A 56577-nucleotide genomic window follows, 5' to 3' on the forward strand; every position below is an offset into this window, starting at 1 on the left:
CATCCTGGGTCAGCCAACCATCAGAGGCCTCAGGCTGGTTCAGCTTGAACTCTTCCCTTAGCAGATAGCGCAGCCCATCGAGCAGCTTGCGCTGAAGCGCCTGTTTGGGCGCAGCCGCGGCACGGGCTGGGTCACCGCCAAGCTCCTGGGCGACGGAGGCCTGGTCGGCCTGGATGACCAGTTCGCCGAGGGTGCCGGCGTGCTCGTACTGTCCGGCGAGGACATAGATCAGTGCGGCCCAAAGCTCCGGATAGCCGCTGAGCCAGTCGAAGATGGCTGGATCAAGAATGCGTGTGTACAGCAACCCAGTCGCGGCGTTGTGGAGCCGGTATTCCCGTTCCTTGCGATAGCGGAACCGGTACGGTTTCTGAAGCGGCCCATGCCACGGGTGCCACACCGTTCCATCTGCGTGCTCGACCTCAAAGTCGACGGCCATCTTGCCGAGGTCGTGTAGCAGCGCTGCATAGGCAACACTGGCGGTCCAGGCCTCAGCTTGGGCCGCTTGTGCTTCGGGCGGCGCGCCTGCGGGCAACAGGTGCGATTGCCGCAGCTTGAGGGCGTAGGCCACGATTTCCAGACCGTGGTCCAGCATGCCGCCCGGGTAGGCATGGTGATGGCTTTCTGATGCGGGGAACTGCTGGACCAGTTCGGCGTAGCGTTCGAGGGGCGCACGATACAACGATGCAAACTGGCTGCGCGATACCGATGTCCGTTGCCAGATGTGTTCCAGCAATTTCTGCCGGCGCGGTTTGGCCAGCAGCGAGTCCGCTGACTCGGGCTGCGTCAGCCCTTTCGAGGGCTGGTCCGGTGCTGGTGCCGGCGAGTGAGTCGGAAAGGATACGATCGTTTTGCGCTGGAACAGCGAGAACATGGCGACTCCGGAAGGTTGTTGCGGCAATGGCCTTTTTGCCTTTTCGGGTAGGGCCTTTGCCCTTGACCCCATTCCCTTGCTCTTTCCAACCCTTGGGGCCATTACCCTTTGGGCGTCATCTTTTCGTATAGAACGATCAGATGGCGCCAGCCGCAATCAATGCGGCCGAGAATGGCACCTGCATCATCGCGTGCTTCAGTTGGAATAGCGGAATGTGGCCGGTGCCGACTCGTCGAACGCTTGGATGGGGAAGCCGCGATGATTCCCAGTGGAAATGATCGGTCTGCGCCACGCTGGCAGAGAGATCGACTGTCGTCTACCGGCCACCGTTCCGACGCGCAGCATCACATCGAGTGATATTCCATCGGGTGGTATCAAAACGACGGCTTCGAGATCTAAGAGGATGCCGTGAGTAGGCTCCGCTTCCGGCTCTGGTGCGGTCAAGGCAGCAATGGGGCCGTGCATTGCGGTGGATTCCTGTTGCCGTGAGTGAGCCGTGCGTCGATAGGGCGTTCGTGACGATTGAAGCCGATGTCTGATTTGTAGTGTGGGAAGGTCGTTGTTCCGTGGGGCGCTTCGACGTAGACATGGTGGGCCTGCTCAACATGGTCGACCCTACGTGCACTGAGTCTAGGCAGCGCACGCCTCAGTTATGCTGCCCAGCGAACGCCGGCAGCCCCGAAACGCAGGCGCCACCAGGCCATCTCCGAGAGCCGACCCTGCGTCACCAGAGAAAAAACAGGTTCGGCCCAAACATGCGGGTAGTTGTCGCGACTGTTTTTACGGTTTTGTGGAGGCTCCAACCACGCATATCCGCTCATGCTGAGAGAGTATCCGTTTCTATGCTGAAACCAATTTCGGTCTATCCAGCTACCGTCGCGACCGTAGGCGCTCAAGGCGGCGTCGAGCGCGTCAGTACCTGCGGGGCGTCGCCGTAATTCTTGCGACGCGTCGACGATGAACGACGCAGGTTCAATCCTTGCGCCTGGCTGAATGATGTCGACCACGGAGTCGAATACGCTGCCACCAGCGAAGCGTGTGATGCGTTTCAACTCTTCGCCAATTGCATCGCTGGGGCCCCCGCGAACGAGCAACAAGAAATGCCCGTTCGCCTGAATCTCATCGCGCTGGTAGCCGTACTTCGGCACTACGGTGCCGTACGCCTGTCCTGCCCGAATACGGCCTTGTAATGCAACGGGCACGACTGTTGCCCCACGCGTCACCGTATGTCGCGCGCCCGCTACCCATCGCGAATCATTGAGGCCAATGGCGAACTCCAGCGCTGAGCCAACGCGCCGCTCGATCGAATGTACGAGTCCGCCGATGGCTGTAATCGCAGGCAACCCGACACTAAGCATTCCGCCCGCCACGTTCATCCGTTCCACTCGTCCACGCAGTACGACTGCGGGAGCGTTACCCTGCAACTCGGAATGCATCAGGATTTTTGAGACTCCTCGCCGAATCAGCCGTACGGCCCCGTCCTGTACCAACAACGTCTCACCGTGATTTGCTACCGCTGCCGGGATCGACTGGATCATCCACCGGTGGCTCGGCAGCTTTCGTTCGGGTAGACGAGCGAAAACCTCGTGCGCAAGACCGGCGCTGGCTACCGGCGAGACGGAGACATAACCGTCCGTTGCCCAATCCTGCTGCGGCACGAGAATCTGCTTGAGCCCGGGATCGATGATAGGAGGCAACTGAGGGGTAGAAAAGTCACTCGATGCAGCGATTTCGCGAAACATCCGCATATCCGCCGCGTTGGTGGGGCACGCCCACATCTCACGACGAAGCGTCGTGGTCGCAGACGAGACAACGTCAGAATCCGCTTGCGACACTCTGGCCCGAATCCCCGGTTGTTTCACGCGAGGATTGAACATTTTAGGGATGTGCGTCCCGATCATTCGCTGTAACCCTTGACCCACCCCTCGGAGAGCATCAGGCCTGCGAGCCGGCACAGCTCGTCATCGGCTTCCGCGAGTCCCAGGTAAATCGCGCCGACGGTTGCGTCATCACTGCTAGCCTGATACATGACCGTCATCGTGTAGTTCTCATTGAACGCGACGCGGACAGTGAACTCGCCGTCTTCGTACTTTGCATCAAGCGAGAGCGCGTGTTCGTTTTCGACGCCGTCTTCGCGCAGACGACGAATCTCGGCTTTGAAAGCGTGGGCCAACCGAGCGGCTTGCGTGCTGCTAGCGTTGGCGATCTGTCCCGCGACGAAGTCAGCAATGGCTGACTTGAGCTCGTCTCCGTGTGACATTGCTCGTGTCCTCATTTGTACCGCTGATTCGACTATCGAATCAGTCAGTGCGGCATTCATCTACCGCCTTGCTAACTCTACATAGATTCGCATTCCGAACCAATGGTCAAGTACGCCGCTACGTGCAGTGAGATTCCTAACAGTGCATTGACTGGCGGGGGACTTCGTGTGCGTGGCTATCCGCAGGGGCCCACTTCCTGCCCGATCGGCACCGCGCAATACGGAATGGCCCAGACAAAATCGGTCTGCATCGCGACAGGGAGATCGCGTAGCCAGAACCAGCTCGGGGTCGGTGCCCCGTTGGGACTGCATGGTGCGCCTGTGGGGCAAGAGGCGACCGGCGCGGGATCGAGTGAGCCGTCCTCCGAGGTTTTCAATCCGTCCTTGCCGAAGGCCGCACGCGCGTGGCACGTCATGCACGATGCCGTATTGACCATGCCTTTCTCGGGGATCGTGTTGCCGAGCAGGATGGGCCGGCCCGTGCTGTCCGTGAAGTCCATCTGCGAACCCTTCAGGCAATAGTGCTGCCAGGCTTCATCGAGGCCTGCTTTCGCGAAGATCGTGCGCAGGGCTGGTGATTTGCGACAGGCCGGATACCGCTCACCCAATGCGGAGAAGGGGGCTACCTGCGGCAGGGTCGCGCCGAAGCTGTCGTGGCAGCCGATGTAATCGCAGCGGCCCGCGTTGTCCTCATGTTCGAACGTGGCCCAGGTCCAGTTCGGAATCAGCTTGGTGGTGATGTGCATCGAGGCCAACGCATAGCGCTTGCCATCCGAACCGACGCTGATGTGATAACGGCTCGCGTCCACACCGGGGCTGTCGGCGGGAATCCAGTCCCCCTTCACTTCGATCGAGTCCAGGGGGAACACGATCGGCTTGCCAGCAGCGAAGGCCGCAGCGAGACCTTCCTGGGTATAGAGCTGGTGGTCGACGATGTAATCGAAGGTGGCACGGTTGCGCCGCACTTCTTCGAGGTTCTGGGCCGAGACCTGCGGCTGGGCGCCTGGCGCCGCCTCCAGCCGCCGAGCCTGATCGGCTTGCAGTACGGCGGCATGTAAATGCAGGGCAGCGGTGTCGCCGGGCCATTGGGGATGGCGGTTGAAGGTGTCGTGATCGGACGCCCAGCTCTCGAAGCGGCTTCGGTGACCGCCGTGGTCGCCCGCGGGCGTCGTGACGTAGGTGAACAACAGCCAGGATGTCTCATCGGGCGCGTTCAGCGCAGACGCGTGGTTGGCCTGGAGCAGGTCATCCAGCGGGTTGCCTGGGCGACTGCGGTCGGCGTTGTCCTGTTGCGCGACCGCTGCGCCGGCGAGCAGAAACAACGCGAGCATCAGGGTTCTGACGCGGTTGTGCTGGGTCATGGCGTTACATCCAGGGGGAGGGTGGCGGGACCGTTGAGTACCTCACCGGTGTCGAGATCGAATCGGGAGAAGTGCAACGGGCAGGTGATGACGCAGCGACCGTGAGGCGTGCAGGTCACGGTGCCGTATTTCATGGGTGCCCCGCGATGTGGGCACGTGGCGGCGACCTCAAAGCGCGCGCCGTGGGCTTCAATGCTGACCCGATCGGTCATGGGGTGCAGCTCCGGGCCAAGCTCACCGCCGCCTCGAAGGCACGGCTGGCCGTGGCGTGCGCCAGGCGCACACCAGTCCAGGCTTTTTGATAATCGAACGGAATGACTCGCGCGGTTTCCGAGATGGCCAGCAGTGCGCTGCGCGCATGGAACACATCGATATGGACATGTTCGCTGTAATAGGGGTGGGCGTGGATGCCGAGACGCTCACACGCCGCGACGTAGGGTGCGAAGAGTGTCGGCACGACACCCTCGAACCATGCCAGCGCGCCGAGGAAATAATCGACCTGGTGCGCGCGCTTGGTCATCCAGTGAAAGATATTGACGAACTCAAACACCGGGTCGAGGGCTGAGGCCACGAACGGTTCAAGTTCGATCGGCGAGCCCAGTTCCCTGAGCAGATTGCAGTAGAGCTGGGTGTGCATCATCTCGACGTTGCCGCAGCCGAATTCATCGATCAGGATGCGTTGCACGGCCGCCTGGGCGCGAAGCGGCAATCGCGGCAGGATCGCCAGAAACGCCTGGGCTTCGGTCAAGCCGTCGACCGCGAACTGCTCAACGATGACCCTGAACTGGGTGCGGCTGGCTTCCCGTGCCAGAAATTGTTCGCTGGGTGAGGGCGTGGCGGCGTCGCTTTCGATCAGCGTGTTCAGGGTCGCCCGGAAATCCTTGAAGGACCGCACTGGCGGCGCGGGAGGCAGCGCGGTGATCAGTTGGCCCACCCATTGCGCCTCGTAGGCGGCAAATGCGACGAGGCGCGTGGGGTCGAACACGGCGCCATGGTGTTCGAACAGCATGCGCTGCGACGTGACGCCTTCCCTGGCGATCATCGGGGCCACGTTCACGCGACACCCGGGGACGCGAAGGCCGTTTCCGTCGTCAGCGCCGTGGACAGCAGGCCGCGCTGGTGCAGTTCCCGTTTGATCGCGGCATACCAGTCATCGTCGAACAACTGGTAGTCCTCGCACCACCGGTCGATGTCGCGCTGGAGTGGTTCGCTGGGCGTCGATCGCATGCGTGCACACGCGGCGATCTCCAGGTTGGCGAGCGCCACGGCGTGACCGTCGGCGCCGGGTGCCTGCCACAACAGATCTTCCCAGCCCTGCAGCACGCCGCAGGGCAGCGCACACTGATTCAGCGCAAGCACGATTTCTGGCCGACGACTGGATTCCTTGATGCCGAGCACACGCGGTAGCTGGCACAGACGACACAGCGCCTGTACCACCAACTCAATGTCGCCTTCGCTACCGTGGTGATACAGGAACAACGGCAAGGGTGACGCGACGCTGAGACGCTGGAAGCGGGCGATGACCGCTTCGGTATCCGCTCCCCCGAGAGGTGGCACCACCACCGTGAGGCCAGCGGCCCCAGCATCCGCCGCGAAGCGGCTGCGTGCCAGGAGTTCGTCATCGGACTCAACGATGGCGCCCGGGCAGACCGGAAGGCCGCCCGCATGCCGTACGGTGTAGTGGACCATGGTATTCCACTGTGAACGGCAAAGCCGGCCGCCCTCGCCGGAACTCAGGGCGGGCAGCAGGGCGGTCGCGTGGTTCCGAACGGAGTCAATCAGCCGCGCGACACTCCTTTCGCAGACGCGGAAGTCCGTTGCCAGCGGTGTCACCAGCGGCACGACAATACCTTCGATACGGTGGATCATGCGCTTAGCGCCGTGAGCGGGACACGCAACGCCAGGGAGGCCTGGTAGAGCGTCTCCAGGGATGGCGGGAACGACAGCTCGTCACCCGACGGCGGCGCGGATACTGCCAGGTTCCGGCGAGCGAGCAGGTGTGGGCAGAGGGTGTACAGCCGGCCGCCGGCGGAACTGACCTTGCTGCAAAGCAGACGCTGGCTCGCGTTCAGGCCCGCGAAGTCCTCGCTTTGCGCGGCCCGTTGCAGCTCGGTATCCGAATAAGGCCGGCGATGGATCACGACGATGCTGTGCAATACGTCCATGAACGGGTAGTACCGATCCTGCTGCTGGCGCGCATAGCGCCAGATCACGTCGTCGCAGGCGCCCACCTGGTCGAGGCTGGTGGACAGCTCGCCGTCCATGCGCGAGGCGAAGAAGTTCTTGCAGGCGATACGGACCGTCTCCTGGTCGCTGTTCATCCCCAGGAACAGGGTGGCGTCGAAGAACTCGACCTCGGGCGGCTTAGCGGAGCGCATCGAGGGCCTCTTTCAACGCGTCGACCGAGGCACGGAAGCTGGATGGTTCACGCGCCAGTGCCAGGCGGATGAAGCGCTCACCCACGCGTTTGCGACTCCAGAAGAAGTACGTGCCGGGTAGCACGTAGACATTCCGTGCATAGCCGGACTCGCAGAGGCGCGTGGCGGTGATCTCCGGATCGGTGATCTCCAGCCAGGCCACGCTGACTTGCACTTCCGGCTCGATGATGCGCAGTAGCGTTCCGATCAACGCCTGCCTGACGTACGCGCGGTTTTCATCGAGCACCGTCTTGACGGAAGCGAGACCATCGGCGAGGGAGTCGTCCAGATACGCACTGAGCATGTTGAGGATGAAGGGCGACACGTTCAGCAGGATGCTCGTCTGGATGTTGTACAGCGCGGCATGCAGATCCTCGCTGCAGGTCAGCATGGCGCATTTGGCATCCTGTACCGGCCAGGTCTTGCCGGTGTCCTCGATGACCAGATAGCTGACGCCGGAGCGCTCCAGCAGGGCGTAGACATCGCACCGGCCGTGCTGCGTATCCATCAGGGCGAACGAGGCGAAACACAGGTCGACCATCAGGATCTTGTGATGGTCCTTGCAGAATCGCACCAGTTCTTCGAACGCCTTGCCCCCTCGGGTGAGGAGGCTCGCACCGGTCGGATTGTTGGGATCGACGAGCGCGATCACGTCGCCGGTGACGGTGTTTTCGAGGCGCGCGTACAGGCCTGGCCCGGAGGTGAGCAGTTCTTCCTTGAGCGGTAGCAGCGGCACGTGCATGTTCGCGAGGATGTCGTGCAGATTGTCGAAGCACGGGTCGATCAGACTGACCGTCATGCGGCGACGCATGACGAAGGTCGCGACCGCCATCATCGCGATCGATGCGGCGTAGAAGAGCATCGTGCGGTTCAGCATCATCGCCGTGTCCTGGCGATGCAGGGTGAAAAACTTGCGGAGGAAGCGTTGCTCCAGCGCGTGCTGCGTGGTTTGCTCCGACTCGTACCATAGCTGAGGCAGGCGGGCCACGATGTCGCGCTGGGTCATCGACTGGCGTTGATGCGTGTGCGCGTCAGCGAGGTTGTATTCGGTGCGCAGCGCGAGGATTTCGTGCTGGGTGATATCGGCCAGTCCGTCCAGCCCGGGCTCCAGTTCGGCGGGACAGACACGGGCGTCGAAGGCATCCTGATTTTTCTCGGCAAGCATGTTGTTCATCATCGTGTCCATTGAGTGGCTACATCTCGGTTGTGGACGTACCAAAGGCATTCCGTCGGGTTTGCTCCGGTGCGCCACAGCCTCCTTGGTTGCCCGCCGTTCGTGACGGGATCACACATCCCGGCGCCGAAGCGTCGGGCCGTCACGCCGGCATCCGTTCGATGCCTTGCGACGAATGCACGTTGGCTTTCCAGTGGTAGCGGCAGGCAAAGGGCGAATCGGTGCCGTTCTGGGCTCGACGCGAAAGTGTGACGTCGATGACGTCGCCGCGGTGTACGGTGAGCGGCTGCTGTAGCGGCAGGTAAGCGTGCTTCCAGCTGTCCGAATAGCGGCCGATCCCGTGATCGTCGCCTTCGATGTTCAGCAAGATGCCGTTGCGGAGATCGGCGACGAAAAAGCCCTTGAATCCGGTCAGGGTGCCCGAGGCGTTCGCGGGGAAGCGCAGGGCGACGGTGTAGTCGGTGGCGTACCCGTCCTCTTCGAAGTCGAATCGACGCGCTGGCTGGGGTAGGCTCAAATAGGTCGAACGTGGAAGGATGGCGTCATAGTAGGTGTCGAACGGCGAGCGCAGCCCGAGAGCGTCAAGTAACTGGCGGATGTCCTGGGTCTGGCTGACCGAACGACAGACCCCTTCGCTGATCTGGCGGTGGAGGTTGGGCGAACAGACCGGCACGAGGTAGGTGGCAAGTTGCTGCGGCAACATGCGGCCTTTGGGTGCCAGCATGCGCTGTCGTGCGTCGGCAAGAATGCGTCCGCAGTCTTCGTTATCCCCGAGGTTCCCGATGATCTCCGAGACGATCACGTCCGCCCGTTCGGGCAATTCGACGGCGTAAGACAGTGCGTTGAGACCGATGAAGCGTTCGCCGTAGCCCAGGTGCGTCAATGTATTGTTTGCCCGATCGAGCATGTTCGCGTTGCACTCGATGCCGTACACGCGATGGGCGCCCGCTTCGCACGCCCAACGCGCCAGGATGCCGGTGCCGGTGCCGAGATCGACGACGATGTCCCGGGGCTTGATCGCCCGCTTGATCGCTGCTTCGTAGGCCTCCATGCGCAACTGGTCACCGAGCATCAGCGCATGGAAGGCGTCGTCCCAGGCAAGGATGTCGAGGGAGCACGGAAACCATAGCTCTTCGCGTTGATAGGTCTGCATGTGAGATCTCGTCGGAGAGGCGGTGCTGCGCGGGGTAAAGCGAGACGGCCTGGATGCCGCGGGGGCATGGTGTGGCGGGAACGTGCGCGGAACGGAGAGAAGAGCGGCCTGTCGCTCTCACAGGCCGGGGCTAGCAAGGCGGTTATGGGTGGGAAGCGGTCGGGCGTGCGGAGCGGCGCGCGAGGATCAGCCGCGACAGCTCGGAGCCGCGCGCCACCAGGAATTTCTCGAGCGCCGCGGGATAGTCGGTACTGACGGCGGCGATGACCGATGGCCGGTTCGCGAGTGCGTGGCGCCATGCCTGGATCTTGGGGCGCTGCGCGAAGATGCCGAAATCGGCGATCGTGTCGAACACATCGAAGTAACGAAACACCGGGCCGAACACGGCATCGACCATGCAAAAATGCGAGCCGGCGAAATAGGGCCCGTCACCCAACGCATCGTCGAGCTGGGTGAATTTGACGCGCAGCTCATGTTGCTTGCGCTCCAGGGCATCGGCATCCGGCGCTGCGTAGAAGGCTCCGATCGCATTGAGGATCGCGCTGCCGAATTCCATCCAGGACCGATGCTGCGCGCGATGTAACGGATCTTGCGGGTGCAGCGGGCGAGGCAGGGTTTCCTCAAGATATTCGCAGATGACGGCCGACTCGAAGATGGGCGCCTGATTGACCAGCAACACGGGCGTCTTGCCGAGTGGCGATATCGCCAGAAACCATGCCGGTTTGCGCGCGAGGTCCACATCGCGGCGTTCGTACGGCACCTCTTTCTCCGCGAGCACGATCGCTGCGCGTTGCACATACGGGCAGAGCACGTGACTGGCCAGCACTAGCATGGGAGGACTCCTTTCCAATAGCGATGAGCGCGATATCAGGTCGCCGCGTGCATCAAGCGGCTGCTTTGATCAGACCTTCTGCCGTCATCGTCTCGTGCACGCTCGGTCGTGCCGCAACACGGTCCAAATAGGCACTGAGGTGTGGGTAGGGCTTCAGATCGATGCCCAGGAAGTTTGCCCAGTTGACGATGGTGAAGCCGTACGCGTCGGCTATCGAGAAGCGCTTGCCAGCCAGGTATTCCCGTCCGGCGAGATGCTGGTCGAGTTCATGGAAACGCAGAGCCAGCTTCTTCTTGCAGGCAGCCACCGTGCTCTCGGCCGTGTCGCTGGACCACAGCCAGCTGAAGGTCTTGTGCAACTCGCTGCTGATGAAAGCAAGCCACTGAACGGCGTCTTGGCGCGCGGCGTTGCCGACGGGCGGAATCAGGCCATGCGAGGCATCACTTTCCGCGATACGGAGCAGCAGGGCGACGACTTCCGTGTGTCGCGCGCTGTCATCGGTTTCCAGTAAGGGCACATAGCCTCGCGGCGAAACCTGGTAATAGTCTCCGCCATCCTCGGTCGTGTGTGTCGCCAGGTCGACCTTGATGCCTTCAAACGGCGCGCCCACTTCACGCAAGGCAATATGGACGGCCATGGAGCAGGTGCCGGGGCTAAAGTACAGTTTCATGCGAATGTCTCCGTGAGGAACGACCGACTTGCGGGTTCCTGGGGTTGTCGTGACACGTCGATTCCGTCAACGCATCGGCGATGACAGGGAGGCCAGCGTCGGCCGGCTTACACGTCGTTGCTTAAGCGGATTCGCCCACACGTCGGCGGCGCGATGCATGATTGATCGCATCGAGTGTGAAGCGTGAGGTCGTCCTGAGCGCACAAGCGCCGTCACCGATCAGCCACAGCACGACCAGGGCGATGGCCAGGAAGATCGGATATTCCCAGCCGCCGCCGGTACTGGTGAACACCCAGCCGTTGTGGATGTGGACGGAGGCGGCCGACAGCATGACCGGGACCATGAGCAGGGCTATCTGTCGCGCGTACAAGCCCAGGACAATGGCGACGCCGCCGAGAATTTCCACGGTAAATACTGGATACGCGAGGTATCCGGGGAAACCCACCGATTCAAAATATTGGGCGGTGCCTGGCAAAGTGAAGACCAGCAGCTTCAATAGGGCATGGGATATCCACATCACTCCCAGGGTCACCCGCAGCAATGCTGTACCCCATCGTTGGCTCGACGTATCCATTTGGTTTTCCATTAAAGTAGCGCTGTGAGCACGTTACCGCGTGCACGTCGCGAGTAAATGGACAGGGATGCAAGCCATGCTTGTGAAAACGCACTATCAGGTGAGTTCGAGCGATCTAGAGGTCGTCTTGGCGGTGGTCCGATCGGGCACCCAGGCAGAAGCGGGGCAACGGCTGGGCATCGACGGGTCGACCGTGTTCAGAGCCATCCGAAAACTGGAAAAGAGCTTGGGACAGCCTTTGTTTGAGCGGTCACGCGGAGGTTCGCGGCCAACAGCGCTCGCGCTGGAGCTGGCGCAACGCGCCGAACGCATCGAACTTGAACTGGAAGATGCGCGCGCCGTCGTGCATCAACGGCGGGATGGCCAGCTCACCGGTGTCGTCAAATTAACGACGACCGATACGCTGCTGCACGGACTGATCCTGCCGGTGTTCAAGCCATTGTCGGACGCTCATCCTCGCTTGCAGATCCAACTCGACGCCAGCAACGAAACGGCCAGCCTGATCAAACGTGACAGCGACATTGCCGTGCGCGCCACGCGTGAACCGCCAGACAACCTCGTCGGCAAGCACATCGGACCGATCAAGGTCGCGTTGTTTGGTCCACGGGGCGACGGCATGGCGAAGCACGGGATGTCCCATCTGGAGCGCTATGCATGGATCGCGCCGGATGAGGCGCTGCCGAAACATCCGTCGGTGGCGTGGCGGAAGCGCCATTATCCGTCGATCGTTCCACGTTACATGGTGAACAGCATTCTGTCGGTCGCTGAAGGGATTGCGCGTGGCCTTGGCGTGGGGCTGCTTCCGTTGTTTTTGACATGCGACCGTAGCGATCTGGTTCAACTAAGCGACCCCATCCAGGAGTGCGAGACACAGCTATGGCTGCTCAGGCATCCGGAGTCGGGGCATATTGCGCGGATCGCCACGGTGTATTCATACCTTGCCGAACATCTAACACTGAGCTAGATGGCGCGAGGTTCGTAGGGATAACGATCGCGCACGGGATAGCCCCGTGCGCGATCGTCTGGAGCTGCCTGTCAGGCTTTAGATGATTTTGAAACCTCCACAATGTCGCAGGAACATTTCGAACTTACCGAGAAACTCGGTGGAGAAGTGATAGTACGTGCTGAAGTGCGGTGTCCGCCCCTCCCCATCGCAACCGTTGCAATGCAAAGGCCCCGGGCCCACATGCGGTGGCTCGGCACGGTTGCCGGTGCCACCGCATATCGTGCAAGGGACGAGAGGTAAGGCCGCCAATGCTGCCTCGTGAGCCCGTTCGTACTGCGCAGTCTCACCTGAGGCAAGCGCACGCGCCAGCCGTTCGGCCAGCGCGCTTGCGCCGCGTGCATCAAGGCCCCAGCCATCGTTGGAATGGCCGAGATTGTTGCGAGGGATGATGTCTGGCGCGATCTTTTCGCAATAGCGCCAAAGAGGGTGCCAGCACCAGACGTTGCTTCGGAAATACCGGCCAACCTTGCTGGTCGGCGCCTTACCGAATACATCCATACCCATGTTTAATGCTCCTGAAACGGTGGAGCACCTGACCGGGATGAATGTTCATCGGCACGGAGAACCAGATGCTCCGTGTCGAGAAAACAGGGCATCCGGGGCCGGTAGGGCATCGAATGCCCCACCAGTGGGAGAACAATGTTCCGGAGGCGCATCAACCTCGATGTGCCGCAGCCGCACCCCATGGGTGCCGGATAGGCCGCTGGTATCGCTTAACGTCGCGACAGACGGGTCCGCGACTGGCGAACCAACAGGACTGCGAAGATCACGTGGACCTTGATGGCGGACTTATGGCTTTGGCGTCGTGCGACGGAGGACCTATTGCGACAAGCCTGGCGCTATTAGATGCGCTGCGGCGGAACCTGGCCACTATCAAAGCGGTGCGACGTAGAACCGGAAAGCGGCGATGCATGAGACGCCTGAGAAGTCTGAACTGCGGAAGAGGCCGCGCGTGCTATCCCAGCGCGCCCCTCGTCCGCGGCGAACGTCGTTCGGTGCTTGCGGGGAGACCTATCACTTTCGAAGGGCTTAGGAGACAGGTCACCATTCAGACGCAGGCGCCACATCCAGTGATATTCCATCCGGTGGTATCACGGCGACAGGCTCGACGCGCACCGGCACGTTCTGACGCGGGCACGGCAGCGGCAGCGCCGTGCGTCCGGCAAATGGCCATGTGCGCCCATTTGAGGACATGGATCACACTTTGAAGCGTGCAACGGGCGGTGTCGTTGGATGGACTATGACATCGCTCAGCCTCATCACATCGAACTTCGCGCTTGCTCCGCCAGGCCATGAAGCGGCTTCACTGCAGCGCTCGGCAATCTGCATGCGCGAAAACAGGGTGTGGGAGCGGCAGCAGTCAGCGTGCTAGGCTCAAAGTGCTGGGGGTGACCCCTGATCGGACGCGATCTCGCCCGCAGCGACTTGCATGTACAGATCACATGGAGCCCTGATCGTGAAATACGCCCTTCTGACAGCGCTGCTATCCCTAACGCTGGCCTCCCTGTCCAGTTATGCCGCATCGACCGCGCCCAGCGTGGCCGTCGTATCCGAGCCATGTGGTGCCAGTGAGATGGCACTTCAGTGTCGATCGCTTGGCAAAGGCAAAGCGGACTGCTTGCACCCGGTCTTGACTATCAAAACAGACGGCGCCCAGGCGCAAAAGCTTGGCAACCCCAGCGGCATCGAAGAGCAATCCCCGATAGGCTTGGCGTGCGTGACGTCCGAGGCCGACCACAACCAATATTTCTATGTGCTGTTTGGCTCACTCCCCAGCGGATGCGATGTCTGCGAATGGCATCATCTGTACGACACGCGCGGCAAGCTTCTGACGACGAGCAACCCGGCAACGATCGATATTCCCGACGCACCGCCCACGCAGTCCATTGCACCAAACAATCGATCGTTCGATGACCTGAGCAAGAAACTCAATTTAGGCCATTACCAGGCTAACAGCATTGTGTGCGTCGGCCCCCATATCGACGGAAAAGGAAATCCACTCTGCACCGCCGAGGTGAGCCATGGCCGATAATGACGAAATCTATACCGACCTCATTCAAAAGAAGGGGCTGGCGTATTTAGACAGTCAAATCAAAGACCCAGATAAGACGCACTACCGCGACCCTATAGATAATTCGCCGGGCAGGCTCGCAGGCAATTCGCATATATGGGGCGATGCGAGCCCCGAGGTTCAATCGCGCGCCATTGACGCCATCATTCAAGCCTCGCAAAAAGCCGGCCTTAATCAGCACGAGACAGCCTACGTGCTTGCCATGGGGCGCGCCGAATCCGGCTTTAATCCCGATGCTGCAGCAGGAACCACGACAGCCTATGGACTCGGGCAATTTGTGGACGGAACCGCCAAGGGGTATGCCATCACCGATGCCAACCGCGGCGATCTGACAAAGCAGGCCGAGGCCCTCGTCGCCACCTACAAAGACGATGCCGCCCTGGCTAAATCCCGCGGAAAAGGCGAGGAATATATTTATAAATACCACCACGACGGACCATCTGCGGAATTTGGCGGTCTTGAATTGTCCCAAAAGCACATCATGCCTTACGTCCCAGCTTACGAAAAATTTGTGCAGGACTATGAGAAAAAGAACCCCGTCCTGCCCGCTGACCCCGATTTCGACAAGCGCAACCACGCAGACGTATCGACGCCGGCGCATCACGGCCATGCCCATGCGAGCGGATTACTGCAACGGGGTGATAAGGGCGACGCCGTAGGCGAAGTGCAAACGGAACTTCGCGACCTGGGCTACAAAGACCATAAGGGCGATCTCATCACACCGGACAAGTCTTACGGCAATGACACCAAAGCCGCCGTGGCTGCTTTTCAGAAAGATCACGGCCTAGACATCGATGGCGTCGCCGGACCCACCACGCAAAAGGCGTTGAAGGATCAAGTGGAGGCGAAGTCGAATGCTCAAAGCGCCTTTACAGATACCGCCAAAGCATACCTGCTATCGGATGCGGCTCATCCTGGGAATGGCCTATACATGCAGGCGTACGGCAAGCTTGCCGACCTGGACACCCAAATCGGCCGCACCTCAGACCAGCGAACTGCCAATCTTGCTGGGGCCGCCACCGTTGCCGCGCTGGGGGCGGGAATCGGTCAAATCGATTACCTCTTGCCAGATATGAAAGATGGCTCAACGATGTTTGTGGCGCAGAATACATCGCCGCTAAAGACGGTCGCTGAAGTGCCCACCATGCAGGGCATGAATACGCCGCTCGAGCAGAGCAGCGCGCAATTCCAGCAGGTCACGCAGCAGCAGGCACAGGTACAACTTCAAACGCAGCAGCAGACGCAGGTGCAAGGGCAGGACATGACCCAGCAGCAGGCGCAACCGGCGATGCAAATCCAGATGAAGCTTCCCGGGCAATAGCTGGAAGGCGTGCCAGCACCGCAACGGATGGACACCGTGTGAGAAAAGCCTGAGCCACGATTCACCTTGAAATTGTGGTGACTTGTTCGGTCCCATGGATTGGCGTCCCGAATCCAAGGGCGCGCAAGCGCCCGGCCATCTGCGGGTGCTTTCTTCATGCCTGCGGAATGGCTGGGTGGTCCGTTTATGGCGTGCGGCCGTAGCCCGCTAATGGGCTGCGAGACGTGTTTCCAGCGTCTCCACCTGGGCGGCGAAATCCTTGGGGCGGCGTTGGCGAAACGTTTCGAGGTTGCTCAACTTCCATCGCAGTGCGGGAAGTTCCGCCGCGTGGGGGCATGGCAGCAGGGACCAGTCGGGTTCGGCGCGGGCGAGCCCGAGCAGGAATTGGCGATGGCGCGCGCTGAGCAGGGCCGGGAGTTCATGTCGCATGCGTGTCCGTGCATCAAGCAGCGTCGGCAGCGTGCACGGTGTTCGGGTCATGCCGATGAAGGCTCGGTCGTACTCGGCGGCTATGTCCTTGTCGTTGCCGAACAGTACTTCGTGGATAGGGCGGTTGTGCCCCGCCAGATAGATGATGAAACACTCGACCATGCCCTTAGTGATGCCGCCGGACTGATAAAGCTGCCACACGTCGTACAGGTCACGCGGGTGTTGCCGGTCCATCGCGGCCACCAGCTTGCCGCCATAGAGTTCGTCGGAAGCCAGCACAGGCACTTCGAATTCGACGCCGAAGAGATCGGACGTACCGGCGCTGAGTGGGCGCGATATGGGGGGCAACACGGTGCCGCGGAAAACCGTGTTCACTTCCACCTTGACCTGGCTGGACTCGTTCTCGGCGATCATTTTGGTATCGCCGAGATCCTTACTTCGAACCAGACGCGTCTCCACGCCGAGCGGGGCCATGCGTTCGGCGACAGCGGCCAACTCCTGGTTGATCGCCTGCAGCGCGTCGTCGCGAGGTACCTCGCGGGGGAGATACACCACGTCGATGTCGACCGATAGGCGCGGCATATCCTGGACGAACAGGTTAATGGCCGTGCCGCCTTTCATGGCAAAGATCGCGTTGTCGAACACGGCGGGTGCGACCGCGAGCAGCAGGCGGACCGTATCCGCGTAGGCTTTATCCATGGGGTTTCAGATTCAGGAGCGTGCCGTCATCGAGCCGGCTCGTCCAGCGGGCGTCGCTACCGGTGCGAACGGCATACTGGTTCAGCATGGCATCGACATCGACAACGTGGGTTTCGCGGGCCCAGGTTAGAAACAACCGAACCGCTTTGATGCTCGTGCAGCAGGAAAGAAGCTGTCCGAGGAGTTCCTTGCGTGGGCTGCGCAGACTGTCGAACAGATTGCGCGCCTCGTCGAGACTTTCCTTGACGCCGACGTCGTACAGCAATTCCAGCACGGCGCGCTCGGCGACAGACACCCGTAACGTCTCAGGCATCCCGGGCGGCGTCGCGAGCGATCGGGTCGACAGATCGGTGTCGGGCCAGTCGAATAGCCGGGCATAGGCATAGCGTGCCGGAAAGCGTGTGGTGAACCAGGCCGGCAAGGTAAAGCGCGAGTCTCCCCACAGGACGAGGGTGTCCCGGTGATGCAGATGCAGGTTGTGTCGAACCCCGTGTAGGGCCAGCGCACTTTTCCCACCGATATGAAGACCAGGCACGTGTCGCTGAAGGAAGAGGACAGCGCCATCGACGCTAAATTCGTCGTTCGGGAAGGCATAGACGGCCTGGGCCAGGCGGACCAGCCAGCCGCCCTTGGCGTAGCGCGCAGCGAGCTGCGGCGAGACGCCCAGGTGAGCGAGGGTCGCCAGATCGAACGGTGCCCCGCGAGGTAGCTCCGCCTGCAGCCGCTTGAGTACCTGATGTCGTGAATTTAGCCCCATAGTATAAAAATAGCACAAAATCCAAGCGACATGGATCGTTGCGGCGGGCGTGATACGTGACTTTGGTAGTAAAATTAGCCTCATGGTATATTTTTAATACGAAATCTAAGCATTCGGCGAGTGTTTTCGAGATTGCTCAATAAAGCGGTCAGGCGCAGGACCGATACTCGGCCGGCTAGTCGCCCGACCCACGGACTATGATGAATGTCGTGCCGGATCGCCGAACGGCGCGAAACGCGAGGTGCTTCATGACCACTACCACTCACCACCACCCCTGGGCCCAGCGAGCCGGCCAGATCGCCGGTCGTGCGTGTCGTTGGTATGCTCGTCGGGAGCAGCAGTTGCTCGGCACGTTGATCGCGCAGGGCATGCCCGCGCGTGTAGCTAGCTCGGCGCTGTGGGTCGTCAAGCTCGCCGCGCTTGGCGTGTTGCTCTATGTGGCGTTCTGGCTGACGTTGCTGCTTGCGTTCGCCATCGCTGGGGCTTGGGTTGCACGCAACACCGATTGGGAGGAGGAGCGGCCGACCGAGTGGAGAAATGGCGTCGCGGGCTATGGACTCTACACGTCCGATGGCTATCGGATTGATCCCCACGACCCAGAGGACGAAGAGGCTTGAGATTCGTTGATTATTTGAGCGCCTTCGTCGCAATTCCCGGCCCCTTTGATCCGGCTGCCTGAGCTTCTTTCGTGCCCGAAGAAAGGCCCTGAATGACGGTGCCGGCTCGCACGCCAACCCAGCTCAATGCAGCAACCCAAAAGGTTGGCAGGATGACGAACATCGCTGCCATCACGAAGTTGAGCAGCATGTCGCCGAACCCGTTGTTCAGACCCATGAATGGATTGAACGTCTGATGCGGTGAACCACTGCCGTAGAGCGCATCGAGGATCGTGCTGTCGATCCAGCGCGCGAGCTGGAACCAGAAGTCGACGAAGAAGAGGGCAAACTCGACGCAACTGATCGTGACCACGTTTTTTAGGTCGTAGGTGCCGATGAGCAGCACCAGCGGAATGCAGATCACCAGCGCGGCCTTCAGAAACGAGAGCACCATCGGCAATGCCTGACGCACCACGTCCATGCCGGGAAAGAATCCCACTGATCCGGCAGACAGTCCGACATTCGAGGTCAGTCGATTGACGCCATTGAAAAACGTTTCATCGATCTGACCGCCATAGTCGGTATAGACCTGCCCTTGATTCATGGTCTGCTGGCTTGGTGCCACGATGTCGCGGATCACGGCGTCGTCGACCTGTGTCTGCGACAGAAAGCCGGCCCATTTGCCAAGGCGTGACAGGAGGTCGGGCGAGACCTGAGCCAGAAGCCGCGCCTGCAGGCCGTTGTCGCCGTCTGACCACCACTGCGTGCACGTGGGATAGCCGCCTCCGTTCGGCACCTGAGCCAGGCCCGCGTCACGTGTCGCGTCGTATGGCCACGCGGTGCGCGGCGTGCTCGAGTGGTACGTGTTGTAGTAGCCCCCCGTGTTCATGAAATAGCTCGACCCGATCCAGTTCACGTCATCCGTCTGCTGGTCGGTGAGCGTGGGCCGGTTCGTGAACAGCTTCGCGCGCGAGGGGCCGTAGCAATCGTGCGTGAAATCGGCGACTTCCTGAGCCAGCACCGGGTCATTGATCCGCGTGTTGTCGATGTCCATACGGATCTGCCGCAGATCCGTGCCGCACGGAATGGCTGCGACGGCGGCACCCGTGATCGCCTTCGAGATCGCGTGCATGAAGAACCACCATACCGGCACCTGCGCACTCTGGTTGTTGAGCGTCGTGAACGAGGTCGCCCATCCCGTGTCCTGCGGGGTCGGTGTGTTGACCTGGCATTGCACCGAGCGCGTCTGGTCGAACTGTATCGTGCTGAGGTTCACCGGAATGAACGGGATGCCGGCGAACATGATGACGACGATCGCCACAAACACGCGATTCTCGATGCGAACGGAAGAGAGCACCCCCTTGTTACCCTCGTCAGCGCCTTCGGCACGGGCGCGCAACCACTCCTGCAGCACGATGGCGAGGAACGGCAGTGCGAAGATGCCGCTGGCCACCAGCACGTTCCAGATGCCGTTATTGACGATCCAGGCGACGAGCGTCAGATAGTATTCGAGATAGTCGGTGGTATAGAGCGTCATGGCATGTTCCTGCGCGTTAACGCAGCCAAGTGCTGCCTTCCAGCAAGGCGAGGGCGGTCACCGCCGCCAGTTCGAGGCGAAGCAATCGCGCGCGGGTCTCCGGTGCCGGTTCGCGCGCCAGCAGCCTCCGGCGCATCCACCACCAGCCCCACGCCGTGCCGGCGTAAAGCAGCAGGCGCCACACGCGGAAATAGTTCACGTGGCGGTGCATCCATTGCGTCCAGTGATCCGCGTCACCGGCTATGCGAATCCCCACCGCGTTGATCAGGAACGCGACGGTCACGATCGCGCCGAGACCGAGCAGGGCGGGGAGGGCCCGGCGCACCCGGGCACCGAGTCGTGTGCTCACGGCGTGCTGCCCTTCGGCTTCTGGATGGTGTCGAGCCGATCGCGAACCGGGTCACCCTGGTAGATCCCGCGTGAGCCAGCGGCGCGTGCTGTATTGCGCTCGACGATCGCCATCGGCGAATTCCCGGTCAGCTCGTGACGCAGCTCAAGCTCCGTCTTCAGGTTGCTGATCTCCTGCTCCAGCGTCGTGTTTTCCTGACCGACGGCCTGCTGGGCCAGTTGATTCGCCGCGACGTTGGGTTCTTCTTTCCCGGTCAGCAGTGTGCGCTGGAGCAGTAGCGCTTTTTCGAGCACGCTGGACAAAGCGACTTCGGACGCCAGGCGTTGCCCCAGGACGTCTTGATCCTGATCGTCGCGCAGGGCTTCGACCACGCCGCGCGTGATCGGCACGGCATCGCTGCTGGCGGCGGCGAGGTTCTCCGGGGTCGTCGGCTTCGTGCCGGTGATCAGGTCCTTCAGCGCCTGCAGCTTTGTCTGGTATTCATCCTGGATCATCGGCGTGAGACCGACGCCGGGCGTCGTCTGCGTTTTCGTGCAGTCCTCGCATGTTTGCGTGACCTGCTCACCCAGCACGCGCGTCGCCCAGTCTGCAGCGGCCTGCGGCGACGTCCAGGTCTGGCACGTCATGCTGCCGGCGCAGTTGGTGGTACCGATCGACGACGTGTCCGTGACGTTGCGACCATTGAGCAGGTTGTAGCCTGCCTTCGTGACATCGCTGACGACCTTGATCGGGCTCTGGCCCGATCCGCCGGCGTTGCTGCCGCCGACCCAGGGGACGCCGTTATTGCCGTGGCTGGATTCGGCTTGGTTGATCGCGGATACCGCGTCAGTGCTGTTGACTGACTGTGTCAGCGACAACCCTTCTGCAAGTTGATCCCAACTGGTCTGCCCGCCGGCGATATCAGCCATCCGGTTCGCCATGGCGCGACACGTCATCTTCGAGCGATCGAAATCCAGGCGCGCCTGCAGGATGCCGTTGGTGAGGAGGTTGTAGAGCCCGGGATCGGCCCGCTGGATGATCAGCGCCGGCAGCGAAGCGACGGCACTGGTGGCGTTCTGGATCACGTTCGACATGATCGACTGGAAGCCATTCGTCACGCCGTTGAGCTGGTTCTGCAGCGTGTTCGTGAGGCTCATGTTGCCGCAGATCAGGTTGTTGTTCCAGCCAAGGCCTACGCCGATGCTCTGCATGTTGCCGGTGCTGCTCATCGCGACTGCGCGACCGCCGCCGATGTGGTAAAGCACGTCATCGCCGATGACCTGACCGGAGACATCGACGCCATTGCTCGTTAGCTGGGTTTGCGCGTGAAGGACCGCGCTCGTCAGCAGGAGTCCGGTTGCCGTGGCAAGGCCCGCACGGTGCAGCCGGGGGAACCACCGTTGAGCGCGTGTGCGATATGTCATTGCCATTACTCCGTGAAATCCGTGCTGCCGAGAAAGATCTGGCCCCGGCGCTGGCAGCACGCATAAGGTCGCCAAAGCGCCCACGCGTAGTCGCCTTCCTTGGCCTGAACCTGTTTGTTGGTGTGGGGAAACACCGCACATGTCTTCGATAGCGTCGGCGTCAGCTCCTGCCATTTGCCGGTCGACGCATCGCTTTCCATGAGCGCGCCGGCAGGCCAGTAGCCATCATGTGCGTCCGCAAGCAATGGACGATAGACGTGGATCTGGCCACGGCGCGTCACCACGTCGCCCGCGCGCTCGGCGACGACGGCACCGGTTTCGTAGTCGTTGTCCTGATTCAGAAAGCCGCCGCGAGGGTAGACATTCCCCCACAGGTTGTCGGTCAACCGGCCGCCAATCTCGCGTCGACCGGGAATCAACGACTCGGGATAGACCGCCTCCGGGACCCCGTAGCGCCATGCGATGGTGTCGAGCGTGCTGAGCAGGTAGGGCATGAACGGCGTGGCGGCACCATCGCACGTATAGCCGAACCCGCTCGCGAAGCGACTGAAAATCGTGCCGGCCGGATCGCCGATCACGTCGGCATTCTTGAACCGGGTCAGGTTGTTTTCATGGGGCTGATTGGTCGTGCCATCCCCACCCGCCTGGGCGGTCGGATTGGACGTACTCATGAGTCGGACCTCGACCCATGGATTGGCTCCGGTGTTTGCGTAGCTCGAGACGACCGCATCCGGAATGTAGTGGCGGACCTTCGCGGAGGTCTCGACGCTGCAACCGAACGTGGTGCACTGGAGCCAGTAGCAGATCCCGACGACTTTCCATGCAAGGCAATCGGGGGAGAGCGAGGACGCGATGATGGTCGCGGTGTCGAGTGCGAATGCCGACGTGCCGATGCCGAGCAGGGCGACTGCTGTCGCAAGACGAAGCCGCCGCGAGCGAAAGGGATTCATGGATGCGTGCTCCGATAGGCGGCGATGCGTGCGATGGCGTGTCCGATATCCGGGTCGCCGTACACGACGAAGCGATCATCGACGACGACGGCAGGCAATTTAGCGACGCCCAGGTGCCAGGCCTTCACGGCACCCTCATAGGCTGATGCGAACTGGAGCTGGATACCGGGCTGGCGCTGAAGGCGACGTTGAACTTCGGCGGCGGCTGCCGATGCGTCCTGAGGCAACCCGGTGCTGAGTTGGGACTCGATGCGTTCGATATCGTCCAGCCATACCACCTGTCCAGGCGAAGCGCCGACGATGGGATGCGCCCGATCAGTGAAGACGATCAGGTGGGGCGCATTGGCTTCGCTGGCTGGCGACGGCGCGCCGAGCATCGTGACGACGACGCCGAGGCCCAGGCAGCAAACAGAACAGAATGAGCAACGCATGGATGTGTCCGGACGCGAAGCGGAAAGTGGTATGGCCCATAGTCCGCCCGAGATCACGACCGATCGCTAGGAATAAAACGGGGCGGCTCGCGACCGCGTTGTTGACCTGGCGTGTTGACGTGCGTGATGGGCTTACCTGATATCCGAGCGGCAGGGTGCGTTGCGTTGTCCGCCCGGGAGGCACGCGATGATTTCCGGCGGTTGGCACGTTATCTGATCAATGAGGCAAAGCCTTAGCGAGGCCGAATGGACGTATGTCCACGTCAAATGATTTCCTCTTGACGAATGATGATTTGGAGTCAATGCTATTTAGGCTGTCTTATTTCATTTTCATAAAACACGAGAGGATGCATGGATAAGAATCTGGATGGGCTTAGCGCCAAACAACTTCAGGATCTGATCAAGGACGCAGAGTCCAGACTCAGCGAAGCACGAATCCAAGAAGTTCAGAAAACGCGTGCCCACATTGACGATATTCTCAGCAAGTCGGGTCTGAGTCTCTCGGAGGTTTATCCGGAAACCATGGGCAAGGTGAAGGTTCGGGCCAAACGAGCCGGGGCAGGCGTTCCGAAATACCGCCATCCCACTGATCCGACGAAGACGTGGTCGGGGCAAGGCAAGAAGCCGAACTGGTTTGTCGAGGCGATCGGCAAGCGCGGTGTGACCGCCGAGTCTCTGCTCATCAGCGCCGCATCGGCGCCGAATGCACCGCGGAAAGTCGCCACGGCAAAAAAAGTGGCGAAGAAGCGGGTGGTCCGCAAGGCCGCCAAGTAACCGGATCGCCAGCGAGGTGCCCGCTCGCGGGCACCTCGTGTCATCGATGGCCAGCCTAGGCGAACGAAAGCGATGCGCCTCAATGAATGAATCCGGGATCGATGAGGCGCTGCCGCCGTAGCCTTGTGACCTAGGCTATCTTGGGGGCAATGTGGTCGTCTTAGGGTCGGACATAGCGTTATTCAGATGGTTTGTCGGTACTGCCAGGGATGGGGCTGCGGCGAGCTGGTCAATGGCGGAAAGCAGCGCATCGCCGCGCGCGGGGCCTGGAATGATCAACGTTCGTCCCGTCGTGTGATCCAGAATCTTGAGCGTTGGTGTGCCGGGAACTTGTTCTCTTTGCCCCTGGTCGACATCCCGCTGGATCGCCGAGTCGACGGTGGGCTCCTGAAGGCAGCGTTCGATGGCGTGATCCAGGCCAGGGAACGGAACCGTAGAGGGCACCCCATCGCCGTTCCCGCGAGTGTGCGCGTAGACCCATGCTGTCGCTATCCAGAATGCTTCCTGGCCTTCGGTGCGTCCAGCGCATTCGACGAGTTTCGCCTCCTGGCGCGCCGCGGGTTCATGCATTGGCAAGGGAAAGTGGCGCCACTGCCAGTTGACGTCATGATGTGCATCGATCCAATGGCGTAACTCCGAGTAGTATGCGCGGCAGTACGGGCATTCCAGATCCGCATATTCGATGATCGTGAAACGGACATGAGGATCGCCGTAAATCCAGGGCGGTCCCGCTTCGGTTGAGCGAGGGTGCCAGGGCGCAAGCTGGAGCGACAGCGTGAGCGCGATCAAGCAGAGCACGGCTGCGAGACTCACAGGCCAAATAAATCGCTTTGCCTGGATGCTGTTGAGTCGGCGTAAGGTCGTATGTTTCATGATGAGGGACATCGAGGCGTGGCTCACAGGACAAATGAAAGAGGCTCAATGCCGCGCGCGCGATCGATGCGCTCCGCGATGCGGATAGCGGCATCCAGTTCGCTGCATTGGTATTCCTGCATCAGCTTGTAGCGTTCATTCTTCTCTTCGGGCTCGGTCATCGCGAGCGCGAGATAGAGGCTCGGCGGCACGACACGAAACAGCACTTCCATGGAGCGCGAGAGAATGACGCCTTCTGTGAACTTGCCGGCTTCCTTGCGTGCCGAGAGCATCAGTGCTTTCTGCGCGGGATTGAGTTCGCGGAAGCGGGCGATCTTTTCCACCTCGTCCGGAGGCATCGAGAGGCAGATCCACCACTCGATCATGTTGAGCATCGGTTCGGCCGACTTCGGCAGATCGTCGATGTTTTGCGTCGCGAGCCAGAACCACGCGCCGAGCTTGCGCCACATCTTCGTGATCTTGACGACGTACGGCGCCAGCAACGGGTTCTTCGTGACGATGTGGCCTTCGTCCGTCACGTTGATGATGGGCCGTCCGAGGAATTGATCGCGCTCGGCAATGTTGTTGACGGTGTTGATCAGCGAGATGTACGCGATCGATAACTGCGCGTTGTAACCCTCGCGCGCGAAGGTGGCGAGGTCGACGATCGTCACGTCGGCTTCTGGCCACGGTGTGCCATCGCGGTCGAACATGTCGCCGTCGACGCCCTGGCAGAACATGTCCATCGCGTCGGCCATTTCGAGCAACCGCGCGCGTCGCATGTCGGGCAGGGTGGTGTCCCGCGCGCGCTCCCGCAGCGCGTCGCGTACGTCGCGTGTGAGGACCGTGCGTTTGTTGGTGACGCAACGATGTGCGGCATCCAGAATGCACTGCCGGATCAGGCTGCGATCCGCGCGCGTCATGCGCGCCTCTTCTTTGTCCTCGCCCCCGGTGATCATCAGCCGGGCGATGATTTCGAGCTCGCCCAGGACGTCGCGTTGCTCATCGCCGGCCGTGTGAGCCTCGCCCACCTCGTCATCGAGGGCGTCCACGTCGAGCGTCTGGACCTGACCTGGTGCTTCGACCAGCCGCCACGCATCGGCAAAGGGGGCAAGGCTCACACCCGATCCCGGGGAAAGACGCACGCGATGGACGCTGAGCCCGAGACGGGCCGCGAAGTCGCCGAACAGGCCGAAGGAATTGCCCGCCTCAACGATGAATAGCCGCGGCCGGTAGATCGCGGTGACCTGATTGAGCAGGTTGTTCAGCGTCGCCGATTTGCCGGAGCCGGTCGGACCGAATAGAAACAGATGCGCGTTCATCTGCCGGTCGAGCCGGTTGAGCGGATCGAACGTCACGAGGCCGCCGCCGCGATTGAAGACGGTCAGCCCCGGGTGCCCGGTCCCCTCGCTGCGTCCCCACACGGGCGCGAGGTTCGCGATGTGCTGCGCGAACATGAGTTGGGTGTACCACTGCCGCTTGTCTTTGGCCGGATCAAAGACACAGGGCAACCAGCGCAGATAGCTGTTGAGCGGCGCGACTTCATCGTCGTCCCGCACCGGTTGCAGACCGGCGTTGAGCATCACGTTCGCGAGATGCAGGCTACGGGCATCGATTTCGGCGTGATCGCGGCCGCACAGGTAGAAGACGACGGAGCCACGGTAGAGTTTGTGGGCCCGGCCAATGATCGAGCGAGCCTGTTCGACGTCCTGCCGGGTTTGCTCCGACGCGAGCGTCTCGCCGACGGATTTGCGACTCAGGTGGTTCAGGTGCGCTTCGAGCGTGTCCTGCGGCGTCACGACCAGGGTGATGCACATCACCGTGTCTTCGGGCATCTGGTCGAAGAGCGCGTTGATGGCGTCGCCACCCTTGCGTGTTTCGCCCGTGACGTGCCCTGTGATGGGCGGCTGGCGCAAGCGGTCGAGTACGACCACGCGATGCGGCTGACCATCGAACTGCCACGTGCCGTGCGCGGTGTCCGAGCTTGGCTGGCTGAAGAACAGCCGTTGGGCGAAGTCAGTTCCGCTCGTCAGCTCAAGCTCGTCGCCGTCGACGTCGTCCGGGTAACCGGCGAGTTGATAGAAGCGCGCGTGCGCGTCGCTGGTGTCGCCGAGGTGGGGAGGGCATGGATTGAACCAGCGCAGGAGCCAGGTGTGGATCTCGGCGGCACCGAGGCGCCGCGACTTGACGCCGGCGTTCGCGAGTCCACCGGTCAGGCGATCGCAGATCGCGTTGAGCGCCTGCTCGGGGGACTGCCCGCGGCGGCTCCCAGGACTGCCCGTGCGGCGATACACGACCAGGCGGACGCGCCGCTGCTGGCCACGCCAGGGCAAACGCGTCACCGCCGTATCGTCGAACAGCCCCCCGGGCTTGGCGACCGCCTGCAGGTGATGCGTGAAGAAGCGCAGGTAGAAATCCGTGAAGGCCGTGCCGGCTGCGCGGGGCTGAAGGTAGCCGTGCAGGCGTTCCAGGTAGTCGTTCCAGCCTGTCTCGTCTTGTGCGTAGAGCTGGACGACCCACGGATTGTCTTCGAGCTCATCGAGGCTGTCCTGCAGCGCATTTTCGAGCGTATCGCGCACATGATGCAGCCATTGCGCTTCGCGTCCTTCCGTGCCGATCGACTGGAGTTCGAAGAAGGCAGCGACCGAAGCGCCGTCATCGAGCAGCATGCACTGGGACGCGGGGAGATATTCGACCCAGGGAAGCAGATCGACAAAGGAGGGCGCGACACCGTAGAGCGTCTGTTCGTCGTCCAGCGTTGCGCCACGCTGCCCCGTTTTCCGCACGCCAGGTTCGTGCAGACCCTGGGCGAGTAAGCGGGCGAGATAGCGCGACCACGCGTCCGTCGGCGACGCAGCGTCGCCGGATGCCGCGGCTTTCGGGAGCGAGGCGGCGTCGCGGAGTCGTCGTGCAAGCGTACGCCACGACATCAGTACGCCTCCGTGCGCTCGCCCGGCATCGCGTACTGAACGCGCTGGTAGAGCGGAAACACCGTCGTGTATCCTGGTACGGGTGCCGGATCGCTGCCCGCGAGGTGCGGGAACATGTACATCGCAAGGTCCGGGTTCGGCAGCCGATGGAACTGGCGGTCGATTTCGTTTTCAGCGGTGCGGGTGTAGCTGGCATTCGCCGACGGCGCCGCCGAGACATCGTCGCGCCCCAGCGGGCGGCGCAGCGACTGCCGTGCGTCGAGCAGTTGGCGCGATGCCTGGCTCCCACTCGCCGAGCCACCGGTCTGCTGGTTCCACACGTCGAGCATGCCGGTGTCGCCGTGCGGCAGCAGTTGTTCCTTGCTGGTCGAGCACCCGCCCAGCAGCAGGGCGGCGAGGACCGTGAGCAGGGCGCTAGTCGAGATCGGTTTCATGCGTCGCTCCGAGCCGGTGATTGACCCGGCGCCCGGCCGGGTCGTAGTCGATGTTGAGGGCGCGTTCGAGATGGACGGCGACCTTCGCGCCCGGTGGCACGTAGACGGCAGCGAAAGCCTGGCCGTACAGCTTGTTGACCCACTGCGACATGTCCTGCACGCCGCCCGCGAGAATCCGCCCCATCGCCTCGTTGCCCGAGATGCCCACGGTACCGAGCGTGCCGTTGCTGTTGCTGACGTACGAGACGCTGCCGTCGTTCGTCTTGATCAGCGACGCGGCCGCCGCGCCCGCCGCGGTGATGAGCGCCTGCGAGCCGAGGTACTGCTGGGCATTGCTATGACGGTCGCCGCTGACGCAAGGCACGCCGAAGGGATCGCTGATCCAGCCCAGGCCACCCTCGATGGAGTTCGTGTTGCTGGTCTGCGTGGTGGTGCTCGACGTCGCGCTCTGGTTCTTCTCGTCGGGGAGGGTGCGGACCGTCCCGTCGGTGAACACGAAGGTGATCGAGCGGATCTGGCCGCGTACACACGAGAGCGTCCAGTCACCGGTGGCGGTGCCGCTCATGACCGCGCCAGCGACATCGGGCAGATCGATGCCATTGGCCGTCAGGTTGTCCGGGCCGACCAGGACCTTGAAGGGGTACGGGTCGTTGACCGTACCGTCGATCGGCACCCTGCCGATGAGCGCCGTCATCGCGACCGAGCCAATCAGCGTGGCATTCGCCGGGACGGTGTAGACGGGCTTGGCAGGGGGCGCCTTCGCCTCGGCCGACGATGGGTTGGCCGCTGCCGTGTCATTCGCCGGCTTGCCGGGGTCGTCCCCCTCGGCGAAGCTGGTCGGAAAGGCATCAGTGCCATGCGTGGATGTCGCGCCTGACGCGCCATGGGCTTTGTCCGTCGGCTTGGCATCCTGAGGTTCGACCCACTGCGTGCCGTCGGTGCCAAGACCCTGACCATCGCCGTCGTGCAGCCCGAGCCCGACCGGCAGATCGGTCTGCGTGTTCTTGTTGCCGAGCCCATCCAGCTTGTGTTGCAAGTCTTGCAGCAGGCCTTGGGTCTGCTGCTGATCCGTACTGACCTTGTCGCGCTCCTGCTTCAGGCGATCACGCTCGCCGCTCAGGGCACTTTGCACGCGTTGATCGACGTCGCTTTCGCGTTGACGCAGCCGGTCGTTTTCGGTTTTCTGCGCCTTGTTGTCCGTGAGTACGGTCTGCAGTTCGCTGCGCAACTGCTTGACCTGCCCGACGAGGGTCGCGACTGTATCGCGCGGTGTGTCGCCCTCGATGCCGAGCGCTTTCATTTCCTCGGGCGTGAGCTGGCTGTCGGCGGTGTGCGGCGCGGCCGCGCGTCCGTGCCCGCCGGAGAACAGTCGGATGACGCCGAACACCAGCAGCAACGCGATCGGAATCATCAGCCACTTCAGGAGGCCGTTACTTTTCATGATCAGCCTCTCCCGCGCTCGCGCTCGGTGCAGGAACCGGCGGCATGTTGATCGTCGAGTCGACCGGACTGATGGACGGCAGCAGCGATTCCGCCAGTCCGTGCCGGTGCGTGACCAGGTAGACCACGGTCGTGTCGGTGGACTGCCCGACGGGTCCAAGATCCGGATGCTGGAACGTTGCCGCGATGAAGTCGCCCTGGAGCGCGCGCGGGTCGAGTGCCAGGGAGGTCGACGAACGGTTGGTCAGGCGAATGGCGGTGACCCAGTAGTCCGTCATGCGCCACGCGGCCAACGCTGAGGCGCGCACGGGCAGCGTGGGCATCAGCGTGTCGAGGGGGAGGTCGTGCCGGACATTCGCGCGGGCGAGTCCGGCGACCGGTTCAACAGTCCGCAAGGGGGCGTAGAGGCTTTGCGCTGCATACCGAGTCAGGACGACAGGGATCGGCGTCTCGACGGCGGCCGATGCTGCCGTCGTCGCGGTCATGGCGGGTTCGGTTGTGCTGGTGGCGGCCGATCCATAGCGCGTCGCAGGAAGCGGGTCGGTCACGATGCGCACCGGTTCGAGGGGTGCCTGTTGCGCGTCGGCCGGCTTCGCTTGGATGTCGACGAGGATCAGCGCGCCGTTGCTCACGTCCTGCAACTGCAGACGGGAGGGCTGAATGGGCGCGCTCGCTCGAAGATAGACGGCACCGCCTGCACTCTGAACGCGCAGGTGATCGGCGATCGCGGGTGGCACGCCGACGCGCACGTTACGATCGATGAAAAGCACACGCTCCTGGCCGACCACCAGCGGCACGGCCAGCGGGAGTCGTTGCCAGTGCAGGATTTCGACAGCGTGGCCCGTGCTCGCAAGACCGAGGGTGGCAGCGATCATCAGGCAGGGCAAAGAGCGACGGGTCATGGGGATGCTCCCGGAACAGGCGCAGAGGCCGCGGACGACGGCGAGGGCGGAACGGGGACCGCAATGCGCTCGGGGGGACGGGCGTAGCAGTCGAGCGCCAGGCCAAAGGGATTGCGCTCCGGATCGACGTCGGCCCGCACGACTTTCAGCGCGTAGCGCACCAGCGCACGTTTCACCTGCTCGGATTCGAAGTATTCGTCGGCGGTCAGATCGAGCGTGACGATCCAGCTATCGCTCGAAAGCACCTTCACGCGGGTCGTCGGATCATCGCCGTAGCCCCGTCCCGGAATTTCATAGACGCCGCGCACGCGCTGACGCAGCTCGCCGCTGTCCCGGCGAACCGCGAAGTCCTGTTGCAAGGTGCTCTGGCAAGACGGTGTCAGGTACGCGGATAGCGCGTGTAGATTGCGCGGATAGTCGTCTTCGCCATTCGTGGGCCAGCGATTGAGCTGCTGGAACACGTAGAACGCGAACGTATAAACCGACTCCGGCGGCACCTCCCACCATTTTCTGGTGCTGCCGGAACGCAGGTCGGGCGGCACATGGATCGTGAGGTTTTTCGGGGCACTCCACCAGCCGAGACCGAGCAGAAGCGCGAGTGCGAACAATGCGGCACCGGCCAGGCGCAACGTCCTGACGTGCGCTTGCAGATGTTCGACTTCGTTCTTGAAGCGACTCATGAGCGGCTCCGTCGCGTTGTCCAGCAACCGGTGCGATCAATGAGATCGGCACCACCGAGGAGTCGCGTGGCCGCGGGTAGATGACGGCGGGCTAGCCATTGGATTTGTCGGTAAAGCCACGTCTCTGGCCGACCACGCTTGCGGCGCCGAAGAAATCCGCCGCCGAAGAAGAGGCCGATGGCAATGCCGATCACGACGAGCGTGGGCGCAACGGCGATGCTGCGCGTGAGCAGCGCGAGCGGAATGCCGGCGAGTAGGCTCAATGTCGCAGCCAGGCCGACGGTCATCCACAGCTCGTCGGCGGTCATGCCGCGCACAATGACCGGCTGCCGGTTGAGGCGATGCGGCAGGAACGTGACCGTGCCATCGCTGCGCAGGTGGGTCGTGTCCGACATGGCGCGATCACAGGATGCCGGTGGCTTTGGTGAGCAACCAGATGCCGATCACCAGCAGCACCGCACCGACCGCGACCGTCAGGCCGAATTGCCCCCACGTCTTTCGGCCGGTATGAATCTCCGCATACGCGGTGTAGGCGTGGTAGCAGACGCCGATGAACATCGCCGCGATGACCAGCAACGCGACGAGCATCACGATGTCATAGCCATAGTTCTGGATCGTTTGCAGAATGCCGTTGCCTTCGCCGCGGGAAGGATCTTCGATCGATGGCAGTCCGGCATAGGCGGTGATCGGTGTCGCTTCGCAGACAAGCAGAAGGCAGGCAGCGAGCCGCGATGCCGCCCGGCGAGGTGATGGAATGGCGTTCATCGAATTGACCTCGCGTGGCGGGTTACGAGAGAAGGAAGTACGTCAGGACGACGTAGAGCACGGCGAAGCGCACGGCGACGCCGAGGAACTGGCGCTGGGTTATGCGTTGATCGGCCCAGCCGGCATAAGCAGTTCGCAGCGCCCACACCCCCCAAAGCAGCACGACGGCGAAGACGACGCCCAGGACGAGCGTCGATACAGCGGACGGAGTGAACCCGCTGTTGCTCTGGAACGCCGCGGCCTGGTCGCCGGTGAGGCTCATGGCCGCTCCTCGGACGACACGTCGACGCGATAGTCGCCGACCAGGTCAGCGCCATCGCGCGGCTGCGCGCGCGGGGGGGCCAGGTAATCGCGGACACCGGCGCGGATGCGCGCGATATCCGCGTGCAGGCGCGCATAGTCGAAGTGGTAACGCGGCCGGTCGGATTCGGGGAACTGTTCGGCTTGGGTGGCTAGCCGGTCGATGGTGTTGAGCTGCCGTTGGACCGTCGCCAGTTGGCTGGCTGCGGAAACCGGCTCAGCAGCATGCGCCGCGAACGCAATGCAGAGCGTCGCGCATGCCGCGGCATATCGTGAGCAGATCCAACGCGCCTGCGTTGCATCGACGGTCATGGCACTGCCCCTGCGTCGTCTTGGATGCAGGAAGCCTGCGCGTCTTAGGCGGTGGGTGCCGCAATCAATGTGGAGAGGCGGCTACCCAGTTTCTTCAGGTCGCCGAGCGTATATCGACCATCGCCCAGCGAGTTCCTCTGGGCAAAAAGCTATCGGTCGCTCAATCAGTCTAGGGACATGGCGAAGCGGATTGCGAACGAGATCACATTGAGGGCAAGTTGGCGCAGGAGATTGCGAATCGTCACCAGTCGAGGATCGTCCTCGATGTGGTATCCAACATCGGAGACGTAGGAAAAACCTTACGTAGTCCGTGGGAGACGGCTTGAATTCCCAACCCTGATGAATAGATCACACTTTGTATTTCGGCGAGCCGCTGAAATGTGTGCGGGTTATGGGCGCCGAATCAAGGGTTCTAAACTTGGCCCCTATTGGATGCGATGGCGTGATCTCGCCAGCCGCGATGTGAATCTGCTCGCACTATCGATAAGATCAAGAATCAGGGGAGTCAACGATGCAGTGGAAGCAATTTGCAACCGTTTGTGCAAGACACGCGGCGGTTGCAATGTGCTATGCCGCTGGCTTCGCGCTTTTCCGCGCGATCACGCTACCGCAATGGACGGTGCAGTCAGGGTTTCGGCTGCTCATGTTGTTGCTTGTGCCGCGTCGGTATTGGCCAGCCTTGGCGGTGGGTGAAACTGTACCTCTAGGTTATGTGGCCTATGAGTGCGTTGATCAGTTTGGAGCAGCTTGGGCTTGCCTGGCGGTAATCCCACCGATAGTGTTTGCGATGCCTCTGGTACGTGCTTTCCGAGATCATCTAGGTCTCGACGGTTCGCGCCCCTCCTTGCAAACCGACAAGCTCATTGTTCTTGGAGCGGCAGTGTCGGTCGTTTGGATGATAGCGAACGTATCGTCGCTCGCGGTGACGCGTCTCCCACCGAACTATCCCGCAATTGATTGGAACGTTGTCGTAGGACGGTGGCTCATCGGAAACTTCCTGGGCATTCTAAGCGTGGTTCCGTTTGCACTCTTCGTGCGTGAGACCTGGAAATCGTCACGACCAACTGCGCGACTAAGGCTAATAGTCGATAGCCATTTTTTTATCGAAACGGTGTCGATAGTTCTCCCAGCATTGGTGTTGCTCGCATGGCTGGGGCGCGGAGGGATCGGTCTGGAAGCGCGACAAGTTGCCCGCATCGCTATGTTTATCCCTGTGGTCATGTTGGCGCTTCGCCATGGTTGGCATGGCGCTGCCGTCGGCGGGATGCTGGCGAGCGTGGCCGCAGTAACCACGATGTCCAAGCATTTTGATGGTGAAACGCTTCAGGCGCAAACCTTCATCTGCTTTGCCATTGCGGCCATGATGGTGCTGGGGGCACGTATTGCTTCTCTCAATGAGCGAGACGAGGAAGACAAGATCAACACCCGTGTGGCGCTCGCTCTGGTGCAACGAAACGTCGATCTCGGCGAAAGACAGTTGCATCTAACGTCGTTGGCCATCGATCAGGTTAGAGAGTCGGTGCGGTCGGCCTTCACGACGATTTTCAATCGTGTCCGGCAAGCCCTGCCGTTGGTGGATGAGTCCGGTATGCGGCGTCAGGCGTTAGCAGCGCAGGAGCAGCTCTACCGCCTGGCTGATACCATCTATCCCGTCGTTTGGCATGTCCACGGCTTGCCCACTGCGTTGCGGGAGGGGGCCACTGCGCGTGCGCTCTCGGAGTGTGGCGTGGCCTATTGGTGTGACGTCCAAGGTGCTTCGGTACTGAGCGACCTTTCTCAGACGCTACATATAACTTTGTACCGCCTCACGTGTGAAGCAATCGGATTTGCTTGTTCCAAACCATCGACGACTGACATCCGACTTGTCGTACGAGGAGGGCGTTGGGGCGGTAGACGTTGGGCATACCTGCGCATTGAGTACTGGGAGAACGAGTCTCGGGCTTCCGTGGTGCGCCGCGACGAACTGATGTCTCGCATGCCTTTTTCCGGGTTTGGAGTCGACGCAATGCGCGATAGAGCTGCAGCCTTCGGAGGGAGGCTGCGAATTGGGTCTCTGTCATCTCGTCGTCAGAGTGTCAGCGTCGTCCTCCACGACACGGACACCGATATCACCGTTTGATCGGGTGGCTAGCCTTTTAGTCTCACGAACGCGGTGCGTTGATGTTCACTGCGGCTGCTGTGGTGTATCCACCCGGGTGTTGCAGTCGATAGGATCGCAGGCAGCCACGGTTACGGTCGGAACCCCATTGGTTTGCGAAGCCGCAGCCAGTTGTAGTGAATCGTCCTGGTACACCAAGTCCCCATTCGTTCGCGCCGCAGAGTGCCGTGCTTGGGACAAAGCTGCTTCCGTTGACTTCGTCTCAGCGACGCTCGCTATGCCGATTGGCAGGCGGAGATAGGTTCCACCGGAAGAAGCTACTGCCGCGAGGACATGCCCTGTCAGGTCATTCACCTGGACGTACCGGATTCCGTCGAGAACGAATACATAAACATGATAGTTCGGCGATCGGCTCACGTCTGGCGCGTTTGGCCAGGATTGACCAAGACCTGTCGTAGGTGTAGACGACTGCGCACTGGCTGCGCCTCCCAATATGGAGAGGCTGAGCAGAGCAACGGATGACAGGCGTTTAAGCATGGCGACTCCCCTTCGGCATTGAGCACTAAGGCCATTCCAGTGCTTCGGCAATGTAGCACCGAAAGCCAAGAATACTGTGAGGGAGTCTGAACAATTTGAGAAAATCAATCGACATAACGCCCGTCCAGGTAGCCTGGCGCGACCTGGTGGGCGAGCTAGCAGGACCAAGCCGAGTTTCTAGGTCCCTAGTGAACCTGCCTGGACATGCGGCGGAATTAGCGCACGGCTTATTCGCCTAGCTCCGGAAGCGTGAGATCAAAGCATAGCGAGATGCTGCATCAAATTGAGTTGCGAATTTTTCGAGCGAAGCATCCGTGATCGCGAAGATCGTCTTTCCTGAGACCAGTGAAATTCGCCGTAACGCTTCGCGAACGTCTTTGGCCACTTTGAGGCCGGTCTGATCATCTGCGGGGATCACGTAGTCCTCTATCTCACTGGCGTCTGGGGCGGGTAAGGCGTCCGTGGCCTGCACAGTCAGTGGTGAATCGAGGAAGCGCATTTGGCTGGCGATCTCAAACCTGCGAATGAACGCCGTGAGTACAGAGTCTGTGAGCTGAAAGACCGTCCTGTGCGGTTGGGACAGCCTTGATATCAGCTTCATGTGTTCGCGCCGTTCCTTGCTAACGCGAAGCGTGACTTGCTCCGAGAGCGGCACACTGCGCTCTTCAATGAAGTCGAAGTTGATGGACTCGACGGCCCTAGGTAACGAAGTGGCCATGTTGAATCGGATTCCGAAGCGTTGACGTTAGTATTCTAGTATGCGAGTTTTCTACATGCCAGTGTGTACGGATTGGGGCAAGAGGAATCATCGGTGGCTAGGAGTGTTGTCAATCAGGCTGGAGAGTTCGTGGTGCCAGTTCTGGAGTGCTATCCGCACCCCCTGCACGCTGGAACCGTCTCTGCGATGACGCACAGGAACAGCGAGGACAGCGTCGTCAGGAAGGTGGGCAAGAAGCAATTGATAGGCGAGCTTGCGTTCGAGTCCGCTCGATTGTGGAAGCGAGACCTCAACGGGTTCGTGGTCATTCCAGGCGACGTTGCCAGCACGTACATAGAGTTCCATGCGCATCACATCGATGACATTGCATACGGTCGATGCGTCGATGCTATCGGCCCGCAGGCTGAGCGCCAGCTCGAGGTCGTCGCGATCCGGCATGCCCTCGATGATGAGCTGGAGTGCTGCCAGGTAGTCTTGCCTCTGGATATCCATTGAAACGTTCGTCGTGGTTCTTTGGCCCTACGGTACCCGGAATTGCGGGCGTTGCAAGCTGGCCCGCCGGAGGAGGGGCAATCGTCCCCATTGTGACCGTATGCGTCGTCGTGGCCATAGCAGCAGGTGTCCAGGGAGTGATCGAATGGCGGCGAGTGCGGTATAGCAAAAGTCAGCATCCTGAGCACATTCGCAGAGCTCATTCCACTAAAGGACATTTGCGCGAGCCGTATGAGCTGGTGGATCTTCCACGGTTGTTGAGAGAGGTGCAGGCAGGAGTATTGGAGATCGCACGCCGAAAGGGACTTCATCTCGAAGTGCACGTCGAGGCAGGTGCTCCAAGAACCGTGCTTGCCCCTAAAGGCACGCTTGCCGTCCTGCTAAGCAAGATCGCGCATGCCTCGGTCGAGGCGACGCACACGGGCTTTGTTGAGATCACGCTGCATGCTCCAACTCCGCACGGCCGATGGCTCGTATCTTTTCGCGACAGCCGAAGTCTGTCGGAATTTGGCCCGCTGGCAGGTGCACTATTGGCTGGGCCATCGCTGCCCGTTCAAAGTGGTGAGACAGATGAGATAGGTGAGTCGGGCCTCGTATTGGCACGTCGCCTCGCTCGGGCGTTGGGCGGTGAACTCAAAGCCTCGGCCATGGGGGAGGATGGCATCGTGCTGTCGCTGAAGCTAGAGCTGGAAGTCGTCGAAGTGATTGCGGAGGATTCCGGCTACCCCGGTAGTCGAATCGTTGCGATCAACGATCGATTTAGCCAGCACAGAAAAAAAGCGGGTTCACTCGATGTCCTGGTGGTGGAGGATCAGATGAGTAGCCAGATACACATTACTGACCTTTTGCGACGCGCGGGCTATCGCGTGAGCGCGGTATCCACTGGCGAAGACGCCATGAAATCTATGCATCATCGACACTTCTCACTGATCTTCGTGGACCTGACCCTCCCTGGCATGCAGGGAATGCAGCTTTTGAGATCGGCAGACGCTAACGATGGACATGCGAACACTCGGACGCCGATGATTGTCGTCACCGGTGACACGGCCAAAGCAACGAGGAACGCTTGCTATCGGGCAGGAGCGAGAGGTTTCTTGACCAAGCCTGTGTCGGCCATGCAGTTGCTGGATACTATCGAAGCAACGCTTGAAGTGGAGTTTGCAGGACAAGCTGTCGGCGCATCGTTGGTAAACAACGAGGAGGAAGCTAGACAATATCAGTTGGGAAGTCCAACGGCGCTCATGCATCTTCGGCACGGGCGAGCCTACATGGAGCTGATGTCCGCTGCATCACTGGTGGAAGATTGGGGGCGCCTTCGTTACGCGGCAAAAGCAATGCGTGGTATCGGATCTCTATTGGAAGATGTCAATTTGGCCGAGGCGAGCCAACGAATCATCGAGGCTAGAGTAGAAGACTTGCCTTTCAGCGCAGCAGGGCTGGTTCTGAAAATTCGATCGGCTCTGGACCAACTCGTTGTCTCGAATCGTGACGATATCTGAAGAAAGATATGACATGACACTATGTTTCACCCGATGAAGTCTGGATACCCATCGACCCTCGAGGGTTGGTCCGATATAGGTCCCGACGCATTTTTGGAGCACTTCGTTGCGACGGCGAGGGTAGTTTTGTGCCTGATGGTTGTGCTTTGGGAACTGACAGCACTTGCCCTAGGACTAAAGATTCCCAATGAGGCCTGGCTCGGCGCAGGCACTTGCTTGGTAGTCAGTGCCATATGGTGTCGGGCGTACCTAGGCAGTACGCCCGGAGGCTTGACGAGGCGAACCTGGCTTAGTTCCTTGTTGAGCTACGTTCTTCTAGCGACCTTGGTGCAATCATGGCCGTCAATGTTCGGGGCTTTGGTCTGGCTCTTGCCATTACTTGTGGCCGGAGACGCGATTCGATACGGGCTGATCGCTCTGGTTCTAGGCGGAACGCTAGGGATTTTGATGTTCGCCTTCTGGTTTAGTCACGGTACGGCCAGCGCGACACTGGCTTATGCGGCGAATGCCATCACCGCCTCATACATCGTACCCATGTGCCTATTTTCCATAGGCAAGGTTGCGCGACTTCACCTCAATGAGGCAGTACGCTCGCGCGATCTGCAGAGTCGATTCATCTCGACGATGAGCCACGAACTCCGAACGCCACTCAATGCAATCGTGGGAAGTGCCCAGCTCGTTGACCTCGATGGACTAGAGGGCTCGAATCGGCGTCTTTTTGAGTCCATCAAGGTCAACGCAGATACGCTCAATCGTCGAGTGCACGAGGTTCTCGATATTTCGGCCATCAATGCGGGGCACATGCATCTCGTAGTCGAGCCATTCCTGGTCTCGACACTTATGGAGGCAGTCACAAATGCCTGCGAGTGGGCGGCCAACGAGAGGCACCTGACGCTGAGAGTTGACATGCGTCAAACTGATGTGATGGTTGTCGGTGACGTAGGGCGTATCGAGCAGGTGCTGATCAACCTCACCTATAACGCCATCAAATTTACATCATCGGGAGGCTACGTATTGTTGCGTCTATCGCGCCGACTTGGTCAACAACTCGGTTCGATGCACCTTGAGGTGGCCGTGATCGACAACGGGATAGGCATCGACGACGCAGTCAAGCTTCAGGTGTTCGAGCCTTTTCATCAACTGCATGCTGAGAGCAGTCAGCATGGAGTAGGCCTCGGTCTATACATTGTCAAATGCATCACAGATGCAATGGGAGGAACGATAGGCGTCGAGGACAACCCGGGTGGCGGCTCGATATTCACGTGGGCTGTTGAATTGCCCTTGGCGACTCACGATGCCAGCGAGAGAGCAATATCGTTGACGCGAGCTATCGAGGTGCATCGGATGAAGATTCCATGCATGCGTTGCCTTGTTGTCGAGGACATCGATTCAAATTTAGAGATGATCGCGCATATTCTCGATCGTGCGGGTCATCAACTCATAACTGCACGCGACGGAGTGGAGGGCATTGAAGCGGTTCGGGCAGGAGACGTGGACCTCGTATTTCTTGATCTACACATGCCCAATGCCAACGGTTGGGATGTGCTTGATCAACTGGCGGTAAATCCGGGCGTCGCGGCTCTGCCACCGATTGCTATTCTCAGTGCTGACTCTGACGCAGCGTCGATTGCCACCGCGACGCGCCTCGGTGTGCTGGCCTACCTCACAAAGCCTGTGTCGACGCGGAAGCTATTGAACGTCATTGAACTCGCGAATACCTTGAAAAGTACCGGCAAGGTACCGCGAACGATGAGCTACAGTGCGCCTGGTGGTCATGGGCACGACCCTCTTTTGCTTGAGGAGCTTCGGCAATTGATGCCGGCGATTTCGCAGAGACGACTTGTCGCGGCATCGTTGGACGGTCTCCAGACCGCGAGTGAGACTTTGCGGGCGCCCCGAAACGCATCTGACGATGCCGTAGTGCTTCGGCAGCTTCATGCGTTAAAGAACGAATTCAAAATACTTTCGATGCATGAGGGTGTCCATGCCTGTGAGATGGCTAGTCAGGTCATCCGAGCTGGAACGTCGGGCGAGAGAGAAATTCACCTCGTCCTGCGAACAGTGGACTCTGCGTTCTCACGGCTTGGTGCAGCTCGTGTCAATGATTCGGGAGATCCGGCCAATGGATAAGTGATAAGGAATGCTTGACATTTTATATGGTGGGGTCCTACCTTACTCACGTACTAACCTTATAACCTTCTAACCTTATGGGAAGGAAGGTGCGGTGCCACGGAACGTGGGGTTTGAGCGGTAAGGGGCGGGGCAACGGATGTCGTCTGAGCTGTTCAGAAAAGAAGTGCGAGATGCGAAGCGTGCCGACTGGCCGGGAACGATCCGGCTTAGGGCGCCGAGGGTGGCTTGGGTATGCCTCGGCGCCGGACTTTTCTTTGCGGCTTGCGCGGTCACGGTGGCGCTGACGATGCATTACACCCAGCGCGAGCATCTGCAGGGCGTTCTGGTGCCCAGCACTGGCTTGGTCGGTATGACCTCAGCATCGGATGGCGTGGTCTCCAAGGTCCTGGTGAGCGAAGGCGAGGTCGTCCATGCGGGCCAACCCATCGCCGAAGTCTCGCGCCAGCAATCGAGCCGAGAAGTTGGTGACACTCAGGCGGCCATCGCTGCGGATCTCGCGCTGAAGCAAGAACGACTGACCGATGACCTGAAAACTCAGCAGGCATCTGGCGCCGTGCAGAGGCGGGAGCTTCTCGATCGGATGAGTTTGCTACGCGCACAAATCGCTCAAATGGATCAGCAGGTGGCCCTGCAGAAGCAAAGGGCAGACAGCGCGATGTCGCTGTATGAGCAGTGGTCCAGCCTGGGAGGAAATGGCGTCATCAGCCGCCTGCAGCTGCTTCAACAGCACGATAGCGCGTTGCAAAATCAGGTCGAGCTGAAACAACTGAGCGGCGAGGCCTACCAACTGCGGGATCAGCTCGCACAAATCCAGGGGCAACTGACCCAATTGCCCTCGGCTGAAAGCGGAAAGCGCAACGACACCGAGCGCGCGCTGGCTGACGTGTCCCAGGCGATCTCGCAAAACGCGCTCAATGGCGTCGTCGTCCTTCGCGCGCCCGTCGATGGCACCGTGGCCACCCTATTCGCTCATGTGGGGCAGGCCGTCTCCAAGCAGGGCACGTTGTTGAACATCGTGCCGAAAGGCGCCGCGTTGATCGCCGAATTAAAGGTCCCAAGCCAGGCGATAGGTTTCCTCCGCGAGGGTGAGCCGGTGGTGGTGCGTTATGCGTCCTTTCCTTATCCGCGCTTTGGTAGCTACGGCGGGCGGGTGATCGAGGTGTCGCATAGTGCGGTGGAGCCGGACAGTAGCCGCAGCTCTGCTGGGGCGAGTATCACCTCCCCGGATCCCGAGTATCGCGTTCGGGTGGCGCTCGATCGACAGACAGTGGTGGCTTATGGGCGCATCGAAGCGCTGAGGCCAGGCATGGCCCTCGAGGCGGATGTTCTCGTCGCGCGCCGGCATCTACGCGACTGGCTGTGGTCGTCCTCGCCGGACGTGAGCCCGTCAGCTGTCGCGGAGGTCCGGTAATGGCGGATGGCGGTGTGCCCTTTCGTTCGAGTGCGCGTGTGCTGCCACTCGTACTCCAGACGGAGGCCGCGGAGTGCGCGTTGGCGTGCCTGGTCATGGTGGCGCGCTTCCACGGGCATGACATCGATCTTCCATCCATGAGGCGCCGCTTCGGCAGCTCCATCAAAGGCGAGAGCCTCGGCCGTATCATCACCATGGCGCACCAACTCGGGTTTGATGCTCGCCCGCTGCGTGCCGAACCCGACTACCTGCCAGGGGCCATCCTCCCGTGCATTCTCCATTGGGATCTCGGGCACTTCGTGGTTCTGCGGCGCATGACCCGGCGGGGCGCGGAAATCTTCGACCCCGCGCGAGGCAAATATCAGGTCTCCGCGGAACAGCTAAGCCAACACTTCACCGGGATTGTGCTTGAGCTCTCCCCAGGGAGCGCCTTCGCGCCAGTGACCGAACGGCGTCACATCACGCTCCGTGCCCTGACGGGCCGTGTCGTCGGGCTCCCGTTGGCATTGACCCAGCTCGTGGGGCTAGCCCTGCTCATCGAGCTGTTCGCGCTGGCCATGCCGCTGCAAGCGCAATGGATCATCGATCAGGTGATGCCGGTGGGCGACACGGGCATGTTGTGGGCGCTGGCGTGTGGCTTTGGCGCCGCGTTGGTGATTCAGGCCGGCCTCGCCATGGCGAGAGCGTGGACCCTGAGTTGGCTAGGGGCCACGTTGAATGCGCAATGGGCGATCAATCTATTCGCTCACGTCTTGCGATTGCCGCTGGACTTCTTCGCCAAGCGGCATGTGGGCGACATCCTGTCGCGCTTCGGGTCGCTCCAATCCATTCAGACCACGCTGACCGGCGGGTTTGTGGAGGCCTTGTTAGACGGCGTGATGGGGATGCTCGCGCTCGGGATGCTCTGCTTCTATAGCCTGCAGCTTGCTGCCGTTGTCTCGGTAGGGACGCTGGTCTATGGAGCGCTCCGTGCGTTGACCTTCCGGACGCTGCGGCGGATCAACGAAGAGCAACTGGTGTTCGGTGCCAGGCAGCAGAGCGACCTCATCGAATCCCTTAGAGGCATCCAGGCCATCAAGTTGGCCAACCGCCAGGGCGAGCGCCAAGCCCGCATCGCGAACGCCACCTATGAGTGGGCGGCGCGCCAGCATCGGTCACAGCGCATCGCGCTCTCGTTTAGCGCGGGAGGCCAGGCGATCGTCGCGGCCCAGCGCGTGGGGGTCGTATCGCTGGGCGCGTGGTTGGCGATCCACGGTACATTCTCCGCAGGCATGCTCGTGGCGTTCCTCGCCTACGCCGATCAGTTCGGTATTCGAGTCGGCGGCTTGGTCGACAAACTGGTGGAGTTTCGCCTGCTGCGTCTGCATGCGGAACGGGTCGCCGACATTGCCCTTGCCGAGCCGGAGGCCCATGTCCACGGTGGCTATAGCGGGCCATCGCTTGAGCCGAGCCTGGTTGTGCAAGATGTCAGCTTCCGCTATGCGGAAAGCGAGCCATGGATCTTGCGAAAGGTTAGCTTGTCGGTGGCTGCAGGGGAGTCGGTAGCCATCACGGGGCCGAGCGGTTGCGGAAAGACGACGCTGGCCAAGTTGATGCTGGGCCTTCTGGTCCCGACCGAGGGGGTGATCCTGGTCGGGGGCGTCGATCTACGACACCTTGGCATGAGCCAGCTTCGCGAGATGGTAGGAACGGTCATGCAGGACGACACGCTCTTTGCCGGATCGATCGCCGACAACATCTCCTTCTACGACAGCGGGGCGACGATCGACCAGGTGGCCGACGCGGCGCGTCGTGCGAGCGTCCATAGCGAGATCGCGGCGATGCCGATGGGCTATGAGACGCTGGTCGGTGACATGGGTGCGTCACTCTCGGGTGGTCAGCGGCAGCGCCTGCTGCTTGCGCGCGCTCTCTATCGCAATCCGAAGATTCTCATCTTGGACGAGGCGACCAGCCATCTCGATGTGGCGAATGAGCGTGCGATCAATCGGGAAGTCGCCGCTATGGACGTCACCCGGATCACCATCGCGCATCGGGAAGAGACCATTGCGGCCGCCTCTCGCCGAATCGACCTGATGGTTTCAACGTAGCCATTCGGTAATAGTCAGACATTCAAGTTTCACGTGCTTGGCGCGTGGATGTCGACGCCGCAGCGACTCTCTTGCGGCACTTAACGGAGTTCCAACATGAACCATACCAACGAGCGTGTCCTGGCGCATCAACTGGCCCGCGTGCTGACCACCGAAGAATACGCCGTGGTGGCTGGCGGCAGTGCCACCGGAACGACGATCTCCTCCGGTGGCAACACCTGCCACGACCAGGACGACTCCAGCGGCACGGTCACCCAGTGCAAGTAAGCTGGCGGTAACGCTTGCTGTGCGACCGCCGACTGCAGCGGCGGCGCATTTCAATGACCTGGAGGAAAGGAATGCACTGCCTGATCGTTAGCTTGATCGAAGATGTCCATGCTCGTGCGGTGGCCACTGTCCTCGCGGACCAAGGTCATTCGGTGCTGCTGTGGGATATGCCGGCTGACTCGGCGTCCCACCCGGCATCCGTGGAGCTGAGCGGATCAGGCACACAATGGATTGTCGGTGGGAAGCCGATTCCCCTTCACGGCTTTGACACCATCTGGCTGCGCCGGCGTCGTCAAACACGCCCGCCCAGTTACTTGCATCACGACGATGTCGAATTTGCCACGAAGGAAGCCAATGCCTTCTATGGCGCGTTCTGGTCTGTCGCCGGCCCGCAGACACGATGGCTCAATGCTCCCGCTGCGGCGAACGCGGCAGAGGAAAAGCCGCTGCAGCTGATGATGGCAAGGCAAGTGGGATTCCACACACCCGCTACCTTGATCAGCAACGACCCCACGCAGATCGTCCGCTTCATTGATGCCCGGAGTCGTGAGGGTAAGCAGACGATCTATAAGACCTTTAAACCCGCCGGATGGACCGACGGTGACGAGGTCCGGTTGAAATATACCTCGACCATCCGGATCGACGATGTGTGCGCGTCGGCCACCGTGGGTGCGGTGCCTGGCATCTATCAAGAGAAATTGTCCAAGCGCTTCGAAGTAAGGGCGACCTTCTTTGGGAAGACTGCCTATTGCGTGACCATCGATTCGCAGAAAGACGCTCACGCGGTGGACGACTGGCGCAGTGCAATGAATATGAAGGGACTGCTGTCGCCGATGTCCCTTCCTGAAGATGTCTATATGAAATGTGTCGCCTTTATGGAATGCATGGGTATTCAGATGGGATGTTTTGACTTTGTGGTGTCCGAGGACGGCATCTACTACTTCCTCGAAGTCAACCAGCAAGGCCAGTTCCTATGGGTCGAAGAGGCCTGTCCCGAGCTGCAGATGCTCGAGGCATTCACCCAATTCATGGACCCTCGGCAAGCTCGCACGAATCCGATCGAGGTATCAGAGATTTTTGCTTCTGCCCGCTATAAAGAGATTTCCCAACAATTCGAGGCGGAACGCTATGTCTATGTCTAACGGGTCTTTCCATCGACCATGGATGATCGCGGCCACGTTTGCCGTGACAGCGTTGCATGCGTGCATGTGCTTTGCAGCCGACCGAGCCTTGACGACGAAGGAAGCGGAAGCACAAGTTCAAGCGATGTCCCGGGACACGACGGGGGCGCTTAACACGGATCAGACCCAGGCGCTTCGCGTGGCGATGGGTGGCACCGATCTCCTGGAGGCGCCTCGACTAGCGCCGGCCACGATTATAGCGGTGGGGGATCTCATCGTGCGCGCAGGCGCTGACCCTGGCTTTCAGGATGAGTTTCTGGACAACTGGGGCGGGCTATGGAGTCGCGTGGGCATCGATGTCGACCCTATCGGCTATGCGCTACTCGAGGACCGTGTGGCCCTATCGGCGGGGAAGCCGACGCTGAATGGGACGATCCTAGGGACTCATCAGTCGCCAAGCGCGCTTGACGAACTGAGATATCGGTCGCGGCTCAATCGGCTAGGTATCGGTGGAAAGACCAGCGCGGACATTCGCGCGTGGATTGCAGGTCACCATCCCAGCCTTACCTTGGTGCATCCGAGCTATCCCACGGATCCCACCTTAAGAAAGGAGCTGATCCGGCTGGGCCGCCTTGACCAAAGTGTCAGGGCCGCGCCGGACCATGAACTGAGCAAAGCCGAACAGGCGGAAGAGGCCCGCAAGCTCGAAGGCGTGGACGCCCAAACCCTGCCTGCTATGCAACGTATCTATGCCCGGTACGGCTTTCCCGCGCCGCAGAGGGTCGGGCGCTCAGCGGTGCAAGCGGCGTGGCTCATCATCCAACACGCCGTGCAAGATCCCCCGTTGATGCGCCGAGCCGCCGACGACGCACGCAAGATGGTGGCTCGTGACGAGTTGCCGATGATCGATTACGCCCTTCTTGTCGATCGCATTGCCTGCGTGCTGGACAAGAAGCCCCAACAGTACGGGACTCAAGGGTCTCGGGACCCGAAGAGCTTCTGGTATTGCCCGATAGACCAGCCCGATCAGGTGAATGCACGTCGTGCAGCCCTCTTTCTGCAGCCGCTCAGCCATGACGACATCTACGGTGCGGACGTTGTAGGAGGGCGACCGGAGGTTGAGCAATAGCTTCGGTGATCAAGACGAAAGCGCAGCCTACGAAGGCTACGTCAATCTGCGAGGCCACACGGATAAAAACGGGGGCAGATAGTAATCTGCGGAGGCTTACGGGTGGCGACCCATCATGCGATGGGCACGCCGGTGCGTTCAAGCGTTCTGGGACGACTGCGATCTCATGATCTGAGCGATAAGCCAGATAGCGTATGTGTCATCGGACTCACACACGGGGGAGTTCATCGGCAGACGATGTCGTGAGTCACGTTGCTGCAATGCGGCCTAAGACAGTAATGCGCTTTCGGCTTGAGGCACCGGGAAAGTCAGTTCAAACGGGGTAGTGACGATATCCGTAACCATATCGGCGCGAAACCACTTCAGAGTTAAAAGATGTAGGCCGCCTGGGGCAAGGGCTGCTTTTGTCTGGAGTAAATCTCAATAATTTTGGTCCGGATTCAGCGCGAATCCGCAGTGAAGAGCGCGTGCCTGTCAACGCGAAGACAGTATGACAAGGAGTTTATATGTTAGTTATGCAAAATAAGTGCATGCATCGTCGACGCATGATGAAACTGTTGGGCGCGATCTTGCTGGCGCAGTTTTTAACTGTCGCTTGGCCGGAGAATGCTCAATCTCAATCCTACTATGGCGCACCGTATTTCTTCAGCGACAGCGGCACAGCCTACGGTACGGTCAATGACGCGATCGATGCCTACCTGACGCGTTGGTACGCAAGCTGCACGGCCAACCACACCAGTTGCGCGTACACGGCCAAGAGCTACGATCCCAACACCAATACGGGACTTGCGGCTATCGTCAACGGCGGTGTGTACGTTGAGGCAGTTCGCTGGGCGTATTCGCCCATCAAGAATCTAGGCGGCGCCGGGGCAACAGGTTGCCCATGCGACAAAAGCGGCGAGGGTGGTAGAGCGGGCGGTTCCGCCCCTCATGGCAGCAGTGGGGATAGCTCGCTGGACGCTCAGGTTATTGGTATCTATTCGCCGATGCAGGGTGACCCGATCAATGCCGCCACCGGCAACAAGTTCCAGCAGGACACGGATTTCCGAGGGTCGTCCTGGTTGACCTTCCGTCGGTTCTACAACAGCAGTGAATCGGTAGAGTCCACGACGCTGGGGCCGCAGTGGCGCCATTCGTTCAACCGCTCGCTGGACATCGCTCAATTCATCAGCGATCCCCGTCCGACAGGCATTGACCTGGAGCGGCCTGACGGCTCTCGCGAGCACTTCAAGCCGAGTGGCACGGGTTGGGCTAACGATGCGGACAGTCCGGATACCTTGACCGAACACGACGATGCCAGCGGCAACCCGACGGGCTACACGGCCTTTATCGCCGCGCTGAACCATACCGAGCAATACAACGCGCAGGGCCAGTTGCAATCGGTGACCGATCCGACCGGGCAGGGCATCACGCTGACCTATAGCACGGCGACGACGCCGGTCGCTGTCGCCCCGAAGGCGGACCTGTTGCTGACCGTGACGGATACGCAAGGTCGGCAGCTAAGCTTTACCTATAACCCCCAGGGCAACCTAGCACAGGTGGTTCTGCCTGATGGTGGCACGTTGGCCTACGGCTACGATGCTTCGACGGGCAACCTCACCTCGGTGAAATATCCCGATGGCAAGACGCTTCAGTACCTCTACAACGAGTCCTCGCTGACGGGCGGTGGATCAATCCCCGGGGCCCTTACGGGCGTCATCGATGAGGCAGGAGTGCGTTACGAGACCACCGGCTACAACTACTACAGTAGCGGCGCCGCGGTGAGCTCCAGCTTTGCGGGCGGTGCGGACGCGACGAAGGTGAGTGTGGGGTATGGCCCGTCGGCCGCGGTAACCACGCCACTCGGCGCGAACGTCACCTTGAACTCCACCGGCATCCTGGGCGCTTACAAGCAGGGAAGTATCAACCAGGCCTGCGGTGCACAGTGCAATGCGCCCTACAAATCGAACACCTACGACGCCAACGGCTACCCGGCGACGGCGACGGACTTCAATGGCCACATCACCAAGACCACCTACGATGCCAATGGGCTGCTGGATCAGGAAATCGACGCCTCAGGCACCGCCCAGCAGCGCACCACCACGACGACCTGGAATACCGCCCTGCGCGTGCCACTGACCCGCGTTGTGCAGGACAACAACGGTCATACCGTCGCCTCGACGGCATGGGTCTATAGCAGTGCGGCAGAGACCTTGGCCCGTTGCGAGATCGATCCGACCAATACGGCAGCGACGGGTTACACCTGCAGCAACACGGGCAGCGTGCCGGCGGGCGTGCGCCGCTGGACCTACACGTATTGCACCGCCGTCGATAGCACCCAGTGTCCGATCGTTGGCTTGATGCTGACGGCCACCGGTCCGCGCACCGACTTGAACCAGATCACATCCTATAGCTATTACCTGACGGCGAGTGCTGTGAGCTGCGGCACGCCAGGCGCCGCCTGCTACCAGCCCGGCGACCTCAAGAGTGTGACCAACGCGTTGGGACAGACCACCACCTACGCGTCCTATGACGGTGCTGGCCGGGTCACCCGCAGCATCGACCCGAACGGGGTCATGACGGATTTGACTTACACGCCGCGGGGTTGGCTGGCCAGTCGTACGGTTCGCGCCAATGCCGATGGTAGTGCTTCCTCAGGCGATGCCACGACGTCGATGACCTATACACCCTTCGGTGCCGTTGCCACGGTGACCGATCCTGACGGGGTGGCGATCGCTTACAGCTACGACCAGGCGCATCGTCTCACCAAGATTGCCGACGCCCTGGGTAACTCAATTCAATACACCCTGGACGCTTCGGGCAATCGCACGGCAGAAAATACTTACGCTGCGGGTAGCACAACCGCGAGCCGAAGCTTGAGCCGCACGTACAATAACCTCGGCCAACTGATCAAGATCACCGACGGCCTCGGCCATGTGGTGTTCGATGCCAGTGCCAGCGGCAACTATGACGGCAATGGCAACTTGATCCAGTCCAAGGACGCCAACGGCTACATTCAGCAGAACAGCTACGATGCGTTGAATCGGTTGACCAAAACCATCGCGAACTACAACGGCGCTGATGCGGCGACGAAGAACACAACGACGCAGAGCGTCTACGATGCCCTGGATCGCCTGACTCAAGTGATCGACCCCAGCAATTTGGCGACCGTCTACGGCTACGATGGTCTGGGCAACAGGACTTCACGGCAGAGTCCGGACACCGGTAGCGGCAACAATACCTATGATGCCGCCGGCAACCGGCTGACTCATACAGACGCCAAGGGCATCGTGTCTCTCAACACCTACGATGCACTGAATCGGCTGACGGGTACCAGCTATTCCGACAACGCACAGACTGGCGACGACGTCGCTTACGCCTACGACGAAGCTAACGACGTCACGGGCTGCGCCAGCTCATATCCACTGGGGCGGTTGACACGTATTGTGGAAAACCTGGTGACGACCGTGTATTGCTATGACCGCCATGGCAATGTCATCCGCAAGCAGCAGGTGACTGCAGCCGGGACTGACACCACCGCCTACGCCTACACCCAGGCCGATCGTCTCAGTGGCATGATCTATCCCAGCGGAACACAGGCCAGTTATGCATTCGACACGGACGGCCGCATTCAGGGAGTCAGCCTGACGGCTTCGGGCGGGAGCGCCAGCATTGCCGTGAGCAATGTCAGCTATGAACCCTTCGGGCCGGTTAGCGGTTATACCCTTGGTAATGGCCAGACCATCGGCCGTAGTTACGACACCAACTACGCCTTAACGGACCTGGTCAGTCCGGAGCTAACACTGCATTTTGCGCATGACCTGATGGGCAACATCAGCGCTGAGGGCAATGCATCGGGCGCCAATCCCGCGACCGAGAGCTACGCCTATGATCCGCTGTATCGATTGAAGAGCATTGACCAAGGCAGCTCCAACATCGAAACGCTGACCTACAACCCTGCGGGTGACCGTATCAGCAAAACAGGTGGTGGACAGGCCACGGGCAGTTACGGCTATCAGGCCAATACCCATTGGTTGAGCAGCATCGGTAGCGCGGTGAGGACTTATGACGCCAACGGTAATGTCACTGGCAACAGTAGTGGGGGGCTGAACTGGGGCTACGGTTACAACGGACGCAATCGGATGACGGTGACCCAGGTTGCCGGTAGCACCGTAGGTACTTACGGCTATAACGCTTTGGGGGAGCGCATTCAGAAAACCGCGACGCAGCCAGTAACGGTCGCCCTGCATTTCGTCTACAACGAGGGGGGACAACTCGTTGGCGAGTACGGCAGCAGTAGCCGGGACTATGTCTGGATGGGTGGCTTGCCCGTTGCGGTGGTTGAAACGTCGAACGGAAGCAGCGCTGTAGAGTATGTGACGGCAGATCATTTGGGTACGCCGCGCGCGGTAAGCGATATCAACGGCAAACTGCTTTGGCAGTGGGCGTGGCTGGGCAATCCGTTCGGGGAGGAGGCACCTGCATCGATCGGTGGGTACACGCTTAATCTGCGCTATCCCGGGCAGTACTACGATTCGGAGTCCGGGACTCACTACAACCGCTATCGAGACTACGACTCCGCCACGGCGCGCTACCGGCAACCGGACCCAACAGGGTTTCACGGAGGTACCAGTCTGTACGCATACGCTGGCGGCAATCCCCTGCTGAGGGTGGATCCAAGCGGACTTGCCGACACAAACCCTCTAGGCACGGGGCTATGTCCAGGAGGTTTCTGTACACTTCCGCAAGATTTGACCCAGAATTCATGGGGCATTGCAAACAGGGCTCCTGTCTATATCATGGTTGGAGGCGCGGGAGCTGCTGGGGCCGTGGCCGTCCTCCCCGAAATCGGATTTGCCGGTATTCTCCGGGGCTGGGCAATGGCAGGTGCGGTGCATGGAGCGGCGGAAATGCCAGCAACTATCGTCGAGGGTGAGGCGCCTAGTGCTGAGATTTTGGTGCAAATGATGGAGAAAATAATCCAGGACTTTGAACCTGTGCCACCTCCGACAAGCCTTCCCGTTCCAACACTTCCCATAGATGCAATTCCCGTAGCCGCACCGCTGGCGGTGCCTGCAAGAGCGCAGAATCCATGTCCGAAGTAAATTCAGAAGAGCGAAAAATCGCGTTGCTTTGGGAAAAGGTTAATGCCGCCCGATCGGCAGACCCGACAGGTGCCATCGCTGCCGCCATGTTGATCCATAAATTGCCTTTGGTAGCGCGAGCGACGGGGCTGAGTTCGGAATACGAATATTTCCTCAACTTTGGCATGCGCTCGACGGACCCGGAGGTGCTCGTTGCTGCAGGCGAGGCATTGATTCTAGGAAACGGTCTGGCACGGAACGTGAGGCAAGGTTTTCGCTTTTTTGCAAAGGCAAACAACCTATCCCCGTTCATGGGGGCGTTTATGATTGCGCGGTTGGACGTCTTGCAGAGGCGCCCCATAACCAAAAGAATGTTGCAGAAAGCAGCGTCTGCGGGGCATGTTCCGTCAGCGCTTCTGCTGGAAAGGCTTCGGCATCGAAAAGTAAGGAAGTACATGTTCATTTTGACTCTTCCGAGCTTTCTGATGTTTGCATTGAAGTGCAAAAAGCTTTTGCTGTCTGGATTGAAGGACAAAGAGAACCTTTATGCGCGTTTTTGGCGTTACAAGGATATTGGGATGGAAATAGACAAGGAGCTGTCTAGGGCCGTTCCTGTCGATCGCGCCCATCCATTCCGGGACATAGAGGAAGCCTTGTTCGAAGAATGAAGCAGGTGTTGCGAGAGGAGCTACAGATACTTTTTGAAGCTGCCAACCGCAATGTCGATCACAGGGCCAAGGGCAACCGGGCTCGGCAGCAAGATAAGCATCGGCGACACACTGATCGGCAGCGCCAGGTAGGCGATCCAGGGCAGGACGGCAAGGGGCAGTAGGCTCGCCCGGGCGCGATGATGGAGGAGTCCGGATTCGCGCCCGGTCTGAACCGTCTGATGTGTCGTCGTACTTTTAGGCCATCGATGTGAAGCCGATGAGGGCTGTGGCTAACGGATGAGATTCGATAGGTCCAAGCGGGGACGCTGCCGCAAAATTAAGCGATACACACCCTCAAAAGAGATGCCAGGATGCTCATGCGTATCGTTACTTCCCGACCTGTTGCGTGGGCAAGCACAACGCTCATTGGTCATATGGTCATGGGCCTTGTTATCTTCACCATTCCAATGACTATTGTGTTTTCGTACCTCATTGCGGCTGAGGGGAATGAACCTCCGGGCTGGGAGACGAATATTATTGGTACTGGTATTGTGATGGGTGTCGTTTTTGGAATTATGTTGTGGTTCGGATTCACCAAGAAATTGGTTGAAAGAGCTGCAAAGGAAAAGAAGTAGCCTGCTGCCAAGAGCAACAGCGCTCAGCGATAGTATCGGGATTCTTCTACAAGGTAAGAAGCATGCTCATACGGAGATCAGCCATTGCTTTTCACAAGCGTCTTAGCTTCTTCTGCGTGACTTGGGCAGGCTTCCAGCTCATCTATGCCTATGCATTCGGATGGTTTCGACCTATTGCTTACCCGCTGATAATTGTTTGTCCAGTTTTGACGGCGGTATTCTGGTTCGTTTTGCCGGTGGTGGGGCGAAGAAGTTCGGTTCGAACCATCAGTAATAAGCATTACTCAATGCTAAGGGTAATGGTGACGCCATCTTTGTTTGTGGCATTTGTTTTTCCGCTGATCTTCTACTGGGTGTCAAAAAATAAGTTCCAGCTAGGCGTGGTGGCAGCCCTGAGTTTGTCTGCTGCGTTTTCACTGATCCTTGCCTATCGCATTTACGGTGAGTCGTTTTTCCGCTTCCTGGAAGGAAAGTCAAAGGTCTCTTGAGCAGGACTACAGGTACTTTTTGAAGCTGCCAACAGCAATGTCGACGGCGACACCGAGCGCGACAGCGCTCGGCAGCAAGATGAGCATTGGAGAAACGCTGACGGGTAGCGCCAGGTAGGCGATCCAGGGCAGGACGGCAAGGGGCATCAGGCTTGCCCGGGCGCGATGATGGAGGAATCCGGATTCGCGCCCGGCCCCGAACCGCCGGATGTCTCGCCGCACCAGGCCATCGATGAAACCGACGAAAGCTGTGGCTACGAATAGCGGAAGCGTGAGACACAGCACCAGGACACGCACCAGGAAGACGAGCATCGTGTAGGCCGTGGCGATCAGATAGGCCTCGACGTGCACGTAGACGAGCCCCAGGTAGTACCGGAAGTCATGGCGGGTGTTATGCGCGCCCGCCGCCGCTTCGGCTGAGGCCGATCGAATCCATTCGAGCAAGCCGCTTTTCTCGAAAACCCATGCATAGGCGTATTCGACCCACGCATGAGCGGTACGGCCCGGCTCGTGCACCAACGTACTCCGCGTGAAATCCGTGGATAGCTGCGCGAGTTCGTCATTCAGCATGTGCTGTGCATGATGCCAGCCTTGCTCGGGCCAAAAGAGGTACATGCCCGCGCATTCGATCACGATGCACAGCAGGAGTGATCCGGACAGCACGCCAAAGAGCCGAAAGGGCAGCGTCAGCGCCCCGGCAACGAACCCCTGCTGGCGTTGTTGCTGACGCTGGGCTGCAGCCGCTGGATCAGTCATGGCGTGCCCGCCTCGGCGCCATTCGTCATCTGGCGGAAGTCGTCGACCAGATCTGCCGGGAGTGCCTGTTCCTGCAGCCTCGGCATGCCGTTGCTCTCCCACCAGTCGCCGGCGTCGGTATAGCGCTGCCGCATGTAGCCCGCGAGCTGCTGCAGATCCTTCGGCATGGCTTCGTCGGGGTCGGGCGCCGGGAGCGGCATGCGGATTTTCCAGAGGTTGCCGCCTTCGATCAGCGCAAAACACTGACCCTTCGGCAAGGCGACGACGTGGGCGGGCTCGATCAGGGGCACGCTAGTGCTGCTCACGCGATCCTGGGTGTTCGACGTGAATGCCGTATTGCCCCGCGGATCGGAGCTGTCGGTCGCACCACTTACCAGCGACGTGGAATACACCTCGACCTTCGGTAACTGGCGCGTGAGCAGCTCGGCCGTTGCTGTTTCGCGGACACGCAGCATGAACAGGTTGTTGAAGTTGCCGACGACCTGGCCGGCTTTCGCGCGATTGCCGATGCGCGCTTCGATGTCGCTCAGCGTCTGGGTGTACGCCGTGACCTGGACGCCGGCGCCGCCACCCTTGTTGACCATGGGAATAAATTCATCGCCCATCAATTCGTTGAATTCATCGGCGTGGACGTTGATCGGAATCTTGAGGCCGGTTGCTGCCCCCGGCAGGCCATCATCAATGCCGAACTTGTAGATGTGCCCGGCCACCGAGACGAGATCGCTGAACATCGAGTTGCCGACGGCTGCGGACACCTCGGCATCGGAGAGGGCATCGAGACCGACGTACACGACCGCGCGCTTGCGGATGATCTGCATCCAGTCGAAGATCGGGCGCGGGTCATCCAGGTCGCTGTAGTTCGGAGCGAGCAGCTGCGCGATCTTGCCGGTGGTGAGCTTTTCCAGAAGAGGTAGCAACGAGGCGACGATCTTGTCGAAGTAGGTGCGGTCGTAGCGGACGGCGCTGCGGAGCCCATCGAGCACGGGGTCGTAAATGCGGACCTGCGACAGATATTGCTCGAGCGCGACGACGCGCTTCTCGCGCCCGATCATGTTGCGCGGCATGTTTTTCTCGTTTAGCCGGCTCTCCAACTGGACGATAACTTCCCAGGCCTTCGGCTCGGTCCGCGCGAAATAGTGCTGGGCGTACTCGATGAACAGCGCGTCGATGTTGATCACGTGGCGCTGGATCAGCAGATAGTCCGGGCGTTGACCCAGTTCGACCAGGGCACGCGCGATGATGTTGACGAAGCGCCAGGCAAACTCGCGGAACGCAGCGCTGTTGCCTTCGCCGGACAACTGGCCGGCGATGCGCGTCGCAACCTCAGAGATGCGGCCAAAGCGTCCCACCGCGTTGTAGCGCGCGCTGAAGTCGGGCCAGCCGAGGTGGAAGACATAGAACTCCCCCTCGCGGCCCGCGCGCCTGGCTTCGACGTACATGCGCTTGAGCAGGTCGGCGTCGCCCTTCGGGTCGAACACGATGACGACCTCGAATTCGCCCGCCGCGTTGCGTCGCCGGATGTCTTGCGTGATGAACAGCTCGGCGAGCCGGGTCTTGCCGACGCGTGTCGTGCCGAGCACCAGCGAGTGACCGACACGCTCGCCCAACGGCAGGGTGACGTCGGTCTCGTACGGCTCAATGCCATGAAGACGTGGCAGCCCCCCCACGGGTGGCAGCGGGCGCACCGGATTGAGCGGGCTGTCCCAGGCGAGCGCGCTCATCAGACGGGGGAGCGGTGCGGGCGCGAATTCGAGCCGTTCCTCGAGCCGGCGCGCGAGGCGGTAGATCGGTGCAGGTTCGACATAGCGACGGAACTCGGGCCGGTACGTCTGCATCAGGCGATGCGTATGTCGCTGGTCCCACCGGAAGCCTTTACCGATAAAGAGTCGCTGCTGACTGACGGGCACGTCGCGGCTCGTCATCACGTAGCGCGGCAAACGGCGGATGTTGCGACGGTAACGCAGGATGACCCGCGCTTCGCGCCAGCGCACCACGCCGAACACGCTGAATGCCGCGGCAGCCGCGAAGCCAAGTCGGGGATTCAGCGCGAGCGACCACGGTGCGAGCACGCTCAGACAGGCCGCGGTGGCGCAGGTGGCTACGGTGTAGAGCTCTACCGCTGGACGCAGCAGAACCTCAACCGCGTGCCGCTGGTCCACGGTGGGTCACTGCTCGATTCCCGTCGCCGTGATCAGCGCGGGATAGTGATGCAGGTCGAGGCGCTGAGCGAGGTCATCGGCCGGCGTGGGCGACAGCATGAGGTCGGGAACCCGGCGGCGCAGCGCATCCAGTGCCGCGCGCGTGTCGACGTTGACGACCAGGCCGCTGGCATGGAGGTCGCGCAGTTCGCCGGCACGATGTTGTAGCCAGGCCCGCGATCGCGGGTCATCGCCGACGATGAACATCGCGTGCAAGCCGGGGGCCTGGATGACACGGGAGGCGACGTCACCCGGCGTCAGTTTCGCGGAATGAACCGGCAGCATGTCGGCGTCGGTCGCTGCATGCGGCACGGCAGAGGGCGCGCTCATCGGCAGTGACGCTGACGCATCGGGCAGCAGGTTCAGCGCGCGGTAGTAGGGTAGCGCGGAGATGCCGCCATGGTCTTCAACGACCGTCAGTGTGCTCTGTGTCTCACTCGACCATGCCGACAGAGGGGCACTGCCAAGGGTTGCAGTGAACACGGCAATGAGACGTAGTCGCCGCCTTTGCAATGCGAAGGTTCGTAGCATGTCGCTGCGGCTCCTGTCGTCTGCGCCTGAACGTGGTTCATCTTGCGTTGCTCAGGTCACCCAGGGCCGCTGCCAAAAGGATATGCGTGTCGCCCGCTTTTGCCACGGATACGGTGTCGATCGTCATCGCGCTTTCGCCAGAACCTCCGCGCTGAATTCGGGCGCCACGCATGTGAATCATCGAGGAGTCACCGCCGTGAGCGCGGTGGATGGGGGCGTTTCTCATGACGCCCGCTGCAGATCAAGGAGGTGCGTCATGGGTGATATGAGCGCGGTGCCCGAATCCGATCCGAAGCGACGGACGCGCATGGGCCGTCGTCCGTGGGTAGAGCCATCCGGGTCGGGTATTGCCACGCTGGATGCGCATTCGCTTGATCCTGTCGTCGTGGGTCAGTTGGCACGACGCGCATTGATGGATCTCAAGAAGGGTTCGACAGAGGGCGTGAAAGCCGTGCTTCAGCCGGATCGTAGCGAGCTGCATGACCTGGTCGATGATCCGGAGCACGCGTATGCG

The 56577-nt window shown here is 60.8% G+C and carries 54 protein-coding genes and 1 pseudogene (2 of these 55 cut by a window edge); 18 read left to right on the forward strand and 37 right to left on the reverse strand.

Annotated elements, in window-relative coordinates:
- The 13 genes from mobH to DIE11_RS17190 all read right to left on the reverse strand — a co-directional run.
- On the reverse strand, nt 1-871 hold the beginning of the coding sequence (gene mobH, locus DIE11_RS17130) for a MobH family relaxase (protein WP_124625749.1). Its footprint begins 950 nt before the window's first position; the window shows 871 of its 1821 coding nt (coding positions 1-871); the start codon lies at nt 869-871; the stop codon falls past the left edge of the window.
- Between the two features lie 650 nt (nt 872-1521).
- A complete protein-coding gene (locus DIE11_RS17135) occupies nt 1522-2613 on the reverse strand; it encodes a hypothetical protein (protein ID WP_124625751.1) in 1092 nt (363 codons plus the stop codon).
- Nucleotides 2614-2768: 155 nt separating this feature from the next.
- Entirely contained in the window at nt 2769-3131 is a 363-nt protein-coding gene (locus DIE11_RS17140; RefSeq protein ID WP_124625753.1) for a hypothetical protein, read from the reverse strand.
- Nucleotides 3132-3307: 176 nt separating this feature from the next.
- Entirely contained in the window at nt 3308-4492 is a 1185-nt protein-coding gene (locus tag DIE11_RS36725; protein WP_221622460.1) for a hypothetical protein, read from the reverse strand.
- On the reverse strand, nt 4489-4704 hold the full coding sequence (locus DIE11_RS17150; protein ID WP_124625755.1) for a Rieske (2Fe-2S) protein: 216 nt from the start codon (nt 4702-4704) through the stop codon (nt 4489-4491). The genes DIE11_RS36725 and DIE11_RS17150 overlap by 4 nt, the downstream gene beginning before the upstream one ends.
- Complete coding sequence (locus DIE11_RS17155) at nt 4701-5534, reverse strand: iron-containing redox enzyme family protein (protein ID WP_124625757.1); 834 nt, start codon at nt 5532-5534, stop codon at nt 4701-4703. Before DIE11_RS17155 ends, DIE11_RS17150 begins: the two co-directional genes overlap by 4 nt.
- An 11-nt stretch (nt 5535-5545) precedes the next feature.
- Nucleotides 5546-6361, reverse strand: coding sequence for a dihydrodipicolinate synthase family protein (locus tag DIE11_RS17160; RefSeq protein WP_124625759.1), 816 nt, complete (start codon nt 6359-6361; stop codon nt 5546-5548).
- Nucleotides 6358-6870, reverse strand: a complete 513-nt coding sequence (locus tag DIE11_RS17165) for a DUF6190 family protein (RefSeq protein ID WP_124625761.1) — start codon at nt 6868-6870, stop codon at nt 6358-6360. The genes DIE11_RS17160 and DIE11_RS17165 overlap by 4 nt, the downstream gene beginning before the upstream one ends.
- Nucleotides 6857-8083 (reverse strand): aminotransferase class I/II-fold pyridoxal phosphate-dependent enzyme, encoded by a 1227-nt coding sequence (locus tag DIE11_RS17170; RefSeq protein ID WP_260437133.1) that lies wholly within the window; start codon nt 8081-8083, stop codon nt 6857-6859. Before DIE11_RS17170 ends, DIE11_RS17165 begins: the two co-directional genes overlap by 14 nt.
- A 142-nt stretch (nt 8084-8225) precedes the next feature.
- Complete coding sequence (locus DIE11_RS17175) at nt 8226-9236, reverse strand: class I SAM-dependent methyltransferase (RefSeq protein ID WP_124625763.1); 1011 nt, start codon at nt 9234-9236, stop codon at nt 8226-8228.
- 142 nt (nt 9237-9378) lie between these two features.
- Nucleotides 9379-10068 (reverse strand): glutathione S-transferase family protein, encoded by a 690-nt coding sequence (locus tag DIE11_RS17180; RefSeq protein ID WP_124625765.1) that lies wholly within the window; start codon nt 10066-10068, stop codon nt 9379-9381.
- Nucleotides 10069-10120: 52 nt separating this feature from the next.
- Entirely contained in the window at nt 10121-10738 is a 618-nt protein-coding gene (gene gstA / locus DIE11_RS17185; RefSeq protein ID WP_124625767.1) for a glutathione transferase GstA, read from the reverse strand.
- 121 nt (nt 10739-10859) lie between these two features.
- A complete protein-coding gene (locus DIE11_RS17190) occupies nt 10860-11312 on the reverse strand; it encodes a DoxX family protein (RefSeq protein ID WP_124625769.1) in 453 nt (150 codons plus the stop codon).
- A gap of 67 nt (nt 11313-11379) precedes the next feature.
- On the opposite strand from DIE11_RS17190, the gene DIE11_RS17195 reads away from it, so the two are divergent.
- Nucleotides 11380-12276 (forward strand): LysR family transcriptional regulator, encoded by an 897-nt coding sequence (locus DIE11_RS17195; RefSeq protein WP_311767590.1) that lies wholly within the window; start codon nt 11380-11382, stop codon nt 12274-12276.
- 78 nt (nt 12277-12354) lie between these two features.
- On the opposite strand, the gene DIE11_RS17200 is transcribed toward DIE11_RS17195, so the two are convergent.
- Nucleotides 12355-12822, reverse strand: coding sequence for a hypothetical protein (locus DIE11_RS17200; protein ID WP_124625771.1), 468 nt, complete (start codon nt 12820-12822; stop codon nt 12355-12357).
- 952 nt (nt 12823-13774) lie between these two features.
- On the opposite strand from DIE11_RS17200, the gene DIE11_RS17205 reads away from it, so the two are divergent.
- Nucleotides 13775-14350 carry a hypothetical protein gene (locus DIE11_RS17205; RefSeq protein WP_124625773.1) on the forward strand — a complete coding sequence of 192 codons (576 nt, stop codon included), beginning with the start codon at nt 13775-13777 and terminating at the stop codon, nt 14348-14350.
- Nucleotides 14340-15710 (forward strand): phage tail tip lysozyme, encoded by a 1371-nt coding sequence (locus DIE11_RS17210; protein ID WP_124625775.1) that lies wholly within the window; start codon nt 14340-14342, stop codon nt 15708-15710. The genes DIE11_RS17205 and DIE11_RS17210 overlap by 11 nt, the downstream gene beginning before the upstream one ends.
- 207 nt (nt 15711-15917) lie before the next feature.
- On the opposite strand, the gene DIE11_RS17215 is transcribed toward DIE11_RS17210, so the two are convergent.
- Both DIE11_RS17215 and DIE11_RS17220 read right to left on the reverse strand, forming a co-directional pair.
- Nucleotides 15918-16838: a nucleotidyl transferase AbiEii/AbiGii toxin family protein gene (locus DIE11_RS17215; RefSeq protein WP_124625777.1), complete on the reverse strand. Its 921-nt coding sequence runs from the start codon at nt 16836-16838 to the stop codon at nt 15918-15920.
- Complete coding sequence (locus tag DIE11_RS17220; RefSeq protein WP_124625996.1) at nt 16831-17595, reverse strand: type IV toxin-antitoxin system AbiEi family antitoxin domain-containing protein; 765 nt, start codon at nt 17593-17595, stop codon at nt 16831-16833. The genes DIE11_RS17215 and DIE11_RS17220 overlap by 8 nt, the downstream gene beginning before the upstream one ends.
- Nucleotides 17596-17843: 248 nt before the next feature.
- On the opposite strand from DIE11_RS17220, the gene DIE11_RS17225 reads away from it, so the two are divergent.
- Nucleotides 17844-18212, forward strand: a complete 369-nt coding sequence (locus DIE11_RS17225; RefSeq protein ID WP_124625779.1) for a DUF3742 family protein — start codon at nt 17844-17846, stop codon at nt 18210-18212.
- 10 nt (nt 18213-18222) lie between these two features.
- Here DIE11_RS17225 and DIE11_RS17230 read toward each other — a convergent pair whose 3' ends face one another.
- The 5 genes from DIE11_RS17230 to DIE11_RS17250 are packed head-to-tail and all read right to left on the reverse strand — an operon-like array spanning nt 18223 to nt 22861.
- Nucleotides 18223-19728 carry a conjugal transfer protein TraG N-terminal domain-containing protein gene (locus tag DIE11_RS17230; RefSeq protein WP_124625782.1) on the reverse strand — a complete coding sequence of 502 codons (1506 nt, stop codon included), beginning with the start codon at nt 19726-19728 and terminating at the stop codon, nt 18223-18225.
- Between the two features lie 16 nt (nt 19729-19744).
- Nucleotides 19745-20077, reverse strand: coding sequence for a hypothetical protein (locus DIE11_RS17235; RefSeq protein WP_124625784.1), 333 nt, complete (start codon nt 20075-20077; stop codon nt 19745-19747).
- A complete protein-coding gene (locus DIE11_RS17240) occupies nt 20074-21480 on the reverse strand; it encodes an integrating conjugative element protein (RefSeq protein ID WP_124625786.1) in 1407 nt (468 codons plus the stop codon). Before DIE11_RS17240 ends, DIE11_RS17235 begins: the two co-directional genes overlap by 4 nt.
- Nucleotides 21481-21485: 5 nt before the next feature.
- Nucleotides 21486-22430, reverse strand: coding sequence for a TIGR03756 family integrating conjugative element protein (locus DIE11_RS17245; RefSeq protein ID WP_124625788.1), 945 nt, complete (start codon nt 22428-22430; stop codon nt 21486-21488).
- Nucleotides 22427-22861: a TIGR03757 family integrating conjugative element protein gene (locus DIE11_RS17250; protein ID WP_124625790.1), complete on the reverse strand. Its 435-nt coding sequence runs from the start codon at nt 22859-22861 to the stop codon at nt 22427-22429. Before DIE11_RS17250 ends, DIE11_RS17245 begins: the two co-directional genes overlap by 4 nt.
- Nucleotides 22862-23212: 351 nt before the next feature.
- Between DIE11_RS17250 and DIE11_RS17255 the strand changes: the two genes are divergently transcribed.
- Entirely contained in the window at nt 23213-23635 is a 423-nt protein-coding gene (locus DIE11_RS17255) for an H-NS family nucleoid-associated regulatory protein (protein WP_124625792.1), read from the forward strand.
- A gap of 135 nt (nt 23636-23770) precedes the next feature.
- On the opposite strand, the gene DIE11_RS17260 is transcribed toward DIE11_RS17255, so the two are convergent.
- Genes DIE11_RS17260 through DIE11_RS17305 form a run of 10 tightly spaced genes read right to left on the reverse strand, consistent with a single transcriptional unit; the run spans nt 23771 to nt 32250 of the window.
- On the reverse strand, nt 23771-24508 hold the full coding sequence (locus tag DIE11_RS17260) for a thioredoxin domain-containing protein (protein WP_124625793.1): 738 nt from the start codon (nt 24506-24508) through the stop codon (nt 23771-23773).
- Nucleotides 24509-24531: 23 nt separating this feature from the next.
- Nucleotides 24532-27417 carry a conjugative transfer ATPase gene (locus DIE11_RS17265; RefSeq protein ID WP_124625795.1) on the reverse strand — a complete coding sequence of 962 codons (2886 nt, stop codon included), beginning with the start codon at nt 27415-27417 and terminating at the stop codon, nt 24532-24534.
- Nucleotides 27417-27851: a TIGR03751 family conjugal transfer lipoprotein gene (locus tag DIE11_RS17270; RefSeq protein WP_124625797.1), complete on the reverse strand. Its 435-nt coding sequence runs from the start codon at nt 27849-27851 to the stop codon at nt 27417-27419. Before DIE11_RS17270 ends, DIE11_RS17265 begins: the two co-directional genes overlap by 1 nt.
- Complete coding sequence (locus tag DIE11_RS17275) at nt 27832-29292, reverse strand: TIGR03752 family integrating conjugative element protein (RefSeq protein WP_124625799.1); 1461 nt, start codon at nt 29290-29292, stop codon at nt 27832-27834. The genes DIE11_RS17270 and DIE11_RS17275 overlap by 20 nt, the downstream gene beginning before the upstream one ends.
- Complete coding sequence (locus tag DIE11_RS17280; protein WP_124625801.1) at nt 29282-30193, reverse strand: TIGR03749 family integrating conjugative element protein; 912 nt, start codon at nt 30191-30193, stop codon at nt 29282-29284. Before DIE11_RS17280 ends, DIE11_RS17275 begins: the two co-directional genes overlap by 11 nt.
- On the reverse strand, nt 30190-30873 hold the full coding sequence (locus DIE11_RS17285; protein ID WP_124625803.1) for a PFL_4703 family integrating conjugative element protein: 684 nt from the start codon (nt 30871-30873) through the stop codon (nt 30190-30192). Before DIE11_RS17285 ends, DIE11_RS17280 begins: the two co-directional genes overlap by 4 nt.
- Nucleotides 30870-31268, reverse strand: coding sequence for a TIGR03750 family conjugal transfer protein (locus DIE11_RS17290; protein WP_124625805.1), 399 nt, complete (start codon nt 31266-31268; stop codon nt 30870-30872). Before DIE11_RS17290 ends, DIE11_RS17285 begins: the two co-directional genes overlap by 4 nt.
- Nucleotides 31269-31275: 7 nt before the next feature.
- On the reverse strand, nt 31276-31638 hold the full coding sequence (locus DIE11_RS17295; RefSeq protein ID WP_124625807.1) for a TIGR03745 family integrating conjugative element membrane protein: 363 nt from the start codon (nt 31636-31638) through the stop codon (nt 31276-31278).
- A gap of 22 nt (nt 31639-31660) precedes the next feature.
- Nucleotides 31661-31900 (reverse strand): TIGR03758 family integrating conjugative element protein, encoded by a 240-nt coding sequence (locus tag DIE11_RS17300; protein ID WP_124625809.1) that lies wholly within the window; start codon nt 31898-31900, stop codon nt 31661-31663.
- Nucleotides 31897-32250: an RAQPRD family integrative conjugative element protein gene (locus DIE11_RS17305; protein WP_124625811.1), complete on the reverse strand. Its 354-nt coding sequence runs from the start codon at nt 32248-32250 to the stop codon at nt 31897-31899. The genes DIE11_RS17300 and DIE11_RS17305 overlap by 4 nt, the downstream gene beginning before the upstream one ends.
- A 511-nt stretch (nt 32251-32761) precedes the next feature.
- Here DIE11_RS17305 and DIE11_RS17310 point away from each other — a divergent pair.
- Nucleotides 32762-34369, forward strand: coding sequence for an MASE1 domain-containing protein (locus DIE11_RS17310; protein ID WP_124625813.1), 1608 nt, complete (start codon nt 32762-32764; stop codon nt 34367-34369).
- Nucleotides 34370-35120: 751 nt separating this feature from the next.
- Here the strand turns inward: DIE11_RS17310 and DIE11_RS17315 are convergent.
- Together DIE11_RS17315 and DIE11_RS17320 are read right to left on the reverse strand one after the other, a co-directional pair.
- Nucleotides 35121-35603, reverse strand: coding sequence for a hypothetical protein (locus tag DIE11_RS17315; RefSeq protein WP_124625815.1), 483 nt, complete (start codon nt 35601-35603; stop codon nt 35121-35123).
- Between the two features lie 87 nt (nt 35604-35690).
- Entirely contained in the window at nt 35691-36095 is a 405-nt protein-coding gene (locus DIE11_RS17320; RefSeq protein ID WP_124625817.1) for a hypothetical protein, read from the reverse strand.
- Here DIE11_RS17320 and DIE11_RS17325 point away from each other — a divergent pair.
- The 9 genes from DIE11_RS17325 to DIE11_RS17360 all read left to right on the forward strand — a co-directional run bounded on the left by DIE11_RS17325 (nt 36095) and on the right by DIE11_RS17360 (nt 51473).
- Nucleotides 36095-37594 carry a response regulator gene (locus DIE11_RS17325; protein ID WP_124625818.1) on the forward strand — a complete coding sequence of 500 codons (1500 nt, stop codon included), beginning with the start codon at nt 36095-36097 and terminating at the stop codon, nt 37592-37594. The two genes, DIE11_RS17320 and DIE11_RS17325, sit on opposite strands and share 1 nt — an antisense overlap.
- 297 nt (nt 37595-37891) lie before the next feature.
- Nucleotides 37892-39724: an ATP-binding protein gene (locus DIE11_RS17330; RefSeq protein WP_185633775.1), complete on the forward strand. Its 1833-nt coding sequence runs from the start codon at nt 37892-37894 to the stop codon at nt 39722-39724.
- 289 nt (nt 39725-40013) lie between these two features.
- On the forward strand, nt 40014-41138 hold the full coding sequence (locus DIE11_RS17335; RefSeq protein ID WP_185633776.1) for an HlyD family efflux transporter periplasmic adaptor subunit: 1125 nt from the start codon (nt 40014-40016) through the stop codon (nt 41136-41138).
- Nucleotides 41138-43225, forward strand: coding sequence for a peptidase domain-containing ABC transporter (locus DIE11_RS17340; protein ID WP_124625824.1), 2088 nt, complete (start codon nt 41138-41140; stop codon nt 43223-43225). The genes DIE11_RS17335 and DIE11_RS17340 overlap by 1 nt, the downstream gene beginning before the upstream one ends.
- Nucleotides 43226-43321: 96 nt before the next feature.
- Entirely contained in the window at nt 43322-43492 is a 171-nt protein-coding gene (locus tag DIE11_RS36370) for a hypothetical protein (RefSeq protein ID WP_185633777.1), read from the forward strand.
- Nucleotides 43493-43563: 71 nt separating this feature from the next.
- Nucleotides 43564-44634 (forward strand): hypothetical protein, encoded by a 1071-nt coding sequence (locus DIE11_RS17345; RefSeq protein ID WP_124625826.1) that lies wholly within the window; start codon nt 43564-43566, stop codon nt 44632-44634.
- A gap of 88 nt (nt 44635-44722) precedes the next feature.
- Nucleotides 44723-45742 (forward strand): DUF6624 domain-containing protein, encoded by a 1020-nt coding sequence (locus tag DIE11_RS17350; RefSeq protein ID WP_124625828.1) that lies wholly within the window; start codon nt 44723-44725, stop codon nt 45740-45742.
- A gap of 545 nt (nt 45743-46287) precedes the next feature.
- Entirely contained in the window at nt 46288-50826 is a 4539-nt protein-coding gene (locus tag DIE11_RS17355) for an RHS repeat-associated core domain-containing protein (protein WP_185633778.1), read from the forward strand.
- Nucleotides 50814-51473 (forward strand): sel1 repeat family protein, encoded by a 660-nt coding sequence (locus tag DIE11_RS17360; protein ID WP_124625832.1) that lies wholly within the window; start codon nt 50814-50816, stop codon nt 51471-51473. The genes DIE11_RS17355 and DIE11_RS17360 overlap by 13 nt, the downstream gene beginning before the upstream one ends.
- Nucleotides 51474-51493: 20 nt before the next feature.
- On the opposite strand, the pseudogene DIE11_RS17365 reads toward DIE11_RS17360, so the two are convergent.
- A pseudogene (locus DIE11_RS17365) lies at nt 51494-51723 on the reverse strand (DUF4400 domain-containing protein); the annotation flags it as partial.
- Nucleotides 51724-51832: 109 nt separating this feature from the next.
- On the opposite strand from DIE11_RS17365, the gene DIE11_RS17370 reads away from it, so the two are divergent.
- Together DIE11_RS17370 and DIE11_RS17375 are read left to right on the forward strand one after the other, a co-directional pair.
- A complete protein-coding gene (locus DIE11_RS17370) occupies nt 51833-52090 on the forward strand; it encodes a hypothetical protein (protein WP_124625834.1) in 258 nt (85 codons plus the stop codon).
- A 62-nt stretch (nt 52091-52152) separates the two neighbouring features.
- On the forward strand, nt 52153-52578 hold the full coding sequence (locus DIE11_RS17375) for a hypothetical protein (RefSeq protein ID WP_124625836.1): 426 nt from the start codon (nt 52153-52155) through the stop codon (nt 52576-52578).
- A 6-nt stretch (nt 52579-52584) separates the two neighbouring features.
- Here DIE11_RS17375 and DIE11_RS17380 read toward each other — a convergent pair whose 3' ends face one another.
- From DIE11_RS17380 to DIE11_RS17390, 3 genes are read right to left on the reverse strand one after another with little or no spacing between them, the layout of a single operon-like run.
- Nucleotides 52585-53334: a TIGR03747 family integrating conjugative element membrane protein gene (locus tag DIE11_RS17380; protein WP_124625838.1), complete on the reverse strand. Its 750-nt coding sequence runs from the start codon at nt 53332-53334 to the stop codon at nt 52585-52587.
- Nucleotides 53331-55493, reverse strand: a complete 2163-nt coding sequence (gene traD, locus DIE11_RS17385) for a type IV conjugative transfer system coupling protein TraD (RefSeq protein WP_124625840.1) — start codon at nt 55491-55493, stop codon at nt 53331-53333. Before traD ends, DIE11_RS17380 begins: the two co-directional genes overlap by 4 nt.
- A 6-nt stretch (nt 55494-55499) precedes the next feature.
- On the reverse strand, nt 55500-56063 hold the full coding sequence (locus DIE11_RS17390) for an integrating conjugative element protein (protein ID WP_124625842.1): 564 nt from the start codon (nt 56061-56063) through the stop codon (nt 55500-55502).
- 256 nt (nt 56064-56319) lie between these two features.
- Between DIE11_RS17390 and DIE11_RS17395 the strand changes: the two genes are divergently transcribed.
- Nucleotides 56320-56577, forward strand: partial view of an ornithine cyclodeaminase gene (locus DIE11_RS17395; protein WP_260437134.1) — the start only. It continues 876 nt past the right edge of the window; only the first 258 of its 1134 coding nucleotides appear in the window; it begins with the start codon at nt 56320-56322; its stop codon lies off the right edge, out of view.

This window comes from Burkholderia sp. Bp9012 (assembly GCF_003853825.1).
Taxonomy (GTDB): domain Bacteria; phylum Pseudomonadota; class Gammaproteobacteria; order Burkholderiales; family Burkholderiaceae; genus Burkholderia; species Burkholderia diffusa.

Excerpts from the sequence above, each read along its gene's own strand:
- DIE11_RS17275 (WP_124625799.1), bottom strand. The coding sequence starts at position 29,292 with ATGAAAAGTAACGGCCTCCTGAAGTGGCTGATGATTCCGATCGCGTTG.
- DIE11_RS17335 (WP_185633776.1), top strand. The coding sequence starts at position 40,014 with ATGCATTACACCCAGCGCGAGCATCTGCAGGGCGTTCTGGTGCCCAGC.
- DIE11_RS17230 (WP_124625782.1), bottom strand. The coding sequence starts at position 19,728 with ATGACGCTCTATACCACCGACTATCTCGAATACTATCTGACGCTCGTC.
- DIE11_RS17300 (WP_124625809.1), bottom strand. The coding sequence starts at position 31,900 with ATGAGCCTCACCGGCGACCAGGCCGCGGCGTTCCAGAGCAACAGCGGG.
- DIE11_RS17375 (WP_124625836.1), top strand. The coding sequence starts at position 52,153 with ATGCTCATACGGAGATCAGCCATTGCTTTTCACAAGCGTCTTAGCTTC.
- DIE11_RS17255 (WP_124625792.1), top strand. The coding sequence starts at position 23,213 with ATGGATAAGAATCTGGATGGGCTTAGCGCCAAACAACTTCAGGATCTG.
- DIE11_RS17265 (WP_124625795.1), bottom strand. The coding sequence starts at position 27,417 with ATGTCGTGGCGTACGCTTGCACGACGACTCCGCGACGCCGCCTCGCTC.
- DIE11_RS17175 (WP_124625763.1), bottom strand. The coding sequence starts at position 9,236 with ATGCAGACCTATCAACGCGAAGAGCTATGGTTTCCGTGCTCCCTCGAC.
- DIE11_RS17135 (WP_124625751.1), bottom strand. The coding sequence starts at position 2,613 with ATGTTTCGCGAAATCGCTGCATCGAGTGACTTTTCTACCCCTCAGTTG.
- DIE11_RS17240 (WP_124625786.1), bottom strand. The coding sequence starts at position 21,480 with ATGACATATCGCACACGCGCTCAACGGTGGTTCCCCCGGCTGCACCGT.
- DIE11_RS17355 (WP_185633778.1), top strand. The coding sequence starts at position 46,288 with ATGATGAAACTGTTGGGCGCGATCTTGCTGGCGCAGTTTTTAACTGTC.
- DIE11_RS17225 (WP_124625779.1), top strand. The coding sequence starts at position 17,844 with ATGACCACTACCACTCACCACCACCCCTGGGCCCAGCGAGCCGGCCAG.
- DIE11_RS17345 (WP_124625826.1), top strand. The coding sequence starts at position 43,564 with ATGCACTGCCTGATCGTTAGCTTGATCGAAGATGTCCATGCTCGTGCG.
- DIE11_RS17320 (WP_124625817.1), bottom strand. The coding sequence starts at position 36,095 with ATGGATATCCAGAGGCAAGACTACCTGGCAGCACTCCAGCTCATCATC.
- DIE11_RS17165 (WP_124625761.1), bottom strand. The coding sequence starts at position 6,870 with ATGCGCTCCGCTAAGCCGCCCGAGGTCGAGTTCTTCGACGCCACCCTG.
- DIE11_RS17305 (WP_124625811.1), bottom strand. The coding sequence starts at position 32,250 with ATGACCGTCGATGCAACGCAGGCGCGTTGGATCTGCTCACGATATGCC.
- DIE11_RS17215 (WP_124625777.1), bottom strand. The coding sequence starts at position 16,838 with ATGGATAAAGCCTACGCGGATACGGTCCGCCTGCTGCTCGCGGTCGCA.
- DIE11_RS17160 (WP_124625759.1), bottom strand. The coding sequence starts at position 6,361 with ATGATCCACCGTATCGAAGGTATTGTCGTGCCGCTGGTGACACCGCTG.
- DIE11_RS17390 (WP_124625842.1), bottom strand. The coding sequence starts at position 56,063 with ATGCTACGAACCTTCGCATTGCAAAGGCGGCGACTACGTCTCATTGCC.
- DIE11_RS17155 (WP_124625757.1), bottom strand. The coding sequence starts at position 5,534 with ATGATCGCCAGGGAAGGCGTCACGTCGCAGCGCATGCTGTTCGAACAC.
- DIE11_RS17190 (WP_124625769.1), bottom strand. The coding sequence starts at position 11,312 with ATGGATACGTCGAGCCAACGATGGGGTACAGCATTGCTGCGGGTGACC.
- DIE11_RS17280 (WP_124625801.1), bottom strand. The coding sequence starts at position 30,193 with ATGACCCGTCGCTCTTTGCCCTGCCTGATGATCGCTGCCACCCTCGGT.
- gstA (WP_124625767.1), bottom strand. The coding sequence starts at position 10,738 with ATGAAACTGTACTTTAGCCCCGGCACCTGCTCCATGGCCGTCCATATT.
- DIE11_RS36725 (WP_221622460.1), bottom strand. The coding sequence starts at position 4,492 with ATGACCCAGCACAACCGCGTCAGAACCCTGATGCTCGCGTTGTTTCTG.
- DIE11_RS17285 (WP_124625803.1), bottom strand. The coding sequence starts at position 30,873 with ATGAGTCGCTTCAAGAACGAAGTCGAACATCTGCAAGCGCACGTCAGG.
- DIE11_RS36370 (WP_185633777.1), top strand. The coding sequence starts at position 43,322 with ATGAACCATACCAACGAGCGTGTCCTGGCGCATCAACTGGCCCGCGTG.
- DIE11_RS17180 (WP_124625765.1), bottom strand. The coding sequence starts at position 10,068 with ATGCTAGTGCTGGCCAGTCACGTGCTCTGCCCGTATGTGCAACGCGCA.
- DIE11_RS17340 (WP_124625824.1), top strand. The coding sequence starts at position 41,138 with ATGGCGGATGGCGGTGTGCCCTTTCGTTCGAGTGCGCGTGTGCTGCCA.
- DIE11_RS17380 (WP_124625838.1), bottom strand. The coding sequence starts at position 53,334 with ATGACTGATCCAGCGGCTGCAGCCCAGCGTCAGCAACAACGCCAGCAG.
- DIE11_RS17220 (WP_124625996.1), bottom strand. The coding sequence starts at position 17,595 with ATGGGGCTAAATTCACGACATCAGGTACTCAAGCGGCTGCAGGCGGAG.
- DIE11_RS17245 (WP_124625788.1), bottom strand. The coding sequence starts at position 22,430 with ATGAATCCCTTTCGCTCGCGGCGGCTTCGTCTTGCGACAGCAGTCGCC.
- DIE11_RS17210 (WP_124625775.1), top strand. The coding sequence starts at position 14,340 with ATGGCCGATAATGACGAAATCTATACCGACCTCATTCAAAAGAAGGGG.
- DIE11_RS17310 (WP_124625813.1), top strand. The coding sequence starts at position 32,762 with ATGCAGTGGAAGCAATTTGCAACCGTTTGTGCAAGACACGCGGCGGTT.
- DIE11_RS17195 (WP_311767590.1), top strand. The coding sequence starts at position 11,380 with ATGCAAGCCATGCTTGTGAAAACGCACTATCAGGTGAGTTCGAGCGAT.
- DIE11_RS17170 (WP_260437133.1), bottom strand. The coding sequence starts at position 8,083 with ATGAACAACATGCTTGCCGAGAAAAATCAGGATGCCTTCGACGCCCGT.
- DIE11_RS17290 (WP_124625805.1), bottom strand. The coding sequence starts at position 31,268 with ATGTCGGACACGACCCACCTGCGCAGCGATGGCACGGTCACGTTCCTG.
- DIE11_RS17150 (WP_124625755.1), bottom strand. The coding sequence starts at position 4,704 with ATGACCGATCGGGTCAGCATTGAAGCCCACGGCGCGCGCTTTGAGGTC.
- DIE11_RS17360 (WP_124625832.1), top strand. The coding sequence starts at position 50,814 with ATGTCCGAAGTAAATTCAGAAGAGCGAAAAATCGCGTTGCTTTGGGAA.
- DIE11_RS17200 (WP_124625771.1), bottom strand. The coding sequence starts at position 12,822 with ATGGGTATGGATGTATTCGGTAAGGCGCCGACCAGCAAGGTTGGCCGG.
- DIE11_RS17140 (WP_124625753.1), bottom strand. The coding sequence starts at position 3,131 with ATGTCACACGGAGACGAGCTCAAGTCAGCCATTGCTGACTTCGTCGCG.
- DIE11_RS17250 (WP_124625790.1), bottom strand. The coding sequence starts at position 22,861 with ATGCGTTGCTCATTCTGTTCTGTTTGCTGCCTGGGCCTCGGCGTCGTC.
- DIE11_RS17370 (WP_124625834.1), top strand. The coding sequence starts at position 51,833 with ATGCGTATCGTTACTTCCCGACCTGTTGCGTGGGCAAGCACAACGCTC.
- DIE11_RS17295 (WP_124625807.1), bottom strand. The coding sequence starts at position 31,638 with ATGAACGCCATTCCATCACCTCGCCGGGCGGCATCGCGGCTCGCTGCC.
- DIE11_RS17270 (WP_124625797.1), bottom strand. The coding sequence starts at position 27,851 with ATGAAACCGATCTCGACTAGCGCCCTGCTCACGGTCCTCGCCGCCCTG.
- DIE11_RS17315 (WP_124625815.1), bottom strand. The coding sequence starts at position 35,603 with ATGGCCACTTCGTTACCTAGGGCCGTCGAGTCCATCAACTTCGACTTC.
- DIE11_RS17260 (WP_124625793.1), bottom strand. The coding sequence starts at position 24,508 with ATGAAACATACGACCTTACGCCGACTCAACAGCATCCAGGCAAAGCGA.